Source organism: Amycolatopsis sp. NPDC043889, from assembly GCF_056435645.1.
Genome location: NZ_JBWKEC010000012.1, coordinates 1 through 55661, shown reverse-complemented (window position 1 = coordinate 55661; position 55661 = coordinate 1). Strand labels below are relative to the sequence as shown.

Annotated in this window: 57 protein-coding genes and 1 pseudogene (1 of these 58 running past the window's edge); 36 read left to right on the top strand and 22 right to left on the bottom strand. The window is 69.7% G+C overall.

The annotated features are described in order from the left end of the window. The 12 genes from AC0685_RS22535 to AC0685_RS22480 form a co-directional block, all read left to right on the top strand. A protein-coding gene (locus AC0685_RS22535) for an MFS transporter (RefSeq protein ID WP_478227334.1) crosses the window boundary here: on the top strand, nucleotides 1–331 show its 3' portion. Its footprint begins 839 nt before the window's first position; the window shows 331 of its 1170 coding nt (coding positions 840–1170); its start codon lies beyond the left edge, outside the window; its stop codon occupies nucleotides 329–331. 127 nt (nucleotides 332–458) lie between these two features. Further along, nucleotides 459–1787, top strand: a complete 1329-nt coding sequence (locus AC0685_RS22530; RefSeq protein WP_478227333.1) for an MATE family efflux transporter — start codon at nucleotides 459–461, stop codon at nucleotides 1785–1787. Between the two features lie 234 nt (nucleotides 1788–2021). Beyond that, nucleotides 2022–3332 (top strand): MFS transporter, encoded by a 1311-nt coding sequence (locus AC0685_RS22525; protein ID WP_478227332.1) that lies wholly within the window; start codon nucleotides 2022–2024, stop codon nucleotides 3330–3332. A 29-nt stretch (nucleotides 3333–3361) separates the two neighbouring features. Further along, a complete protein-coding gene (gene truB, locus AC0685_RS22520) occupies nucleotides 3362–4285 on the top strand; it encodes a tRNA pseudouridine(55) synthase TruB (protein WP_478227331.1) in 924 nt (307 codons plus the stop codon). Between the two features lie 149 nt (nucleotides 4286–4434). Next, on the top strand, nucleotides 4435–5397 hold the full coding sequence (locus tag AC0685_RS22515) for a bifunctional riboflavin kinase/FAD synthetase (protein WP_478227330.1): 963 nt from the start codon (nucleotides 4435–4437) through the stop codon (nucleotides 5395–5397). A 116-nt stretch (nucleotides 5398–5513) separates the two neighbouring features. Next, on the top strand, nucleotides 5514–5996 hold the full coding sequence (locus AC0685_RS22510; protein WP_125675891.1) for a helix-turn-helix domain-containing protein: 483 nt from the start codon (nucleotides 5514–5516) through the stop codon (nucleotides 5994–5996). A 107-nt stretch (nucleotides 5997–6103) separates the two neighbouring features. Then, on the top strand, nucleotides 6104–6613 hold the full coding sequence (thpR, locus tag AC0685_RS22505) for an RNA 2',3'-cyclic phosphodiesterase (RefSeq protein ID WP_478227329.1): 510 nt from the start codon (nucleotides 6104–6106) through the stop codon (nucleotides 6611–6613). Nucleotides 6614–6741: 128 nt separating this feature from the next. Beyond that, nucleotides 6742–7011: a 30S ribosomal protein S15 gene (rpsO, locus tag AC0685_RS22500; RefSeq protein WP_003084034.1), complete on the top strand. Its 270-nt coding sequence runs from the start codon at nucleotides 6742–6744 to the stop codon at nucleotides 7009–7011. Between the two features lie 228 nt (nucleotides 7012–7239). After that, nucleotides 7240–9495 carry a polyribonucleotide nucleotidyltransferase gene (locus AC0685_RS22495; protein WP_478227328.1) on the top strand — a complete coding sequence of 752 codons (2256 nt, stop codon included), beginning with the start codon at nucleotides 7240–7242 and terminating at the stop codon, nucleotides 9493–9495. Between the two features lie 94 nt (nucleotides 9496–9589). Then, nucleotides 9590–10954 carry a M16 family metallopeptidase gene (locus AC0685_RS22490; RefSeq protein ID WP_478227327.1) on the top strand — a complete coding sequence of 455 codons (1365 nt, stop codon included), beginning with the start codon at nucleotides 9590–9592 and terminating at the stop codon, nucleotides 10952–10954. Continuing rightward, nucleotides 10951–11697 carry a 4-hydroxy-tetrahydrodipicolinate reductase gene (gene dapB / locus AC0685_RS22485; protein ID WP_478227326.1) on the top strand — a complete coding sequence of 249 codons (747 nt, stop codon included), beginning with the start codon at nucleotides 10951–10953 and terminating at the stop codon, nucleotides 11695–11697. The genes AC0685_RS22490 and dapB overlap by 4 nt, the downstream gene beginning before the upstream one ends. Then, nucleotides 11694–12143: a tetratricopeptide repeat protein gene (locus AC0685_RS22480; RefSeq protein ID WP_340683973.1), complete on the top strand. Its 450-nt coding sequence runs from the start codon at nucleotides 11694–11696 to the stop codon at nucleotides 12141–12143. The genes dapB and AC0685_RS22480 overlap by 4 nt, the downstream gene beginning before the upstream one ends. A gap of 279 nt (nucleotides 12144–12422) precedes the next feature. Here AC0685_RS22480 and AC0685_RS22475 read toward each other — a convergent pair whose 3' ends face one another. The 3 genes from AC0685_RS22475 to AC0685_RS22465 all read right to left on the bottom strand — a co-directional run bounded on the left by AC0685_RS22475 (nucleotide 12423) and on the right by AC0685_RS22465 (nucleotide 13565). Further along, nucleotides 12423–12668 carry a hypothetical protein gene (locus AC0685_RS22475; protein ID WP_478227325.1) on the bottom strand — a complete coding sequence of 82 codons (246 nt, stop codon included), beginning with the start codon at nucleotides 12666–12668 and terminating at the stop codon, nucleotides 12423–12425. Nucleotides 12669–12707: 39 nt separating this feature from the next. Beyond that, nucleotides 12708–12866: a hypothetical protein gene (locus tag AC0685_RS22470; RefSeq protein ID WP_478227324.1), complete on the bottom strand. Its 159-nt coding sequence runs from the start codon at nucleotides 12864–12866 to the stop codon at nucleotides 12708–12710. Between the two features lie 177 nt (nucleotides 12867–13043). After that, nucleotides 13044–13565 (bottom strand): YqaA family protein, encoded by a 522-nt coding sequence (locus AC0685_RS22465; protein ID WP_219153473.1) that lies wholly within the window; start codon nucleotides 13563–13565, stop codon nucleotides 13044–13046. Between the two features lie 149 nt (nucleotides 13566–13714). Here AC0685_RS22465 and AC0685_RS22460 point away from each other — a divergent pair. Beyond that, nucleotides 13715–14122: pseudogene (locus tag AC0685_RS22460) on the top strand (GtrA family protein); the annotation flags it as partial. Nucleotides 14123–14188: 66 nt separating this feature from the next. Here AC0685_RS22460 and AC0685_RS22455 read toward each other — a convergent pair. Next, nucleotides 14189–14749 (bottom strand): N-acetyltransferase family protein, encoded by a 561-nt coding sequence (locus AC0685_RS22455; RefSeq protein WP_478227323.1) that lies wholly within the window; start codon nucleotides 14747–14749, stop codon nucleotides 14189–14191. Nucleotides 14750–14808: 59 nt separating this feature from the next. Here AC0685_RS22455 and AC0685_RS22450 point away from each other — a divergent pair, with 59 nt between their 5' ends. Together AC0685_RS22450 and AC0685_RS22445 are read left to right on the top strand one after the other, a co-directional pair. After that, a complete protein-coding gene (locus AC0685_RS22450) occupies nucleotides 14809–16029 on the top strand; it encodes a winged helix-turn-helix domain-containing protein (RefSeq protein ID WP_478227322.1) in 1221 nt (406 codons plus the stop codon). 108 nt (nucleotides 16030–16137) lie between these two features. Beyond that, a complete protein-coding gene (locus tag AC0685_RS22445) occupies nucleotides 16138–16623 on the top strand; it encodes an HAD domain-containing protein (RefSeq protein WP_478227321.1) in 486 nt (161 codons plus the stop codon). Between the two features lie 73 nt (nucleotides 16624–16696). Here the strand turns inward: AC0685_RS22445 and AC0685_RS22440 are convergent, their stop codons facing one another. After that, nucleotides 16697–17605 carry a DUF4097 family beta strand repeat-containing protein gene (locus tag AC0685_RS22440; protein WP_478227320.1) on the bottom strand — a complete coding sequence of 303 codons (909 nt, stop codon included), beginning with the start codon at nucleotides 17603–17605 and terminating at the stop codon, nucleotides 16697–16699. Between the two features lie 10 nt (nucleotides 17606–17615). Continuing rightward, complete coding sequence (locus AC0685_RS22435; RefSeq protein WP_478227319.1) at nucleotides 17616–18140, bottom strand: toxin-antitoxin system HicB family antitoxin; 525 nt, start codon at nucleotides 18138–18140, stop codon at nucleotides 17616–17618. Nucleotides 18141–18273: 133 nt separating this feature from the next. Between AC0685_RS22435 and thyX the strand changes: the two genes are divergently transcribed. The 6 genes from thyX to AC0685_RS22405 all read left to right on the top strand — a co-directional run bounded on the left by thyX (nucleotide 18274) and on the right by AC0685_RS22405 (nucleotide 25684). After that, nucleotides 18274–19026 (top strand): FAD-dependent thymidylate synthase, encoded by a 753-nt coding sequence (thyX, locus tag AC0685_RS22430; RefSeq protein WP_478227318.1) that lies wholly within the window; start codon nucleotides 18274–18276, stop codon nucleotides 19024–19026. Next, on the top strand, nucleotides 19026–19418 hold the full coding sequence (locus tag AC0685_RS22425) for an ACT domain-containing protein (RefSeq protein WP_478227317.1): 393 nt from the start codon (nucleotides 19026–19028) through the stop codon (nucleotides 19416–19418). Before thyX ends, AC0685_RS22425 begins: the two co-directional genes overlap by 1 nt. Before the next feature lie 82 nt (nucleotides 19419–19500). After that, on the top strand, nucleotides 19501–21000 hold the full coding sequence (locus tag AC0685_RS22420; RefSeq protein ID WP_478227316.1) for a serine/threonine-protein kinase: 1500 nt from the start codon (nucleotides 19501–19503) through the stop codon (nucleotides 20998–21000). A gap of 111 nt (nucleotides 21001–21111) precedes the next feature. Continuing rightward, a complete protein-coding gene (gene dapA / locus AC0685_RS22415; protein ID WP_478227315.1) occupies nucleotides 21112–22125 on the top strand; it encodes a 4-hydroxy-tetrahydrodipicolinate synthase in 1014 nt (337 codons plus the stop codon). Continuing rightward, nucleotides 22122–23819 (top strand): ribonuclease J, encoded by a 1698-nt coding sequence (locus tag AC0685_RS22410; protein WP_185927423.1) that lies wholly within the window; start codon nucleotides 22122–22124, stop codon nucleotides 23817–23819. Before dapA ends, AC0685_RS22410 begins: the two co-directional genes overlap by 4 nt. A 317-nt stretch (nucleotides 23820–24136) precedes the next feature. Further along, a complete protein-coding gene (locus tag AC0685_RS22405) occupies nucleotides 24137–25684 on the top strand; it encodes a VWA domain-containing protein (RefSeq protein ID WP_478227314.1) in 1548 nt (515 codons plus the stop codon). Here AC0685_RS22405 and AC0685_RS22400 read toward each other — a convergent pair. Further along, the gene (locus tag AC0685_RS22400; RefSeq protein ID WP_478227313.1) at nucleotides 25614–27023 is read right to left on the bottom strand and encodes an amino acid permease; all 1410 of its coding nucleotides are present in this window, start codon (nucleotides 27021–27023) and stop codon (nucleotides 25614–25616) included. The two genes, AC0685_RS22405 and AC0685_RS22400, sit on opposite strands and share 71 nt — an antisense overlap. 152 nt (nucleotides 27024–27175) lie before the next feature. On the opposite strand from AC0685_RS22400, the gene AC0685_RS22395 reads away from it, so the two are divergent. Then, nucleotides 27176–27766 (top strand): DUF305 domain-containing protein, encoded by a 591-nt coding sequence (locus AC0685_RS22395; protein WP_219153465.1) that lies wholly within the window; start codon nucleotides 27176–27178, stop codon nucleotides 27764–27766. On the opposite strand, the gene AC0685_RS22390 is transcribed toward AC0685_RS22395, so the two are convergent. The 6 genes from AC0685_RS22390 to AC0685_RS22365 all read right to left on the bottom strand — a co-directional run bounded on the left by AC0685_RS22390 (nucleotide 27743) and on the right by AC0685_RS22365 (nucleotide 32826). Continuing rightward, entirely contained in the window at nucleotides 27743–28714 is a 972-nt protein-coding gene (locus AC0685_RS22390) for an EamA family transporter (RefSeq protein ID WP_478227312.1), read from the bottom strand. The genes AC0685_RS22395 and AC0685_RS22390 overlap by 24 nt on opposite strands. Before the next feature lie 177 nt (nucleotides 28715–28891). Further along, complete coding sequence (locus AC0685_RS22385) at nucleotides 28892–29440, bottom strand: hypothetical protein (RefSeq protein WP_478227311.1); 549 nt, start codon at nucleotides 29438–29440, stop codon at nucleotides 28892–28894. Nucleotides 29441–29505: 65 nt separating this feature from the next. Next, nucleotides 29506–31038, bottom strand: coding sequence for an alpha/beta hydrolase (locus tag AC0685_RS22380; RefSeq protein WP_478227310.1), 1533 nt, complete (start codon nucleotides 31036–31038; stop codon nucleotides 29506–29508). Further along, nucleotides 31038–31328, bottom strand: coding sequence for a hypothetical protein (locus tag AC0685_RS22375; protein WP_340683961.1), 291 nt, complete (start codon nucleotides 31326–31328; stop codon nucleotides 31038–31040). Before AC0685_RS22375 ends, AC0685_RS22380 begins: the two co-directional genes overlap by 1 nt. 38 nt (nucleotides 31329–31366) lie before the next feature. Continuing rightward, nucleotides 31367–31969 (bottom strand): NAD(P)H-dependent oxidoreductase, encoded by a 603-nt coding sequence (locus AC0685_RS22370; protein ID WP_478227309.1) that lies wholly within the window; start codon nucleotides 31967–31969, stop codon nucleotides 31367–31369. 47 nt (nucleotides 31970–32016) lie between these two features. Beyond that, nucleotides 32017–32826: a lysophospholipid acyltransferase family protein gene (locus tag AC0685_RS22365; RefSeq protein ID WP_478227308.1), complete on the bottom strand. Its 810-nt coding sequence runs from the start codon at nucleotides 32824–32826 to the stop codon at nucleotides 32017–32019. Nucleotides 32827–33125: 299 nt separating this feature from the next. Here AC0685_RS22365 and AC0685_RS22360 point away from each other — a divergent pair, with 299 nt between their 5' ends. Next, nucleotides 33126–35453, top strand: a complete 2328-nt coding sequence (locus AC0685_RS22360; RefSeq protein ID WP_478227307.1) for an FtsK/SpoIIIE family DNA translocase — start codon at nucleotides 33126–33128, stop codon at nucleotides 35451–35453. Nucleotides 35454–35776: 323 nt separating this feature from the next. Continuing rightward, nucleotides 35777–36241: a hypothetical protein gene (locus tag AC0685_RS22355; protein WP_340683957.1), complete on the top strand. Its 465-nt coding sequence runs from the start codon at nucleotides 35777–35779 to the stop codon at nucleotides 36239–36241. 17 nt (nucleotides 36242–36258) lie between these two features. Here AC0685_RS22355 and AC0685_RS22350 read toward each other — a convergent pair whose 3' ends face one another. Together AC0685_RS22350 and AC0685_RS22345 are read right to left on the bottom strand one after the other, a co-directional pair. Further along, nucleotides 36259–36903, bottom strand: coding sequence for a nitroreductase family protein (locus tag AC0685_RS22350; RefSeq protein ID WP_478227306.1), 645 nt, complete (start codon nucleotides 36901–36903; stop codon nucleotides 36259–36261). Between the two features lie 10 nt (nucleotides 36904–36913). Beyond that, nucleotides 36914–37759 (bottom strand): alpha/beta fold hydrolase, encoded by an 846-nt coding sequence (locus tag AC0685_RS22345; RefSeq protein ID WP_478227305.1) that lies wholly within the window; start codon nucleotides 37757–37759, stop codon nucleotides 36914–36916. A 58-nt stretch (nucleotides 37760–37817) separates the two neighbouring features. Here AC0685_RS22345 and AC0685_RS22340 point away from each other — a divergent pair, with 58 nt between their 5' ends. After that, nucleotides 37818–38351: a CGNR zinc finger domain-containing protein gene (locus AC0685_RS22340; protein WP_478227304.1), complete on the top strand. Its 534-nt coding sequence runs from the start codon at nucleotides 37818–37820 to the stop codon at nucleotides 38349–38351. Nucleotides 38352–38451: 100 nt separating this feature from the next. Here AC0685_RS22340 and AC0685_RS22335 read toward each other — a convergent pair whose 3' ends face one another. Then, entirely contained in the window at nucleotides 38452–38979 is a 528-nt protein-coding gene (locus AC0685_RS22335; protein ID WP_340683953.1) for an amino-acid N-acetyltransferase, read from the bottom strand. A gap of 88 nt (nucleotides 38980–39067) precedes the next feature. Here AC0685_RS22335 and rimO point away from each other — a divergent pair, with 88 nt between their 5' ends. The 4 genes from rimO to AC0685_RS22315 all read left to right on the top strand — a co-directional run bounded on the left by rimO (nucleotide 39068) and on the right by AC0685_RS22315 (nucleotide 42160). Next, the gene (gene rimO, locus AC0685_RS22330) at nucleotides 39068–40516 is read left to right on the top strand and encodes a 30S ribosomal protein S12 methylthiotransferase RimO (protein WP_478227303.1); all 1449 of its coding nucleotides are present in this window, start codon (nucleotides 39068–39070) and stop codon (nucleotides 40514–40516) included. After that, nucleotides 40513–41154 (top strand): CDP-diacylglycerol--glycerol-3-phosphate 3-phosphatidyltransferase, encoded by a 642-nt coding sequence (gene pgsA / locus AC0685_RS22325; RefSeq protein ID WP_340683951.1) that lies wholly within the window; start codon nucleotides 40513–40515, stop codon nucleotides 41152–41154. The genes rimO and pgsA overlap by 4 nt, the downstream gene beginning before the upstream one ends. Further along, nucleotides 41151–41612, top strand: a complete 462-nt coding sequence (locus AC0685_RS22320; protein WP_478227302.1) for a CinA family protein — start codon at nucleotides 41151–41153, stop codon at nucleotides 41610–41612. The genes pgsA and AC0685_RS22320 overlap by 4 nt, the downstream gene beginning before the upstream one ends. Nucleotides 41613–41713: 101 nt before the next feature. Continuing rightward, nucleotides 41714–42160 (top strand): helix-turn-helix domain-containing protein, encoded by a 447-nt coding sequence (locus AC0685_RS22315; RefSeq protein WP_199745438.1) that lies wholly within the window; start codon nucleotides 41714–41716, stop codon nucleotides 42158–42160. Between the two features lie 51 nt (nucleotides 42161–42211). On the opposite strand, the gene AC0685_RS22310 is transcribed toward AC0685_RS22315, so the two are convergent. Continuing rightward, a complete protein-coding gene (locus AC0685_RS22310) occupies nucleotides 42212–42697 on the bottom strand; it encodes a carboxymuconolactone decarboxylase family protein (protein ID WP_478227301.1) in 486 nt (161 codons plus the stop codon). Between the two features lie 170 nt (nucleotides 42698–42867). Between AC0685_RS22310 and AC0685_RS22305 the strand changes: the two genes are divergently transcribed. The 4 genes from AC0685_RS22305 (at nucleotide 42868) to AC0685_RS22290 (ending at nucleotide 47889) form a co-directional block, all read left to right on the top strand. Beyond that, a complete protein-coding gene (locus AC0685_RS22305; protein ID WP_478227300.1) occupies nucleotides 42868–43749 on the top strand; it encodes an RNA polymerase sigma-70 factor in 882 nt (293 codons plus the stop codon). Between the two features lie 219 nt (nucleotides 43750–43968). Beyond that, a complete protein-coding gene (locus AC0685_RS22300) occupies nucleotides 43969–44811 on the top strand; it encodes a PspA/IM30 family protein (protein ID WP_007029352.1) in 843 nt (280 codons plus the stop codon). 73 nt (nucleotides 44812–44884) lie between these two features. Further along, nucleotides 44885–45859: a phage shock envelope stress response protein PspM gene (gene pspM, locus AC0685_RS22295; protein WP_478227299.1), complete on the top strand. Its 975-nt coding sequence runs from the start codon at nucleotides 44885–44887 to the stop codon at nucleotides 45857–45859. Nucleotides 45860–46254: 395 nt separating this feature from the next. After that, a complete protein-coding gene (locus AC0685_RS22290) occupies nucleotides 46255–47889 on the top strand; it encodes an amidase family protein (RefSeq protein WP_478227298.1) in 1635 nt (544 codons plus the stop codon). On the opposite strand, the gene AC0685_RS22285 is transcribed toward AC0685_RS22290, so the two are convergent. The 5 genes from AC0685_RS22285 to AC0685_RS22265 form a co-directional block, all read right to left on the bottom strand. Further along, nucleotides 47849–48898, bottom strand: coding sequence for a quinone-dependent dihydroorotate dehydrogenase (locus AC0685_RS22285; protein WP_478227297.1), 1050 nt, complete (start codon nucleotides 48896–48898; stop codon nucleotides 47849–47851). The genes AC0685_RS22290 and AC0685_RS22285 overlap by 41 nt on opposite strands. 23 nt (nucleotides 48899–48921) lie before the next feature. Next, entirely contained in the window at nucleotides 48922–49482 is a 561-nt protein-coding gene (locus tag AC0685_RS22280) for a GNAT family N-acetyltransferase (RefSeq protein ID WP_478227296.1), read from the bottom strand. A 356-nt stretch (nucleotides 49483–49838) separates the two neighbouring features. Beyond that, a complete protein-coding gene (gene add / locus AC0685_RS22275) occupies nucleotides 49839–50888 on the bottom strand; it encodes an adenosine deaminase (protein WP_478227295.1) in 1050 nt (349 codons plus the stop codon). A 128-nt stretch (nucleotides 50889–51016) separates the two neighbouring features. After that, complete coding sequence (locus tag AC0685_RS22270; protein ID WP_478227294.1) at nucleotides 51017–51820, bottom strand: DNA-formamidopyrimidine glycosylase family protein; 804 nt, start codon at nucleotides 51818–51820, stop codon at nucleotides 51017–51019. Between the two features lie 6 nt (nucleotides 51821–51826). Then, a complete protein-coding gene (locus AC0685_RS22265) occupies nucleotides 51827–52693 on the bottom strand; it encodes a ParA family protein (RefSeq protein WP_340683940.1) in 867 nt (288 codons plus the stop codon). A gap of 109 nt (nucleotides 52694–52802) precedes the next feature. Between AC0685_RS22265 and AC0685_RS22260 the strand changes: the two genes are divergently transcribed. The 3 genes from AC0685_RS22260 to AC0685_RS22250 all read left to right on the top strand — a co-directional run bounded on the left by AC0685_RS22260 (nucleotide 52803) and on the right by AC0685_RS22250 (nucleotide 55433). Beyond that, a complete protein-coding gene (locus AC0685_RS22260; protein WP_478227293.1) occupies nucleotides 52803–53534 on the top strand; it encodes a methyltransferase domain-containing protein in 732 nt (243 codons plus the stop codon). 70 nt (nucleotides 53535–53604) lie between these two features. Continuing rightward, nucleotides 53605–54822 (top strand): DNA polymerase IV, encoded by a 1218-nt coding sequence (gene dinB / locus AC0685_RS22255; protein ID WP_478227475.1) that lies wholly within the window; start codon nucleotides 53605–53607, stop codon nucleotides 54820–54822. 197 nt (nucleotides 54823–55019) lie between these two features. Then, nucleotides 55020–55433, top strand: a complete 414-nt coding sequence (locus AC0685_RS22250) for a DUF3040 domain-containing protein (protein WP_125675808.1) — start codon at nucleotides 55020–55022, stop codon at nucleotides 55431–55433. The last annotated feature ends 228 nt before the right edge of the window (nucleotides 55434–55661 follow it).

Below are 55661 nucleotides of genomic sequence, written 5' to 3'. Positions count from 1 at the left end.
CGGACTCGCCATCCTGTGGCCGCTGCTGTTCGGCGGGCTGGTGTCCTATGTGGTCATCGCGGCGACGGCGAAAACGTCGTTCCGGACGGTGGCGGTGCTGTTCCCGGCACTCGCCGCCCTCGCGCTGGTGCTGGCGGGGGTGAGCGTTTCCCCCGTCGCGTTGCTGATCGCACAGGCACTCGCTTCGCTCGCGGCGGCCTCGGGCCAGGGTGTCTTCGCCGTGCGCGCCGGAGCCGCCGCCGGAGCGCACCGGGCGGCGGGAATGGGCCTGTTCAACCTCGCCTACCTGCTGGGGGCCGCCTTCGGCCCCGCGATCGCCGCACTCCTCTGAAACCAGCCGTGGGGCCGGTCATGGCGACAAGGCGGCCGCGTGTGGTCGACCGGCCTCCGGCTTGGCGTGGGGCGTCTCTTGGCCGCCACGGGCTCGCCGGCGTCGCACCTCCGACCTTTAGTCTGCGGTGGTGCCTGAAGCCTCCGAACTCGACGAGCGCGTCCCGCCGAAACGCGTGCTCGGCCTCGCGGTGCCAGCGCTCGGCGTTCTCGCCGCCGAACCGCTGTACGTCCTGGTGGACACGGCCGTCGTCGGCCACCTCGGCGCGCTGCCGCTGGCCGGGCTCGCCGTCGGCGGTGTCGTGCTGTCGCAGGTTTCGAGCCAGCTGACGTTCCTGTCGTACGGCACCACGTCGCGGACCGCGCGGCTGCACGGCGCGGGCCGCCGTGGCGACGCTGTCCGCGAAGGTGTCCAGGCGACCTGGCTGGCGGTGATCGTCGGGCTGGTCGTGATCGTCGCCGGGCAGCTACTGGCCGCGCCGATCGCCCGGGTGCTTTCCGGCGACGCCGCGATCACCGACGCCGCCGTCTCCTGGCTGCGGATCGCGCTGTTCGGGACGCCGTTCATCCTGATCACGATGGCGGGCAACGGCTGGATGCGCGGCGTCCAGGATTCCGCGAAGCCGTTGCGCTATGTGCTGGCGGGCAACGGGATCTCCGCCGTGCTGTGCCCGGTGCTGGTGTACGGCGCGGACTGGGGGCTGGAAGGGTCGGCGATCGCGAACGTCGTCGCGCAGGTGATCTCGGCGTCGCTGTTCATCGCGGCCCTGGTGCGGGAACGGGTCCCGCTGCGCCCGGAGCCGAAGGTGATGCGTGCCCAGCTCGGCCTCGGCCGGGACCTGGTGCTCCGAAGCCTCGCCTTCCAGGCGTGTTTCGTCTCCGCCGCCGCGGTCGCCGCGCGGACGTCCACCGAGGCCGTCGGCGCGCACCAGGTCGTGCTGCAGCTGTGGACCTTCCTCGCGCTGGTGCTGGATTCACTCGCGATCGCCGCGCAGTCGCTCGTGGGTGCCGCCCTCGGCGCCGGGGCGAGTGAACGAGCCCGCGGGCTGTCGCGGCAGATCACCGGCTACGGCCTGGTGTTCGGCTGCTTCCTCGGCGTCGTGTTCGCGTCGGTGGCCGGAGTTCTGCCGCAGGTGTTCACTTCGGACGCGGCCGTGCTCGGCCAGATCCCGCACGCGTGGTGGTTCTTCGTCGCGCTGCAACCGATCGCCGGGGTGGTGTTCGCGCTGGACGGTGTCCTGCTCGGCGCCGGGGATGCCGCCTTCCTGCGCAACGCGACCCTGCTGAGTGCGGCGCTGGGGTTCCTGCCGCTGATCTGGCTGTCGCTCGCGTTCGGCTGGGGGCTGGCCGGGATCTGGACCGGGCTCTCGCTGTTCATGCTGCTGCGGCTGGCGACCCTGCTGGTGCGGTGGCGGTCGGGGCAGTGGGCCGTCGAGGGCGCCGTCCGCGCGGCCTGACCTTCCCCCGCGTTTAGTCCTCTGAATGCGGTACTTGCGTGTGCAACTACCGCATTCAGAGGACTAAACGCGGGGGTGGAGCGCCCCTTGACACCGGCAGCCGGGTGAACTGCGGCGTTGTGGCGAAAAGCACCCGGGTAACGGCTATGTTTCGTCATTGCTTACGCGCTACAACTATATGAGGCGGCAGTGCGGGCGTCTCTTCGCCCGAACCGTGCTCAAGGAGGAAATACTGTGACAGGCCGAGCCACCCGCCGGTCCTGGTTCATCTGGTTCGCCGCCGTCACCGTCTATCTCCTCGCCGTCTTCCATCGCACCTCGTTCGGCGTCGCCGGGCTCCAGGCCGCCGACCGCTTCGGTGTCGGCGCGGCCGCGCTCGGCACGTTCACCGTCCTGCAGGTCGGCGTCTACGCCGCGATGCAGATCCCCACCGGCGTCCTCGTCGACCGCTACGGCCCACGACGGGTGCTCACCGGCGCCGTGTTCTTCCTCGGACTCGGCCAGATCCTGCTCGCGGTCGCCGATTCCTACCCGCTCGGCCTGCTCGCCCGCGCCGTCGTCGGCTTCGGTGACGCGCTGACCTTCGTGAGCATCCTGCGGCTGATCGCCGCGCATTTCCCCGGCCGCCAGTACGCCCTGCTCGCCGCGCTGACCGGGGCGATCGGTTACGTCGGCAACCTCGCCGCGACCCTCCCGCTGGGCCTGCTGCTCGACGGCCCCGGCTGGACCTCGACGTTCCTCACCGTCGGCCTGGTGACGGCGCTGTACACCGCCGTCGTCGCCCTCCGCGTCGAAGACACCCCGCGCGGCGTGCCGGAGCCCGTGCGCGAAAAGGTCCATCCGAAGGTGCTGGGCCGCCAGGTCGCCGACGCGTGGCGCACCCCGGGGACCCGGCTGGGCTTCTGGGTCCACTTCAGCACGATGTTCGCCCCCAACGTGCTGACCATGCTGTGGGGTGTCCCGTTCCTGGTGCAGGGCCAGGGATATCCGAAGGCCACCGCGAGTTCGCTGCTGATCGTGTTCGTGTTCGGCTCGATGATCGGCGGACCGGTGATCGGCGGGCTGATCGGACGGCGCCCGTCACTGCGGATGCCGCTCGTCGGCGGGTACATCGGCGGCGCCGCGGTGATGTGGGCGGTCCTGCTCGGCTGGGGCGGCACGATCCCGGTCGCGGTCCTGGTCCCCGTGTTCGCCTTCCTGTCCCTCGGCGGCCCGGCGTCGATGATCGGTTTCGCGCTGGCGCGGGACTACAACCCGCTCTCGCGCGTCGGCACCGCGACCGGCGTGGTGAACGTCGGCGGATTCGTGGCCACGACGATCTCGGCGCTCGCGGTCGGCGTGCTGCTGGAGTGGACGGGCGGCACGTTCCGCCTGGCGCTGCTGTCGGTGATCGCGGTGCTCGCGTTCGGCACCTTCCGGATGCTCGTGTGGTGGCGGCGCACCCGCGCCGTGCTGTTCGAGGCCGAGGCGCGAGGCGAGGCGATCCCGGTGCAGATCCGGCGCCGCCGTTGGGACGCCGAAGTGCCGATGCCCGTCTCGTCCTAGGCGAAGGCCCGAAAGATAGGGTTCGGCCCGTGTCGCGCCCCAATCAGGCTCAAGCCAAGAAACGTCCCGCTCCGCCGCCCGGTCTCGTCATCGTCGACAAACCGTCCGGGATGACCTCCCACGACGTCGTCGCCAGGGCGCGGCGCTTCATGGGCACCCGCAAGGTCGGGCACGCCGGCACCCTCGACCCGATGGCCACCGGCGTCCTCGTGCTCGGCATCGAACGCGCGACGAAACTCCTCGGCCACCTGGCGCTGGACCGCAAGACCTACCTCGCGACCCTCTCCTTGGGACTGTCCACCACGACCGATGACGCCGAGGGCGAGCCGATCGCCGAAGCCGCGCCGGACGTCGTCGAGAAGATCACCGACGAAGCGATCGCGGCCGGGATCGCCGCGCTGACCGGCGACATCCAGCAGGTGCCGAGCGCGGTCAGCGCGGTCAAGATCGACGGCAAACGCGCGTACGCCCGCGTTCGCGCCGGCGAAGAGGTCGTCATCCCGCCGCGGCCGGTCACCGTGCACCGCTTCGACCTGCTCGCCACGCGCCGCGAGGCGAGCCGGATCGAACTCGACGCCGTCGTCGAATGTTCGTCGGGGACCTACGTCCGCGCGTTGGCCCGCGATCTCGGCGCCGGGCTCGGTGTCGGCGGGCATCTGCTCGCGTTGCGCCGCACCACGGTCGGGCCGTTCACCCTCGCCAAGGCCCGTACCCTCGACCAGCTCGAGGACAAGCCGGAACTGACGCTGGACCTCGACGCCGCCGTCGCCGCCGCGTTCCCGCGCCGCGATCTGGACGTCCGCATGGCACAGGCGGTCCGATATGGACAGAGGGTGCCCGCGGCCGGGATCGAGGGCACGTACGGGATGTTCGGACCGGATGGCCGGGTGCTCGCGCTCGCCGCGGACGAAGGTGAACTGGCCCGGTCGGTGGTCGTGTTGCTGCCCGCCTAGGTAGGAGAACTCGTGAGTGGTAAAGACGGTTCTAACCGTCTTTACCACTCACGAGTCAGGGGCCGCTTGGGCGCGAAGCCCGCGAGCGTGCCGCACAGGGCACGGCCTAGGGTGGTGCACGGAGCGGGCCTGAGGAGACGGGGCTAGAAGTGCAGCGTTGGCGTGGTTTGGGTGACCTCCCCGGGAGCTGGGGACGGTGTGTGGTGACGATCGGCGTCTTCGACGGCGTGCACCGCGGTCATCAGGAGCTGATTTCGAGGACGGTCCGCGCCGCCGCCGAACGCGGCGTGCCGAGCGTGGTGCTGACCTTCGATCCCCATCCGTCGGAGGTGATCCGGCCGGGCAGTCATCCGGCGCAGCTGACCACGTTGCGCCGCAAGGCGGAACTGGTCGAGGGCCTGGGGGTGGACGTCTTCTGCGTGCTGCCGTTCACGCTGGAACTGTCGCGGCTGACGGCGCACGAGTTCGTGCACGAGGTGCTGGTGGACAAGCTGCACGCGGCCGCGGTGATCGTGGGGGAGAACTTCACCTTCGGCGCGAAGGCGGCCGGTGACGTCGAACTTCTCCGCACGCTGGGGAAGCGGTTCGGTTTCGTGGCGCAGGGCGCGGAACTGCAAGGGCTGCTCGCCCAGGAGCAGGCGGACAACGACATCACCTTCTCCTCGACCTACGTCCGCTCGTGCATCGACGCCGGAGACGTCGTCGCCGCGTCCGAAGCGCTCGGCAGGCCGCACCGGCTGGAGGGCATCGTCGTCCGGGGCGACGGCCGGGGGCACGATCTCGGGTACCCGACGGCGAACCTTTCGACGCCGCGGTTCGCGGCGGTGCCCGCCGACGGGGTCTACAGCGCCTGGTTCACCCGTTCGTCGGATCCCGGCCGACGGCTGCGTGCCGCCGTGTCGGTCGGCACCAACCCGACCTTCTCGGGGCGGGAACGCACCGTCGAGGCCTTCGTCCTCGACATCGACGAGGATTTCTACGGGCAGCACGTCGCGCTCGATTTCGTCACCAAGCTGCGGGATCAGGTCCGGTTCCCGACGTCGGAGGGGCTGGTGGCGCAGATCGACGAGGACGTCGCCCGTACCAGGGAACTGCTCGGCGGGCAGGACTGACCGGTTCCGGCCTTGGCCGGATGACAATCGACAAACACACCCGCTCACGTGCGTTCCGGTGGCAAGATGTCACGGACCGCGCATGGCGTTCGATGGGGTTAAGGGGAGCGGACCAGGTGGAGGACCACAAGATCGTCCAGCGGAACATCGCGCTGCAGAAGGAGTGGTACGGGGAGCCGCTCGGCGATCGCGTGCGGAGACTGGTCGTCGCCTTCGACATCTCCCAGGCCTTCCTCGCCGAGGTCCTCGGCATCAGCGCGCCCATGCTCAGCCAGGTGATGAGCGGGCGCCGCGCGAAGATCGGGAATCCGGTCGTCCTCGCCAAGATGATCATGCTGGAGCGCAAGGTGCTGGTCCCGGCGGTCGCCGCGGGGGACCGCAAGGCCATGCAGGAGGCCCTTGAGGACGTCCGCGATTCGCGGCCGACGGTGGGCAGGGACAGCATCCCGGTCGGCGCCGTCGCCGACGACCAGGGTGTGCTCGTGGCACTGCGGGACATCGGTGAGGACGAAGACCTCACCGAAGCCGCGAAGCTGCTCGACGAAGACTTCCCGTCGCTGGCGGACCTGCTGCGCCGCGCCGCGCGGAACGGTTCCTGACGTGACTCGCGTGCTTCGCGACGTGACTCGCGTGCTTGGAGGCGGAACTCACGAGTTCCGCCTCCAAGCACGCGAGTCACGGGTTTGAGCACGCGAGTCACGTGCCTATGACGATCTTCAGCGCGTTGATCCCGCCCGACGAGGTCCTCGACCAGGTAGCCGCCGCGCTCGGCACGCCCGAAGACGGCGATTTCCGCTGGTCGGTGCGAGAGGACTGGCATATCACCCTCGGTTTCCACGGCCAGGACGATCCGGCCGAACGAGGCGACTGGCTCGCCGGGCGGCTGGCCGGCGCGGGGCCGATCGACCTCCGGCTGGAAAAGGCCGCGACATTCCCCGGGGTGCTGTGGTTGAGTGTGTCCGGAACCGGGCTCCACGAGCTGGCCGTGAAGGCCGGCGCGGAGAGTGAAGGCAGGCCGTACGTGGCCCACCTGACACTGGCCCGCTTCCCCCGCGACCGGCCGCGAGCCGCGAGCGCGTGGGAGGAGCGGCTGGCCGGGTTCACCAGTGAGACCTGGACGGCGACCGAGGCCGTTCTGATGAGCAGTGACCGTGAACAGGGCGTTTCGCGCTACCGGGTGATCCGGTCGTACGCGTTGGACCACGCCCGCGCCTGAAGCCGCTGATCACGAGGCTGGTAGCCTTGACGATCGGGTCCGGCTGCAGTCCGTGGCGGCCGTGACCGTCTCACCCGGCGTGAAGACATCGTCCGGGCCGCACGGCACAGATATCTAGGAGCACCACTGTGGCTTTGTCCACCGAAGAGAAGAAGTCGATCCTTGCCGAGTACGGCGTGCACGACTCGGACACCGGATCCCCCGAGGCCCAGGTCGCACTGCTGACCAAGCGCATCGTCGGCCTCACCGAGCACCTCAAGGCTCACAAGCACGACCACCACTCCCGTCGCGGGCTTCTGCTGCTGGTCGGCCGCCGCCGCCGGCTGCTGAACTACGTGATGAAGGTGGACATCGAGCGTTACCGTGCGCTGATCCAGCGTCTCGGCCTCCGCCGATAGCTTGAACCCGAGGGGGAGTGACCACATCGGTCGCTCCCCCTCGGTCTAAGAACACAGGCGCGAGCGCGCACGAGGTACCGTCCGCCGGTCCTCGGTAGTGGTTCCCGGGCAACGGCCCGGGGGCTTCGATCGAAGACCGGCCTCACTCCTCGAGCGTCCGCAGGCGAAACAGGTCCCAGGGTGGGAGACTCGCGCCGTTACAGAGGATCAAAAGAGGAGATACACCCTATGACCGACTCCACCGGAGTCACCGTGCACGAAACCGAAGCCGTGATCGACAACGGCCGTTTCGGCACTCGCACCGTCCGCTTCGAGACCGGCCGTCTGGCCCGTCAGGCCGCCGGTTCCGTCGTCGCGTACCTGGACGAAGAGACCATGCTGCTCTCGGCGACCACCGCGTCGAAGCACCCGAAGGAGCACTTCGACTTCTTCCCGCTGACCGTGGACGTCGAGGAGCGCATGTACGCCGCGGGCCGCATCCCCGGCGCGTTCTTCCGTCGTGAGGGCCGCCCGTCGACCGACGCGATCCTCACCGCCCGCCTGATCGACCGCCCGCTGCGCCCGTCGTTCACCGACGGCCTGCGCAACGAGATCCAGGTCGTCATCACCGTCCAGAGCCTCAACCCGGACGACCCGTACGACGTGCTCGCGATCAACGCCGCTTCGGCGTCGACCCAGATCGCCGGTCTGCCGTTCTCCGGTCCGATCGGCGGCGTCCGCGTCGCGCTGATCGAGGACCAGTGGGTCGCGTTCCCGACCTGGAAGCAGCTGGAGCAGGCCACCTTCAACATGGTGGTCGCCGGCCGCATCGTCGGTGACGACGTCGCCATCATGATGGTCGAGGCCGAGGGCACCGAGCAGACCCTCGACCTGATCGCCGCCGGCGGCAAGGCGCCGGACGAGGTCTCGGTCGCCGAGGGCCTCGAAGCCTCGAAGCCGTTCATCAAGGTGCTGTGCGAGGCGCAGCAGCAGCTCGCCGAAGTCGCCGCGAAGCCGACCGGCGAGTTCCCGGTCTACCTCGCCTACGAGCAGGACGCGTTCGACGCCGTCGCCGCCATCGCGACCGACGACCTCGCGAACGCCCTGACCATCGCGGGCAAGCAGGACCGCGACAACGCGACCGACCAGGTCAAGGCCGCGGTGCTGGAGAAGGTCGGCCTCGGCGAGGGCGAAGCCTTCCAGGGCCGTGAGAAGGAGATCGGCGCGGCGTTCAAGGCCCTGTCGAAGAAGATCATGCGCAAGCGCGTCCTCACGGACAAGATCCGCATGGACGGCCGCGGCCTGACCGACATCCGCTCGCTCGCCGCCGAGGTCGCCGTGATCCCGCGGGCGCACGGTTCCGCGCTGTTCGAGCGCGGTGAGACCCAGATCCTGGGCGTCACCACGCTGAACATGCTCCGCATGGAGCAGCAGATCGACTCGCTCTCCCCGGAGACCACGAAGCGGTACCTGCACCACTACAACTTCCCGCCGTTCTCCACCGGCGAGACCGGCCGCGTCGGTTCGCCGAAGCGGCGCGAGATCGGCCACGGCATGCTCGCCGAGCGCGCCCTCGTGCCGGTCCTGCCGAAGCGGGACGAGTTCCCGTACGCGATCCGCCAGGTCTCCGAGGCGCTGGGTTCCAACGGGTCCACCTCGATGGGCTCGGTCTGCGCCTCGACCATGGGTCTGCTGAACGCGGGTGTCCCGCTGAAGGCGCCGGTCGCCGGCATCGCCATGGGCCTCATCTCCGACGAGGTCGACGGCGAGACCCGCTACGTCGCGCTGACCGACATCCTCGGTGCCGAGGACGCCATGGGCGACATGGACTTCAAGGTCGCCGGCACCAAGGACATCATCACCGCGCTGCAGCTAGACACGAAGCTCGACGGCATCCCGTCGGAGGTCCTCGCGGCCGCGCTGAAGCAGGCGAAGGACGCCCGCCTCACCATCCTGGAGGTCATCGCCGAGGCGATCGACGGCCCGGACGAGATGAGCCCGTTCGCCCCGCGCGTCACCAGCGTGAAGATCCCGGTGGACAAGATCGGCGAGGTCATCGGCCCGAAGGGCAAGATGATCAACTCGATCACCGAGGAGACCGGCGCCGACATCTCCATCGAGGACGACGGCACGATCTACGTGGGCGCGGCCGACGGCCCGTCGGCGGAGGCGGCGATCGACAAGATCAACGCCATCGCCAACCCGCAGCTGCCCAAGGTCGGCGAGCGCTTCCTCGGCACCGTGGTGAAGACGGCCGCGTTCGGCGCGTTCGTCTCGCTGCTGCCGGGCAAGGACGGCCTGGTGCACATCTCGAAGCTGGGCAACGGCAAGCGGATCGCCAAGGTCGAGGACGTGGTCAACGTGGGCGACAAGCTCCGCGTCGAGATCGCCGACATCGACAACCGCGGCAAGATCAGCCTGATCGTGGTCCAGGAAGAAGACTCGGCGGACGCCAAGGCCGCCGACGGCGACAAGGCCGAGGCTCCGAAGGCCGACGCCCAGTAATCCTGGCTAGACCGATGTGAAACGTCAGGAAAGGGTCGTTCAGGACAGTTTTCGTCCTGAACGACCCTTTCCTGACATGTGAGTAAGGAATCCGTTGGCTCGTCAGGTTCCCGGGCACGAACAGCCCGTCGGCAGCACCCGCACGCTGGAGTCCACTTCGGACGGTGCGGTGGTCAAGCGCAGTGTGCTGGCCGGTGGCCTCCGGGTCATCACCGAGCACGTCCCCGCCTCTCGTTCGGCGACGGTCGGGCTGTGGGTCGGGGTCGGATCGCGTGACGAGCCGTCGTCGGTCGAGGGCGCGGCGCACTACCTCGAACACCTGCTGTTCAAGGGCACCACGAACCGGGACGCCACCCAGATCGCCGAGGAGATCGACGCGGTCGGCGGGGAGTTCAACGCGTTCACCGCGAAGGAGCACACCTGCTACTACGCGCAGGTGCTCGACGAGGATCTGCCGCTCGCGATGGACCTCGTCACCGACGTCGTGTTCGAGGCCCTGTGCACGGACAAGGACGTCGAGACCGAGCGCAGTGTCGTGCTCGAAGAGATCTCGATGCGTGACGACGACCCCGAAGACCTGCTGCACGAGACGTTCGTCGGCGCGATCCTGGGCAACCACGCGCTGGGCCGCCCCGTGCTCGGCAGCGAGAAGTCCATCGTCGAGATGTCCGCTTCGGCGTTGCGCGGGTTCTACCGGCGCCGCTACACCCTGCCGCGGATGGTGCTCGCGGTCGCCGGGAACATCGAGCACACCCAGGTGCTTCGCTTGGTGCGCAAGGCTTTGCGGACCAAGCTGATCGGGACGGCGACGCCCGTGCCGCCGCGCGGCGGGCGGGCACGGATCGCGATGGCGCCGAAACTCGCGCTGCACACCGACGACACCGAGCAGGCGCATGTGATGCTCGGCCTGCGTTCGCTGTCGCGGCACGACGACCGCCGGTTCGCGCAGTCGGTGCTCAACGCCGCGCTCGGCGGCGGGATGAGCTCGCGCCTGTTCCAGGAGGTCCGGGAGAAGCGGGGGCTGGCGTACCAGGTGTACTCGTCCGTCGCGAGCTACGCCGACACAGGGCACATGGCCGTCTACGCGGGCTGCCAGCCCGAGAAGCTCGGCGAGGTCGCCGGGGTGATCCGCGAGGTGCTCGAACTCGTCGGCAAGGACGGGCTGAGCGAAGCCGAGGTCGCGCGGGCGAAGGGCCAGTTGCGGGGCGGGCTCGTGCTCGGCCTCGAGGACACCTCGTCGCGGATGTCGCGCATCGGCAAGAACGAACTGAACTACGGCCGCTACCTCGGCGTCGACGACACGGTGGCGCGGATCGACGCCGTCACCACCGACGAGGTCTGTGCGCTCGCTCGCACTCTGCTGGCCCGTCCTGGTGGCGTCTCGGCGGCGGCGGTGGTCGGGCCGTACGCTCACGCCGACGACCTTCCGGACGATCTGCACGAGGTGATCGCATCATGACCGCTGGAATTCGCGTCGGCGTGCTGGGCGCACGCGGCCGGATGGGCCAGGAAGTGGTCAACGCCGTCAACGGCGCCGACGACATGGAACTCGTCGCCGCGCTCGACGCCGGTGACGACTTCTCGGCGCTCAAGCAGGCTCAGGTCGTCGTCGACTTCACCCACCCCGAAGCGGTGATGGACAACCTCGAGTTCCTGACCGGCAATGGGATCCACGCCGTGGTCGGCACCACCGGGTTCAGCGAAGAGCGGCTGGAAAAGCTGCGCTCATGGCTCGCGGCCGACCCGTCGCTCGGCGTGCTGATCGCGCCGAACTTCGCGCTCGGCGCGGTGCTGGCCATGCGGTTCGCCCAGCAGGCGGCGCGGTTCTACAACTCGGCCGAGGTCATCGAGCTGCACCACAACCGCAAGGCCGACGCGCCTTCCGGCACCGCCGCGCACACCGCGCGGCTGATCGGCGAAGCCCGCGCGGAAGCCGGTCTCACGCCGGGCGAAGACGCGACGACGTCCGAAGTGGACGGTGCCCGCGGCGCACTCGTCGACGACGTCCGCGTGCACTCGGTCCGGCTGCCCGGACTGGTGGCGCACGAGGAGATCCTGTTCGGCGGCGAGGGGGAGACCCTGACCATCCGGCACGATTCCCTGCACCGCACGTCGTTCATGCCGGGTGTGCTGCTCGGCGTGCGTTCGGTGCTCACGCGGCCCGGCCTCACGGTCGGTCTCGAGAACATCCTCGACCTGTGAGGGCCCGCAACTTCGCGCTGGTGATGACGGCGGCGCTCGCCGTTTACGTCGTCCTGCTGGCGGGCCGGGGCATCGCGCTGGTGCGCACCGGGGAGACGGTGCCGGTGCTCTTCGGCGTCGGGGTCCTGCTGCTGCCGCTGCTCGGGATCTGGATCATCGTGACCACCTGGCGTTCCGGCGTCCAGATCCAGCGGCTTTCGCGGCGGCTGGACGAGGAAGGCGGCCTGCCCGACGTCTCCGATCTGCCCCGGCGGCCTTCGGGCCGGGTGGATCGCGACGCCGCCGACGCCTGGTTCGACGAACGCCGCGCCGAAGTCGAGGCCGACCAGGAGAACTGGCGCGTCTGGTACCGGCTGGCGTACGCGTACGAGATCGCCGGCGACCGGAAGCGCGCCCGTGCCACGATGCGGCGCGCCGTCGAACTCGAAGCCGCCTCGCGCAACTAGTCACCTGATTGCGGGGGCCGGTGGCCTGGGCTGTCCGTCTGGGGCATCAGGCCAGATCGCAGCCTTCATTTCGGGTACCTTCGCGCTTATTTACCGGCCAGGTGTCGCAGTTGCGTGAGGGCTTAGTGCTTCGTAACTTCGGTTGATCATGGCCTGGGAGCTGGGCTTTGGGGGCCTTCACGCGCGAACCTGAAGGTAGTGAAGGCCTCCTTCGCTACCTTCAGAGTAGGCAAGGGGGCCTTCACGGACCTGATCGAGGTCAGCCGCAGCTACGCGCAATTAGTCCTCTGAATGCGCAGGCTCGATTCCGAGGACGGGCAGGCATTCGCGAACGGCGACCAGTTCGATGTCGTCCCGGCGCCGCCAGTGTTCGCGGAGCAGCCGCCACTGCTTGATCTGCGCGGGCTCACCGCGCCGGGTGTCCCAGGTGACGCCGTTCGAGGCGTGGTTGTCGAAGAAGGCGTCGCTGGACGACTCGCGGGCTCCGACCCCCTCGAAGGCAAGATGCAGCACTGCCTGCCGCATCTCCTTGCCCAGGCCGCGGCCACGCAGGTCCGGACTGAGTCAGGAGAACGTGGTGACCGTGCCGAACGTGGCGAAGTCGGTGCCGATCAGATCCTGCATGCCCACCGGCCCCCCGTCGACGACCACGACGAAGTACAGCCGCCACTGGCTCTCGCTCACCCGGCCCCGGCCCTCCAGATCCCGCGTAGCCAGCGCCATTCGCGCTCCGGACTGTCTTCGTAGAGCGAGGCCGGATCGTCGAACGGCCACGGGGTTCGGTGACCACGCCCTTGCGGACCGTCGGGATCAACCGCTCCAGGTGGATACGCGGACGAAGTCGGCGAGGGCGAAGACACTAGGGGGCGGCCGCCATGGCGCGCATCACAATATCGGTGCTCAGTAGTGGAACCAGCCCGCGAACAGGGCGGGGGAGGCGGCCAGCAGGCTGAACCGCAGCCAGCGGCCGAGGAAACCGGTGGCCAGAAACGTCGCCAGCGGCATCCGCACCAGCCCCGCGAGGACACTCGTGGCCATGTACGGCGGCAGGCCGACGACCGAGCTCACCCCGTACGTGCCCGCCATCCAATGCGGATGCCGATGGCACCGTTCGCGCAGTGCGTCGAGCCGGGCGCGCATCTTCTTGGTGCGCGCCCGCCATCTTTCCCGGCGCGGGGTGGGCGGCCGCTCCCGGTGCAGGCGGTCATGCAGCGGTTTCGGGAGTTTGATCGTGCCCTTCGCGGCGAGGTAGTAGAGCGTCTTCCCGCCCACCTGACCGGCCGCGACGATGGCGCCGAGCAGCAGCCACGGCATCGTCGGCTGGCTCGCGCACAGGCCGATGAGGAACATCTCGATGCTGACGACGGGGAGGATCGCGGAACCGAAGGCGACGCCGAACGACAGGAGCAACCAGCCCACCATCGTTGCCTCCCCGTTATCTTCGTTCTCTCCAAGCTATCAGCTGAAAACCAGGACGCACTGGGGCCAGCCCCCGTTCCCGGCTTCCGGGCCGCACCAGAAGATCACCTGTTCGTCGGCTCTCGGCCACCTGCCGCTGCCATGCTGGAGCCGTGGCCGACGTGCACGACGCGGTCCGCGGAAAGGGTTTCGCGGATCGCTTCGCCGACTTCTGCGCGGCCGTGGTGCGGCGCCTCCCCTTCGGGCTTTCCCGGCTGGTGGCGCCGAGTTTCCTCGGTTTCGCGCTCATCAACGGGTTCACCTTCGGGGTCGACCTGATCCTGCTGACCCTGCTTCGCGGCTGGCTCGGCCTGCCGGTGTGGCTGGCGATCACGCTCGCGTACGCGACGGCGTTCGGGCTGAGTTTCGTGCTGAACCGCAGCATGAACTTCCGCTCGCACGCGCCCGTCGGCAGGCAGGCGGTGCTGTACGTCATCGCGATCGTCATCAACTACGTGGCGTTCCTGCTCGGCGTCGGGGCCGGGCTGGCCGCGCTGGGCGTCGACTACCGCCTCTCCCGGCTCATCGCCGGGGCGTGCGAAGGCGTCTTCATGTACTCGGTGATGCGCTGGGTCGTGTTCGCGAAGTCAGGGAGTGAGCTCGAGCTCGAGGCCTCCGGTGAGCCGGACTTCGCGCACGTTCGTGCTTCCGGTGTCGAGGATGCGGACGGTTCCGTCGGGCGACCAGCCCGCGCGGCGGAAGAAGCCCAGTGACGCGTGATCGGTCTGGGCGACCCAGCTGATCCCGCGCGTGGCGCCGTCCTCGCGCAGCCAGGCGGACGCGTTCGCCAGCAGCCGTCCCGCGTGCCCGCGCCGTCCCCACCGCGGCTCGACCAGCAGCGAGGCGATGAGCGCCGTCGTCGAAGCGTCGTCTGGCAGCGAACCGTCGGCGGTGGCCACCTCGCTCTCCGGAGCGCGGCCGGCGACGCAGAAGCCGACGGTGAACTCGCCTTCGGTGGCGAGGAAGACGCGCGTGCCCGGGTACTCGATCGTTTCGGCCCAGGTCTTCTCGAGCTCCTCGATGTCGAGCCCGGCGACAGCCGCTTCGCCGAGCAACTCCGTGTAGGCGCTTCGCCAGGTGTCGCGTTGGATGCGCGCGATTTCGGGGGCGTCGGACACGACTGCTGGGCGGACTTCGGCGGCGGCCATGCTGCGCAGATTAGCGGTGCGGCCGAAAACTGTCGGTGGTGGATGGCAGCATGCGAACGATGAGCACTACGACCATCAGCGGGCCGGTCGCGCGCCGGATCGCGCTGGCCGCGCAGGGGTTCGCGGAGGCACGTCCGGGCGGAGCGGTGACAAGGCGACATCTGCAGCGCGTGCTGTCCCGAATCCAGTTGCTGCAACTGGATTCGGTGAACGTCGCGGTCCGCGCGCACTACATGCCGCTGTTCTCCCGGCTCGGCGCGTACGACTCCGCGCTGGTGGACGACGCGGCCTGGTCCCATTCCGCGCGCAAACCCCGGCTGCTGGTCGAATCCTGGGCGCACGAGGCGAGCCTGCTGCCGGTGGCGGACTGGCCGCTCCTGCGGTCAGGGGCGAAACGCATGGGCTGGTGGACGAACTACGCCCGGGTACTGGAGCAGACGCCCCAACTGGTTGACGACATCCTCACCGTCGTCAAGGAACACGGACCGATCGGCGCGGGCGGTATCGAGCGTGCGCTGGAGAGCGACTCGGGTCGTGGCAAACCCGGTTCGTGGTGGGAGCGGTCGGAAGTCAAGAAGGCCTGCGAGTGGCTCTTCGGCATGGGGCAGCTGACCACCGGCACGCGCCGGTCGTTCGAGCGGCTGTACGACCTGACCGAACGCGTCGTCCCGCCGGAGCTCCTGTCGCGGACCGTGAGCCCGGAGGAAGGCGCCCGCGAACTGATCACACGCGCGGCCGTCGCGCTGGGCATCGGCACCGAACCGGATCTGCGGGACTACTACCGGCTGGGCCCCGACGTCAGTAAGCGGGCGGTGGCGGAACTGGTCGAGGAGGGTGTGCTGGAACCGGTGACCGTGGACGGCTGGCCCGCCCCGGCGTACCGGCACTTCGCGGCGAAGGCGCCGCGGTCGGTCACCGGCCGGGCCCTGCTGTCGCCGTTCGACCCGCTGATCTGGGAACGCGCCCGCACCGAGCGCATCTTCGACTTCTTCTACCGCATCGAGATCTACGTGCCCGAGCCGAAGCGGATCTACGGGTACTACGTGTTCCCGTTCTTGCTCGACGGCGAACTCGTCGGCCGGGTCGACCTCAAGGCCGACCGTGCCGCCGGGGTGCTTCGCGTCCAGGGCGCCTTCGCCGAGCCTGGGGTGGATGTCGCGCGGGTCGCCAGTGAGCTGGCCGGCGAGCTGCGGCTGATGGCGGAATGGCAGGGGCTGGACGGGGTCGCGGTGGGGGAGCGGGGCGATCTCGCTCCGGTGCTTTCGCGCCTCGTGCGCTGAAGTGACCGAGCTCGTTGATGAAGGATTCGGGACACTCAACGTCCCAAATCCTTCATCGACGGCCGATTCGTGAGTGAAGGTCACGGCGCCCTCAGGCATCATGGCCCGATGCGGCCGGTCCTTTTCCTCGACGTCGACGGCCCGCTGAACCCGTTCGCCGCCAAGCCCAAACCGCCGGGATTCGTCGAGCACAAGTTCCGGATCCGGGGCTGGAGCCGACGGCATCCACTGCGGATGTGGCTCAACCCAGGCCACGGGACGGCGCTGCTCGACGCGGCCGGGGACGCGGAGCTGGTCTGGGCGACCACCTGGGGGCACCAGGCGAACACCATGGTGGGTCCGGCCATCGGCCTGCCCACGCTTCCCGCCGTGGACTGCGCGAACGTCGACAGCGGCTGGAAGTTCGACGCCGTCGCCCGTTACGCCGGGCCGCGCCCTCTCGTCTGGCTCGATGACGATTTCGACCTATATCCCACCGCCAGGGACGCGTTCCTTTCCCGGCGGGGCGGGATGGTCACGCACCTGGTGCGGGTCGATCCGCGCACGGGTATCACCGATGTCCATCTGGCGGCCCTTCGAACGCACTTGAAATGAGCGAGGGACCTTCGCTCCCACCCCCGTGGAAAAGTGAGAGCAAAGGTCCCTCGATCCCCCTGCGGCCCGCGGCTCAGCTGGCCGCGCTGGTCACCACCGCGTCGCCGGTGCCGGTGCGCGCCCGCACCTTCAGCGAGACCTCCGAAGGCGCGGTCTCCGCGACTTCCAGTTCGCTCGACACCGAACCGGTCGTCGACGAAAGGTCGATCTCGGCCTGAACGCCGCCGCGGATCCCGACGCGGACCTCACCCGATCCGGTGGTCAGCTCCAGCGTCCCGGAGGCGGCGTCCGCCACCGAGAGGGAGCCGCTGCCGGTGCGCGCCAGGACCTCGCCCGCGACCTCGCCGAGCCAGACGTCACCCGTGCCGGTCGCGAGCGTGGCCGAACCGCTCACCGAGGCGGCCTCGACGGAGCCGCTACCGGTGCGCAGCTGGAGACCCGAGAGGGTCGGCCCGAGTTTGATGTCGCCGGTGCCGGTGCGGACGATCGCCGAACCGTCGGCCCGTTCGAGGCCGATCTTGCCGGCGCCGGTCATGAGGTCGGCCCGCCCGGCGGAGCCGGTGACCGTGACGTCGGCCGCCCCGGCCCGCACCTCCAGGTGCGAACCGGCGGGCGCCCGGACGGTCATGGCGAGCGGGACGTTCTTCAGCTGCCAGGCCTTCGGCGCCTGGACGACCAGCCGGTTGCCGACCTTCTCGATCCGAGTCTGCGCCACGGCGTCGCCCGCCGACCCGGCCGGCGAACCGCCGAGCTGGTCGCCGAAGCGTTCCCCGACCCAGCTGAGCAGGCTCGTCATCCCGTCCACCCACGGCTGCTGTTCGCCGCCGTCCCGGCGGACCTCGGCGTGGACGCCGTTCTCGCCGGTCAGTTCGATGGTCACCCGGCCGATGGCCACGCTCACGTCGATCTCGATCGGGCCCTCGGCCTCGAAGTCCTCGACGCGCACGGTCTCTTCACCGGCGGGAATGCTTTCCTCGGTCATTTCCGTCCCCTCAGCCCTGGACCCAGCCGTGCAGGTGCGAACCGGCACCGCCGCCCGGCTTCTGCTTGTAGTGCCAGTGCTCGCTTCCGCTCTTGCCCAGCGCTCCCTGAACGGCTTGCGAGACGAACGTGTTCAGCGAGACACCCTGAGCGGCGGCCGCCGCCTCGGCCTGGCCCTTGACCTGCTCGAACAGGCGCAGCGTGATGCGGGTGATGTCGCCCGTGTCCACCTTGGGCGCACGCGGGGCCTCCCGCGGTGCCTCCTGTCGGGGCGGGGACTGCTCGGTGCTCTCGGCCGAGCCGGTGACGACGACGCGCACGTCGCGGCCGTCGAGCCGGACGTCGACGACGTGCCCCGGCAGCGCGGAGGTCACTTCGGCGGCCAGGTCGGCGAGGGCGTTCATGATGGTCAGGCGGGCGGCGGGCTCCAGCGCCGACGACAGCAGCGCGGCAGCGCGCCGCGTCTGCTCGTCGCCGGCCGAAGCCGTGTTCGCGAGGTCCTCGCGAAGGCTTGTTATGTACGGCGTCAGATCCATGACACCACTATGACGTCATTTCTGATGTCAGTCAAGGAGGGCATGACGTCACCGTGATGTCGCCCCGGCGTCAAAGAGGGTTGCGGTTACGCTGCCCGGAGTCGTGGAGCAGGGGTCGTAAAGGAGTGCGAACGTGGCCGAGACCGTGTCACCCAAGGTTCAACTGATCGCGAAGACGGAGTTCTTCCCGCCGTCGGACGTACCGTGGTCGACCGATGCCGACGGTGGTGAGGCGCTGGCCGAATTCGCGGGCCGGGCCTGCTACCAGTCCTGGAAGAAGCCGAACCCGAAGACGGCCACCAACGCCGGCTACCTCGAGCACATCATCGACGTCGGCCACCTTTCGGTGCTGGAGCACGGATCCGTCAGCTTCTACATCACCGGGATCTCGCGCTCGCTGACGCACGAGCTGATCCGCCACCGGCACTTCTCCTACTCGCAGCTTTCGCAGCGTTACGTGCCGGAGCGCGACGCCGCGTTCGTCGAGCCCGACGTCATCGCGCATGACCCGGAGCTGCACGCGAAGTTCCTCGCCGCCTCGCAGGCCGCCGTCGACGCCTACACCGAGCTGCTCGCCGGGCTGGAGGAGAAGTTCGCCGACGTCCCGAGCGCGACGCTGCGCCGCAAGCAGGCCCGCCAGGCCGCCCGCGCCGTGCTGCCGAACGCGACCGAGACCCGCATCGTGGTCACCGGCAACTACCGCGCCTGGCGGCACTTCATCGCGATGCGGGCCACCGAGCACGCCGACGTCGAGATCCGCGCCCTGGCCATCGAATGCCTGCGTGAGCTGCAGAAGGCTTCGAGCAACGTGTTCGCGGACTTCACCATCTCCGCGCTGCCCGACGGCACCGAGGTCGCGTCCAGCCCGAAGGTTCTCGAGGGCTGATGCGACGCCTCGCGATCGACGTCCGGCCCGGCGAGTACGCGGTCGCCCGCCTCGCCCCGGACGCGCCGGTTCCGGCGAACCTGCTCGACCCCGGCGAGCCCGTGCTCGTCTCTCTCACACGGACGCCGGAGGAGTTGTCGGTGATCTGCCCGGCCGGTCTCGCGCCGGCCGGCGCCACCGTCGAGGACGGCTGGCGGCTGCTGTCGGTCCGCGGGCCGCTTGCCTTCACGCTGACCGGCATCATCGCGGCGCTGTCGAGTGAACTGGCCGCCGCCGGGGTGGCGCTGTTCTCGATGTCCACCTTCGACACCGACCACGTGCTGGTCCGGGCCTCGGAGCTGGAGCGCGCGGTGAAGGCGCTCCGGGAAGCCGGGCACGAGGTCACGGTCTGATTCACCAGCCGGGCGAAGGAACCTTTCGGAGCGCGAACGGGTCCGAGTTAGCATCCTGCGCGAACCGAAGGAGCACCGAACCTTGACCGACGAACAGACCCGTCCGTACGGGCCGCCCCAGCAGACGCATCAGGCCGCCGGCGCGCGGATCGTCGCCGGCCGATACGCCCTGCTGGGCGAGCTCGGCCGCGGCGGGATGGGCATCGTCTGGCGCGCGCAGGATCAGGTGATCGGCCGTCAGGTGGCGATCAAGGAGCTGAAGTTCCCGAACGCTCCCGAGGACGCCTCGGTGCTGTCGGAGCGGATGCTGCGCGAGGTCCGCTCCGCTGGTCGTCTCAACGACCCGGCCGTGGTCACCGTGTACGACGTCGTCACCGAGAACGGTGCGACCTACATCGTGATGGAACTGGTCGAGGCGCCGACGCTGGCCGACCTGGTGCGCGACCGCGGCCCGCTGCCCGCCCAGCAGATCGCGCTGGTGGGGGAGCGGGTGTTGTCCGCGCTGCGGGCCGCGCACGCCGCCGGGATCGTGCACCGCGACGTCAAACCCGCGAACATCATGGTCGCGCCGGACGGCCGGGTGAAACTCACGGACTTCGGCATCGCGCACGCCGCCGACGACCCGCGCCTGACCACCAGCGGCATGATCGTCGGCTCGCCCGCGTTCATGGCGCCGGAACGGGTCGAGGGCCGTGACGCGATGCCCGAATCCGACCTCTGGTCGCTGGGCACGACGCTGTTCTTCGCCGCGGAAGGCATCGTCGCGTTCGAACGGTCGACCACCGCGGCGACCCTGCACGCCATCATGACCGAGGCCCCGTACCTGACCCGGGTCCAGGGCCCGCTGGCCGCCGCGATCCTCGGCCTGCTGGTCACCAAGCCCGAGGCGCGCATGTCGTACGACCAGGTGCGCAGCCTGCTCGCGGCCGCGCAGGGCGTGCAGGCCCAGCCGACGCCGCCCTCGGGCGGCACGGCGATGCTGCAGCCCGGCCAGCCGATGACCCGGCTCGCCCCGGCCCCGGCGAAGCGCAACCTGCGTCCGCTGTGGCTGAGCCTGGCCGCGGTCGCCGTGATCGGCGCGCTGGTCGGCGGGATCTTCCTCGGCCGGTGGATGGCCGCGCCGGAGGGGAACAACCAGGCCCAGCCCACCCTGACCTACGGCATCAACGGGCAGGTCAAACTCGGTTCCTCCGGAGACTGCTACAACGTTCCCCTCATAGAGGGCGTCAACCTGAACGACGGCATCAGCTGCGACAAGGACCACCTGCTGGAGGTCTTCGCCAAGGGCAGCCTGCTCGACGTCCAGTCCTCTTCGGACGACGACGCCCAGGTCGCGGTGTATCCCGGCGCGGACGCGGTCAACCGGATCGCCGAGTCGCTCTGCTCGGCGACCTTCAATTCGAACGTCGTGCCCGGGGCACAGCGGGCCTCGCTGACCTGGCGGGCCGTCGTGCCGACCGAAGCCGAATGGAACCGGCCGCCCAACGAGGAGGACCGGAACTATTCGCGCGGCTTCCTCTGCCTGCTCGCCAAGACCGACGGCAGCCAGATCCCCGCTCAGATCACGACCAAGGTCAAATAGCTCACAGAGAGTTTGCGCCGAGCTCGCCTTTGTCGCGGAAAATTTACCGTGATTCTCGGGAACGACCACGTCGGCAAGGGGTTCGGCGCTCGCAGGAGGTACCTTCACAGCATGTCCACTCCACCTACCGCAGCGCCGGGAAGACCGTTCGGGCGCGTGCTCACCGCGATGGCCACCCCCTTCGACGCCGACGGCGCGCTGGACCTGAAGCGGGCGCAGGAGCTGGCCGAACACCTCGTGGAACTGGGCAACGACGGTCTCGTCGTGAACGGCACGACCGGGGAGAGCCCCACCACGACCGACGCCGAGAAGGCCGAGCTGGTCCGCGCCGTCGTCGAGGCCGTCGGTGACCGCGCGACGATCGTCGCCGGGGCGGGCACGAACAACACCGCGCACAGCATCGAGCAGGCGAAGCAGGCCGAAGCGGCGGGCGCCCACGGCATCCTCGTCGTCACGCCGTACTACTCGCGGCCCAGCCAGGCCGGGCTCTACGCGCACTTCACCACGGTCGCCGACGCCACCGGGCTGCCGGTGATGCTCTACGACATCCCGCCGCGCTCGATCGTCCCCATCGAGGTCGACACGCTGCTGCGGCTGGCCGAGCACCCCCGCATCCTCGCGGTCAAGGACGCCAAGGGTGACCTGATCGCCGGCTCCGAGGTCATCGCGAACACCCAGCTCGCCTACTACTCCGGTGACGACGGCCTCAACCTCCCGTGGGTGTCCGTCGGCGGCGCCGGTGTGGTCAGCGTGATCGGGCACGTCGTGGCGGGCCGCATCCGCGGCATGATGGACGCCTACGAGTCCGGCGACACCTCCACCGCGCGCACCAACCACCGCGGCATGCTGCCGGTCCTGCGGGCGATGTCCCGCGTCGGCGGCGTCGCGTTCTCGAAGGCGGCCCTGCGGCTGCGCGGCTTCGACATCGGCGACCCGCGGCTGCCCATCGTGGCCGCGAACGACGAGCAGCTCCAGGCGATTTCCGCGGATCTCGCCCAGGGGGGCGTGCCGCTCGGGGAAAGCGCCGCCAGTGACTGGCATGGTGCACGAGTGGCACAAGCAGATTCAGCGGCGGCCTATACGGCGCCGACTTCACATACCAGCGTAGGGACCATGCCTCGGTGAGTTCATTGCCAACCGGACCCGGACCGACCACCCCGCCGCCCGCGTTGCCCGAAGGCGCCTTGCGCGTGGTCGCGCTCGGCGGGATCGGCGAAGTCGGCCGCAACATGACCGTCTTCGAGTTCGGCGGCCGTCTGCTGATCGTCGACTGCGGGGTGCTCTTCCCCGAAGACGACCAGCCCGGCGTCGACCTGATCCTGCCCGACTTCCGCGCGATCGAAGACCGCCTCGAGGACATCGACGGCCTCGTCCTCACCCACGGGCACGAGGACCACATCGGCGCCGTCCCGTTCCTGCTGCGGCTGGTCCCGGACCTGAAGATCTACGGCTCCCGGTTCACGAACGCGCTGCTCGCGGCGAAGGCCAAGGAACACCGGCAGCGGCCGAACCTGATCGAGGTCCGCGAGGGCGAGCGACGCAAGGTCGGCGAGTTCGACCTCGAGTTCTTCGCGGTCAACCACTCGATCCCGGACGCGCTCGCGGTGGCCATCCGCACGCCGGCGGGTGTCGTGCTGCACACCGGTGACATCAAGCTCGACCAGCTCCCGCTCGACGGCAGGCTGACCGACCTCGCCGGGTTCTCCCGGCTCGGCGACGAGGGCGTGGACCTGTTCTGCGTTGACTCGACCAACGCCGAGGTGCCCGGGTTCGTCATGCCGGAACGCGACATCGGCCCGGTGCTCGACGACGTCGTCCGCAAGGTCGGCCAGCGCGTCATCGTCGCCTGCTTCGCGAGCCACGTGCATCGCGTCCAGCAGGTGCTCGACGCCGCCGTCCGGCATGGCCGCCGGGTCGCGTTCGTCGGCCGGTCGATGGTCCGGAACATGGGCATCGCCGCCGACCTCGGGTTGCTGAACGTGCCCGACGGCCTGCTGGTCAACCTCGACCAGGCGGGCGACCTGCCCGAGAGCAAGGTGCTGTTCGTGTCGACCGGTTCGCAGGGCGAGCCGCTGTCGGCGCTGTCGCGGATGGCGCGCGGCGAGCACCGGCAGATCTCGATCCGCGCCGGCGACACCGTCGTGCTGGCCAGCTCGATGATCCCGGGCAACGAGACCGCGGTCTTCGGCGTCGTCAACGGCCTCACGCGGCTCGGCGCGAACGTCGTGCACCAGGGCAACGCCAAGGTGCACGTGTCCGGGCACGCGTCGGCGGGCGAACTGCTGTACCTGTACAACGCGGTGCGCCCCAGCAACGTCATGCCGGTGCACGGCGAATGGAAGCACCTGCGTGCCAACGGCGAACTGGCCGTGCGCACCGGTGTCGCGCCGGAGAACGTGGTCATCGCCGAGGACGGCGTCGTGGTCGACCTCGTCGACGGCAAGGCCACGCGGACCGGACGGGTCGAGGTCGGGCACGTGTACGTCGACGGCCTCTCGGTCGGCGACGTCGGCGAGTCGACCTTGTCCGACCGGCTCGTGCTGGGAGAAGGCGGCTTCATCGCCATCACCGTCGCCGTCGACACCAGCACCGGCCGCGCGGTGACCCGCCCGACGGTGTCCGGACGCGGGTTCTCCGACGACCCGAAGGCGCTCGACGCCGTGCTCCCGATGGTGGAGATGGAACTCGCCAGGACCGAGGCCGAGGGCATCACCGACACGCACCGCATCGCGCAGGCCGTGCGCCGCGTCGTCGGCCGCTGGGTCGCCGACACCTACCGGCGCCGTCCGATGATCGTGCCGACGGTCATCCCCGTCTAAAAGCTCGTGAGTGGTAAGGACGGTTCTAACCGTCCTTACCACTCACGAGGCGCGAAGCGAGCAGCAGGGCGAAGGCGACCGTGATCGCTTGACCGAACAGGGCGTTGCGGGCTTTGCGCTGTTCCGCACGGGTGGGCCGGTTCATCACGAATTCCCCCGATTTCGAGTGCTTTCCTTACCGGGCAAGTGTTCCGCGACCCGCGTCGGGGCACCTCCCGCCTCGGTGGGGTTTTTCTACGCCGAAAGTCGCAGCCTTCCCCTAGGGGTGCTCGCGGCGTACCCTCGGACGCTCCTCGAGCCCCACGCCGGGAGAGTCGATGGGACGCCACGCCACCACCCGGAACCGAAGACGGATACTGATCCCGTTGCTGGCCGCCGTGCTCGGCGCGGCCACGTGGGTGGCGGTGGCCATGGCGAGGTCCGAACCCGCCTGCGAGCCCGTGCGGGTGGTCGTCGCCGCGTCGCCCGACCTCGCCCCCGCGGTCACCGAAGCCGCCCGGGTCCTCGATCTCGCCTGCGTAGCCTTCGACGTGCAGTCCCGGGAATCCGTCCAAGTGGCGGAAGAGCTGTCCGGAACCGCGCCCAAGCCCCAAGCCTGGATCCCGTCCTCGACGCTCTTCCTCAGGCGAGCCGACGGTGTTCCCGCCTCAGGCCCGTCGATCGCCAGTTCGCCGGTGGTGCTCGCGGTCGCGGAGCCGGTCGCGCGGGCGCTCGGCTGGCCGCGCAAGTCGCCGACCTGGCCGGAAGTACTCGGCCACGCCGGAATCGTCGCGGGAATGCCGGATCCGGTACGCGATCCCGCCGGGGTTTCCGCACTGGTGGCACTCCGCGAGGTCACGAAGGACGCCTCGGATCCGGCCGCCGCGTACGTCGCTTTGCTGCGGAAGTTTTCCGCCACCACGTCCGGCGCGACGGCGTTCCCCGCGGCGGAGAACGCGGTGCTACGGCACAACTCCGGGCTTTCCGAAGGCGAGACTGCGCTGGTGGCCGTGTACTCGCCCGCCGTTCCAGCGCTCGACTACCCGTTCGTCGAGGTCGCGGGGGCGACCCCGCAGCAGGGCGAAGCCGTCGCGGAACTGAAACGCACCCTGCTCTACGGTGGCGCGACGGGCCCGCAGTCCGAGCTGCGTGCCCCTGGCGGGCAAGCGTTGCGGCTCACCGAAACCGATCGACGCGTCGAGACTCAAGGCCAGCGCAGCGCCGAGATCCCGGCCGCCGAGGAGGTCGCCAAAGCGCTCAGTCAGTGGGCCGGGGTGAACGCGAGCGCCCGGGTGCAGGTGTTGATCGACGTGTCCGGCTCGATGAGCGCGCCGGTCCCGGGAACCGGCAAGTCCCGCCTGCGGATCACGCTGGAGGCGGCGGAGAACGCTTTGCATCTGTTCAGATCCACGTCACAGGTCCGTTTTCTGGCCTTCGCGACCAAAGTGGACGGTGAGCGGGACTACCGGGAGATCCTGCCGATGGCGCCGGTCCGGCAGCAGTTGGCCGCCGTCGACCGGTTGCGCGCCGTCCGCGCCGTGCCGGACGGGCAGACCGGGCTCTACGACAGCGTCCTCGACCTCTACCGGCTCGCGCACGAGGAATGGGAGCGGGGGAAGCTGAACCTCGTCATCGTGATGACCGACGGCCGCAACACCGATCCCGGTGGCATCAGCCGCGAGAACCTGGTGGCGGAGCTGGGAAAGCTGAGCGACCGGGACCACCCGGTGCCGTTGATCGCCATCGGGATCGGGCCGGAGGCCGACGAGACCGAGCTCCGTCAGCTCGTCGCGCCCGCCGGCGGCCAGGTGTTCCTCAGCCGTGATCCCGCGAAGATCGGAGAGGTGTTTTACGGCGCTCTCGGCCGGATCGCCGGCGCTGGATGAAGTAGACGCCGAGGATCACCGCCAGGCTGACCAGGCTCAGGTACAGCTGAGCCCGCGTGTCCGCGTCCACGAACAGCATCGACGCGACCACGGCCAGCGTCCCGGCGAGCGTGAGCCGGCTCAGCCACGGGTAGCCCCACATACGCAGCTTCAGCCGTTCCGGCGCTTCGGCTTCCAGGCGGCGCCGCATCCGGAGCTGTGAGCCGGCGATGATCGCGTAGACGAACAGCGCGACCGCCCCGGCGGAGTTGATGATGAAGTAGAAGATCTTGTCCGGGGACACGATGTTCATCACCACGGCCACGTAGCCGACCGAGGTGGACACCAGGATCGCCTTCCACGGCACGCCGCGCCGGTTCGTGTCCGCGACCCATTTCGGCGCCCAGCCGTTGCCGCGCAACGCGAACAGCATGCGGGAAGCGGTGTACAGCCCCGAATTCAGCACCGACAGCACGGCGGTCAGCACCACCGCGCTGACCACCGTCTCGGCGGCGGGGATGCCGAACCGGCCGAACGCGGCGGCGAACGGGCTCGTCGTGGTCGGGATGTCGCGCCAGCCGGTGATCATCACCAGCAGTGTCACGGAGCCGACGTAGAACACGATGACCCGCCAGACGATCGACGAGGTCGCCTTGCGCACGGCCGTTTCGGGCTCCCGCGATTCGGCGGCGGCGATGGTGACGATCTCCGCGCCGAAGTAGGAGAAGATCACGATCACCACTCCGTGCACCACCGAGAACGGGCCGTTGGCCAGGAAACCGTCCTGCGCGATGTTGCCGACCGAGAACGAGCCGCCGGGCCACGCCCCGAGCACGAACAGGATGCCCACCACGAGGAACACCACGATCGTGGCGATCTTGACCGACGCGAGCCAGAACTCCGTCTCCCCGAACGAGCGGGCGGAGGCGAGGTTGGTCGCGGTCAGCAGCAGCATCAGCACGAGCGAGAAGATCCATTGCGGCACAACGGGAATCCACGTCTGCAGGATCTTCGCCCCGGCGACGGCCTCGAACGCGACCACGCCGACCCAGAAGTACCAGTACAGCCAGCCGACGGTGAAACCCGCCCAGCCGCCGAGCGAGGTCCGCGCGTATTCCATGAAGGAACCCTGTGACGGCGCGGCCGTCGCCATCTCGCCCAGCATCCGCATCACCAGCACGACGATCAGGCCGCCGATGGCGTAGGAGAGGACGGCCGCCGGGCCGACGGTGTGGATCACCGCGCCGCTGCCGATGAACAGGCTCGCGCCGATGATGCCGCCGAGCGCGATCATCCGGACGTGGCGCTGCCGCAGGTCCGGGCGCAGACCCGCCCGTTCGGTCGTGGTCTCTGCGCCCATTCGCGGTGACCTCCTGTCGGAGTGACGGCGGATCGCGGGATTGTCGCACCGTGAACCCGGGAGGAAAAGTGTTTGCGCAACCCCCGGTGAACAGGCCGATGTGGACTCTGCCAACCTAGGCACCTCCACCGCGCGTTCCGAGGAGCTCTTCGATGCCGCACGCCGTCCTCCGGTTCCTGCCCGCCGTCGCCCTGGCCGCCGTAGCGCTCGCGGGCTGCTCGGACGAGGCACCCCAGTCGCAGACGGCGCCTCCCGGGTCTTCACCGGTGGCGCAGCAGGCAGCCGTTCCGTTCAACGACGCCGATGTCGCGTTCGCGCGGCAAGCCCTCGCGCACCACCAGCAGGGCGTGGATCTGGCTTCCCTGGCGGAAACCCGCGCGGCGAACGAGCAGCTGAAGGCACTCGCGAAGCGGGTCATCGACACGCACGAACCGGAGATCGCGCGGCTGTCCGGGCTCATCGAGGCGTGGGGTCAGCCCGCGCCGGACGACCCGAACCTCGAACACATCCAGCGCGACGGGTACATCAGCCCCGGCGACATGGCGGCACTGGCCGGATTGTCCGGAAAGGACTTCGACCGCCAGTTCGCCGCGCGGTTGCTGCGCCAGCGCGAAGCGGGCGTCCGCATCGCCGACGCCGAAACCCAGCACGGCCGCAACCCCGACGCCCGCGATCTCGCCGCGACGACTTCGCGTTCGCAGCAGCAGGAGATCAGCGATCTACGGGGCTTCCAGCAGGGTTGAGTCCGTCTGGACCACGTTCGAATTCAGCTGGACGATGTACGCGCCGGTCAACAGCACCACCGCGCCGGCGGCTTGGATCCAGCTGAGGGCCTCACCCAGCAGCAGCCAGGCCGCGGTGGCGGCGATCAGCGGCTCCACCAGCCCGACGACGCTCGCCACCGACGCCGGGAGATGCCGCAGCGCCGCCATGCCCGTCGCGTAGGCGAGGACGGTCGCGATCAGCACGAGCGCGATCAGCAACGACCACACCGGCGGCTCCCACGGACCGAACGTCGCCGGGGTGTCGAGGACTCCCCACGGGATCGTCCACGGCGGGGCGACCGCGCACACCAGGACCGCGCCGATCGTCATCCCCCAGGTGACCATGCCGAGCGGATCGCGGTCCGCGACGCCGCGTTCGCCCAGGAGGAAGTAACCCGCCGAGCAGACGGCCGCGCCCAGCCCGGCGAGCAACCCGAGGACGTCCAGGCTGAGTCCCTCCCAGACCTGCGCGACCAGCATGAGCCCGGTCATCGCCAGCGCGATCCCCGCCCACATCACCTTCGGCAACCGCACCCGCCGCACGAACCGCACCCACAGCGCGATCAGCACCGGAGAGGTGAACTCGAGCAGGATCGCGATCCCGACCGGGATCCGGCCCGCCGCCAGGAAGTACATGAGCTGGACGCCCGCGACACCGAGCGAGCCGTACGCGAGCAGCAGCGGCCACTCGTTCTTCGTGACTTTGAGGAGCCTCGGCCGGAAGAGGGCGACCAGCGCGAGCAGCACGATCGCCGACAGTCCGATGCGGATCGCCGCGACCTGCTCCGGGGACAGCCCGGCCTGCATCGCCGGTTTGCCCAGCACACCCGAGGTCCCGAAGAAGAGCGCGGCGAGCAGGATCAGGGTGATGCCCCGCCCGCGACGCGCGACGTGCTGGGTGGGGGCGGCGGCGAGTTCGGCGGTCACGGCCGGAGGGTAGAGGCCGGGTGACCGCGGGGCGACCCGTTTTCCCAGCGGGTGGGCCGGGCGCGGGGTGGTCGTGAGTGAGGTCTGTCCGTGAAGGCCTCCTTGCCTACCCTGAGAGTAGTGAAGGAGGCCTTCACTACCCAGGCGTCCGGTCCCCGATGGAATCGCTCATGGCGGTCAGAAGGAGGTGCCGCCGTCGGTCCAGTTCGTCTGGGCGAAGTCCTCGTCGTCGACCGGAGCGCGACGCGGTTTGCGCACCGGCTCCGGTTCCGGGGGAGCGGCGACCGACTCCTCGGGTCGGGTGCCTTCGAGGGCCTGGGGTTCGGGTGTGCCGTTCGGCCAGACGCACGGTGAGGTCGCCCCGACGTAGAACTTGCCGAGGTCGTTCGCCTGCACGGACATGTCGAAAGCGTCCGCGTTGTTCCTGGCGAACACATATCGGTCCTTCGGCCGCGAATCCGTCAGGACCGTGAAGTCGTGAGCCGACCACCACCGGACGACCGCGTCAAAGTATTCCTCGAACCGGGCCGGTTCGAGGCCGGTCACCTCATAGGTCGCGGAGATCTCAAAGCGGCCTTGGGGACCGTTGTCGGTGGGGTCGGTGCATTCGGACCTGTGCTGGGTGAACGGTTTCCGTTCCGCCGAGCCGGGCAGCGCGGAGAGCGCGCCCTCGATGTACCGCTCGACCCTGTCTTTCGCCTCGTGTTCGGTGATGGTCGGTTTCATGGCGTCTCCACCTCCGGAAGAACAAGCGGACAAGAGCACGAGAAGAGCGGTCAGGAGCGGGAGTCTCACGAGGCGGGCTTTCCCGCGATGATCAGGCCGATGTTCCGGAGCGACGGGTTGTTGTCTTCCCAGTATTCGCTGTGTGCCTCCGTGCTGTACCCGCCCCACCCGTCCGTGCCCGGCGCCGAGGTGAACACTTGCCCGCCGAAGTCCGCGTCGGTCGGATCCTGGCCGAGGATCGGGTCGTATCCGGCGATTTCGACATTTGCCAGGTTGATCATGTCGTGTTCGGCCACCGTCGCGTGCACGTGTTCGCCGATCTCGTCCTGATTCACCCCGTCGAGATGCAGTTCGCTCACGTCGTGCGCGCCGACGCCCGGGCTCGCGACGAAGACGAGTTCGTCCGCGGCGAGGCCACCGTCACCGGCCGCGTGCCCGACGACGGTGGTGCCGTAGCTGTGCCCCAGCACCGTGTTGTGCGAGGGCGATCCTTGGTGTGTTTCCCGCAGCCCGTCTTGGAATTGCGCGAGGGCGGCCTTGCCACCGTCGGCGTACTTGTCGCTCGCGGCGTCGGTGATCTCGTTCGGCGCGTCATAGCCGAGCCAGGTGATCACGGCGGTGGAGGGGGAGCCCGAAGTGGTCGCCGCGGCCCACATCTTGTCGGACCGGTTGAGGTCCCCGCCGATCTTCGCCAGTTCCGAGCCCGTCCCCGGCACGTAGGTCGCCACGTTCGCCGCGGTGTCGGGATTCCCCGCGGAAACGATCGCCTTCCCGTCGCCGCTGGTGTCCAGTCCCAGCAGGAACGCCTGCGGCTCCGACCGGTCCAGCCGCTGTTGGATGGCTTCCAGGCCCTTGAGTTCGGGGTCGCCCTGGAGCCGCGCGATCTCACTGGCGAGGACGGCGCGGTTGGCGGCGTCGCGGTCGGCCGCCGGGATACCGTCGAGATTGCCGACGAGTCCCGGGTTTCCTCGCAGCAAAGCGACTTTCGCCGTGTCCGACAGGCTCGCCCACCAAGCCTTGTTGTCGCCGGGGGTGCCGTTCTCCGGTGGGCCGATGATCGACAGGCCGCTCTGCGCGGCTCCGGCGGCCGCCGCCTGGGCGAGCGTGCTGCCACCCTGTTCGGTGATTTCGCCACGAAGGGCCCGTCGCAGAATGTCGGCGAAATCAGCGTCGACGTCGGCCGCCCGGCGCAGGCCCTGTTCGACCCTGTCGGCCAGCTCCGCCCTGACGCGAGCCTGGTCAGGCCGCGGAACGCCGACGGAGATCTCGCCTCCGGCGCCGATGGCCAGGCCGTTCCGGTGGGCCAGTTCGTCGGTCTCCCGCACGAACGCGACGATCCGGTCCAGCGCGATCTGCACCTCGTGAGCGCCTCGCCGGACCGCGGACGCCTCGGCGACGAGCCGCTCCAGAGTGGAGGTCAGCGACGCACCCCGCGTCGCGGCGGCGGTGGCCGCGTCACCGGTCCAGCCCGTGAAGCGGGCCATGGCTTCGACGTCGTCGTTCGCGGCGATGATCTTGGCGCAGCCGTCGTTGAGCGCGTCGGCGACGCGGCCGATCGCGGCCGGATCCCACCGGCGCACGTCTCCCCAGGTGAGCATCAGACGGGGAGTTCCCGTGATGCCGCCAGCTCGTTCGAGCGGTAGCGGACGGCCGCCGCGTCGAGCCGTGCGGAGTAGTCCGCGGTGTTCTCGGCCCAGCCTGGCACCGCCCGGCCCCAGGCGTCCGCGAGCAGGCGGGCCGCTTCACCGGATACGCCACCCGGCAAACCCGCCGCGACTTCGGCGAGCGTGGCCGCGAGGTTCACCTTCCCGACGTCGTCCGAAGCCCGTTTCGCCGCGCTTGACGCCGCGCCGATCGCCTCCAAGGCCACCTCGTACCCGCCGGTCATCCCGCTTCCTCCCCGTAGCGTGACGCTGTGTGACCACACTAAGACGCGGGAGACGGACGCGCGGTTCCCATCATCTGTCCTTGAAAAGACCGTCGGAGGGCGTCCAGGGCCAGTTCGTCGGGTTCGGCGGACTCGCGTGAGACGGACGAGCCGCCATACGGATTGCCCGATTCGAGCAGCCGCGGATCGGTGTAGCCGAGCGGCAGGACGATGGCGCCCCAGTGATAGAAGATGTTGTTCGTCGCCAGCACGGTCGCTTCGAGCCCGCCGTGCGCGGTGGAGGCGGTGGTGAACGACGTCGCGACCTTGTTCACCAGCTTTCCCTTGGCCCACAGGCCGCCGGTACTGTCCAAAAAGGACTTCAGCTGCGCGGCGGGACCGCCGAACCGGGTCGGGCTCCCCGCCGCGAACCCGTCGGCCCACTCCAGGTCTTCCATCGTCGCCGTCTCGTGGTTCGGTCCCGCGTCCACCCACGCCTGCCAGCGCGGATTGCTCGCCACCGCGGCGGGCGGAGCGGTTTCGGGAACGGTGCGGACGCGGACGCCGGCTTCGGCCTCGCGGGCGCCGTCGGCCAGCGCCGACGCCAGTTTCGCGGTGTTGCCGGTCGCGCTGTGGTGGACGACGAGGATGCGGGTGCTCACGTCCGCCGGCCTTAGGCGAGCGCGAGCACCCGTCTCAGGATCCGGACTCAGTACTTCTTCCAGGGGCTGACGGTGTCCGTCGGCCGCGTCGGGTCGTGGAAGCGCGGCTTGTCCAGTTCGTCGCGGCGCAGTGGGACCAGCCCGTCGGTGATCGCCTGCATGATCTTGGCGTGCGCGCGGACCCCGGCGCCCGGCCGCTCCGGCTCGACCTCCGACAGGTCCACCGGCTCGCCGAAGTGCACCTTGAACCGCGGCCGGCGCATGGGCGCGCTCAGCCCGGACTTCGCGAGCGGCACCAGGTCGGCGGGACCGTTGACGGTCTCCGTGCCCCAGTACACGGCTTCGTGCGCGCCCCATTGGCTGATCGGGATCACCGGCACCCCGGCGGCCAGCGCTAGCCGCGCCGCGCCGGTCTTGCCCCGCTCCGGCCACAGGCCGGGGTCGTGGCTGATCCGGCCCTCGGGGTAGACGATCAGCGGGTCACGGGTGGTCCGCAGGGCCTCGGTGGCTTCGGCGAACTGGCCGATGGCCGTCGAAGCCTGTTTGCGGTCGACCCGCAGGTGACCGCTGAGCCGCAGTGCGGGGCCGATGACCGGCGCGTCGAGGATGCCGCCCGCCAGCATGAACCGCGGGTTGATGCCGATCCGCTTGCAGGCCGCCATCAGCACGAACGCGTCGAAGACGCCGATGTGGTTGGCCGTCATGAGCAAGGGCTTGCGGCGCAGTTCCGCCGGGACACCGCCGGTCACGGTGAGTTTGCCGACGAAGTTGACCAGCCCCCGGTCGATGTTCAGCATCGTGCGCCAGATGGCCGGGGCGCGGCGAGCCGAATTCTCATCCTGATGCAGCGCGAACATGGGGCAGAGCATGTCATGACCCGCTTTTCACCCGGATGGCCGCTCAAGCTGTGACCTGAGACGAATGTTCTCCGATGTGCTCCGAGTGGCAGCCGGGGCTGGAGGGTCGAGGCGGCTACCGTGGAGACATGGCTAGCGGGTCGACGACCAGGAAACGGAGTACGGCGCGAAGCGGCGGCAGCAAGGGGCCGGCGCGAAAGCCGCGTACCCCGGCGAAGCCCAGGTCAACGGCTGCGAGGAAACCCGCTCCACGGCGTCCGGCACCGCGGAAGAAGTCGTCCGGCACGTTCGCCAAGGGTGTGCGCGGCACCTGGAATCTGCTCGCGAAGGGCCTCGGCACCCTCGCGCGGACGGTCGGCCGCGGCCGCGAACTCGAACCCGAGCACCGTCGCGACGGTCTCGCGCTGGGTCTCATCGCGCTGGCACTGGTGATCGCTTTCGGCGTCTGGTGGCGGGCCGCGGGCCCGATCGGCGGCTGGGTGGAGGTCGGCACGCGCTCTCTGCTGGGCGCCGGTGCCGTGACGCTCCCGCTGGTGCTGACCGTGGTCGCCGTCGCGCTGATGCGTTCGGAACCGATGCCGGAGGCCCGGCCGCGGATGGTCATCGGCACCCTGCTGGTGATCCTGTCCGTGCTCGGCCTGCTGCACATCTTCACCGCGCTGCCCGAGACCAACGACGGCCGGATGTACGCCGGCGGCGTGATCGGCGCGTTCTCCGGCGGCCTGCTGACCATGGGCGTCACCACATGGGTCGCGGTGCCGCTGCTGGTGCTGGCACTGCTGTTCGGCACGCTCGTGTTCACCGGGACCCCGGTCCGGGAGATCCCGCACCGCCTGCGGAACTGGGGTCTCGACCCCGAAGAGATCGAAGAGGCCGAGGCTGAGCGCCAGGCCATCCACGAGGAACGCAACGCCGTCACGGAAGCCGATCCGAAGTCGGTCCGCCTGCGGAAGCCGTCGCGCCGCCGCCAGGCTTCGGGCGACCACGAGGGCGAGCAACTCGACATCGAGGCCGCGCTGGCCGAAGCGCCGACGCCGCTGCGCCCGCCGAAGCCCGCGCCCAAGCCTGTCGAAGAGAAGAAGCCGAAGAAGGCCGAGGCGCCGCTTGCGGTCACCAGGACCGTCGAGGGCGACTACAAGCTCCCGCCGCCGGACCTGCTGAAGCTCGGCGACGCGCCGAAGTCCCGCAGCAAGGCCAACGACGCCATGATCGAGGCGATCACCGGCGTGCTGGAGCAGTTCAACGTCGACGCGCAGGTCACCGGCTTCACGCGGGGCCCGACGGTCACCCGGTACGAGGTCGAACTCGGCCCCGGCGTGAAGGTCGAGAAGATCACCGCGCTGACCAAGAACATCGCCTACGCGGTGGCGACCGACAACGTCCGGCTGCTGGCGCCGATCCCCGGCAAGTCCGCGGTCGGCATCGAGGTGCCGAACTCCGACCGTGAGATGGTGCGCCTCGGCGACGTGCTGCGCGCGCCGTCGACGGTCAAGGACAACCACCCGATGGTCATCGGGCTCGGCAAGGACATCGAGGGCCATTTCGTCACCGCGAACCTGACGAAGATGCCGCACCTGCTGGTGGCGGGGTCCACCGGTTCCGGTAAGTCGAGCTTCGTGAACTCGATGCTGGTGTCGCTGCTCGCGCGGTCGACGCCGGACGAATGCCGGATGATCCTGATCGACCCGAAGATGGTCGAGCTGACCCCGTACGAGGGCATCCCGCACCTGATCACGCCCATCATCACCCAGCCGAAGAAGGCCGCCGCGGCGCTGGCCTGGCTGGTGGAGGAGATGGAGCAGCGCTATCAGGACATGCAGGTCAACAAGGTCCGGCACATCGACGACTACAACAAGAAGGTGCGCTCGGGCGAGATCACCGCGCCGCCCGGCAGCGAGCGCGTCTACCAGCCGTACCCGTACATCATGGCGATCGTCGACGAGCTCGCCGACCTGATGATGACCGCCCCGCGCGACGTCGAGGACGCGATCGTCCGGATCACCCAGAAGGCGCGTGCCGCCGGTATCCACCTGGTGCTGGCGACCCAGCGCCCGTCGGTCGACGTCGTGACCGGCCTGATCAAGACGAACGTGCCGTCGCGGCTGGCGTTCGCGACCTCGTCGCTCACCGACTCGCGGGTCATCCTCGACCAGCCGGGCGCGGAGAAGCTCATCGGTATGGGTGACGCGCTGTACCTGCCGATGGGGGCCGGGAAACCGGTCCGCATCCAGGGCGCCTTCGTCGGCGACGAAGAGATCTCCGCGGTGGTGAACTTCGCCAAGGAGCAGGCGCAGCCGGACTACCAGGACGGCGTCACCGCGGCGAAGGCCGGCGAGAAGAAGGAAATCGACTCCGACATCGGAGACGACCTCGACGTGCTGCTGCAGGCCGCCGAGTTGATCGTCACCTCGCAGTTCGGCTCGACGTCGATGCTGCAGCGGAAGCTGCGGGTCGGCTTCGCCAAGGCCGGGCGGCTGATGGACCTGCTGGAAAGCCGCGGCGTCGTCGGCCCTTCGGAGGGCTCGAAGGCGCGGGACGTGCTGATCAAGCCGGAAGAGCTGGAGTCGGTGCTGTTCATGATCCGCGGTGGCGGGGACGGAGGAGGCGGCGACGTCTCCGACGACTGACTGAGCCCCTCGTGAGTGGTAAGGGCGGTGAGAACCAACCGTGTCTCAGGTACCTACCCGCTCCTGGATGAGCCTCGGTTGCGGGCCGGTCCGTGAAGGCCTCCTTGCCTACCTTGAGGGTAGGCAAGGAGGCCTTCACTACCTCTGGGACTGCACGCTCGTGTCGTCCGCCGGATCACGCGTGTCGTCTGGTCGGTCACGTGACATCGCCGCTGCCGGCCGGGTCTCGTGAGTGGTAAGGACGGTTAGAACCGTCTCTACCACTCACGAGGCGATTGAAGGACCGATGCAACTGACCGGAGCCTCCGCTACGTCCAGAACACGTGGACCCCAAGAAGCTGCTCGTCGTCCTCTGCGCCCTGATCGGCCTCGCGTGCGGAGCCGGTAGCTCCGCGGCGCGCGAACAACCCGCCGCGAGCAGGCCCACGGTGGTCCAGCCCGCGCCGGTACAGCGGCCCCAGCCTGCTCAGGGCGCGGTCGAGCTGGGGGAGACCGTCGATCTCAAGGCCGGTGAAACGGCCGAGGTCGCGTCGAAGGACGTCAGCATCCGCTTCGCTCGCCTGGTGTCCGACTCCCGCTGCGCCGCGGGAATGGTCTGCGTCTGGGAAGGGGAGGCCGTGATCGAACTGACCCTGGCCGAACCGGGACGCGGAGAGCGGACGACGGCGGAGGTCGCCTCCACCGGACGTGGTGGCGGGCAGTCCGTCGAGTTCGCCGCCTGCCGGGTGGACCTGGTCGCCGTGAGTTCGGGGGGCGACCAGGTCACCCTGCGGGTGTCCAAGGCTTAGGGGAAGTCGGTACCGCCTCACTGAAGGGCGTTGCCCCAGCCGTCGAGGTACGCGACTTCCGACAGCGGCACTCGCGAAGCGGGTTTGAAGTCCGGCACCGTCGTGTAGGCGACCGGCAGCAGCCCGACCTGCGTGACGTCGGCGGGGATGCCGAGGATTTCGGCCGCCTCCGCCTCGTGGGTCAGGTGGTACGTCGTGAGCGTCGAGCCGAGGCCGCGCGACCGCAGCGCCAGCTGGAAGTTCCACACCGCCGGGAAGATCCCGCCGTAGAACGCGGCGTCGGCCGCGTTGTCACCGCTGGGCCTGCCGGTCAGGCACGGGATGACGAACACGGGCACCCGGTCGATCACGTCGATCAGATGCTGCCCCGACGCGAACGCCCGCGCCACCGAGGGCTCGGTGATCGCTTCGCCCAGGGCGGCCGCGTTCGCTTCCAGGTACGCCTTTCCGACTCGCCGGAACAGCTCGGACAGCCGGTCCTTCACTCCCTGATCCCGCACCACGAGCCATCGCCACGCCTGCTGGTTGCCCGGCGTGGGCGCCTGCAACGCGAGCCGCAAGCACTCTTCGAGCACCTCGGGTTCCACCGGCCTGTCCAGGTCGAGCTTGCGGCGGACCGCTCGCGTCGTGCTGAGGAGGTGGTCGGTGACCGAGGTGTCCATGAGCCGCCTTTCAGAGATGTTCCGCGAGGAAGCGGTCGATCAGCTCGCTGATCGGTTCGAGGTCCTCCTCCAGCGCGAAGTGCCCGGTGTCGAAGAGGTGAACTTCCGCCGAGGGAACATCATTCCGGAACGCTTCGGCGCCCGCAGGGACGAAGAACGGGTCGTTGCGCCCCCACACGGCGAGGACTGGCGGCTGGGCTTCGCGCAGCCACGCCTGGAACCGCGGGTACGCGGGCGGGTTGTTCCGGTAGTCCCAGAACAGGTCCAGCATCGCCTCCGCCCGGCCGGGAAGGCCGAGGAAGTACTGGTCCAGCAGGTGGTTCGCGGGATCGATGGTCTCCGGATCGCGGGCGCCGGTGTACTGGTACCGGATCTGCGCCGGTTCGAGGATCTCTTCGAACCCGCGCCGTGCCTCGGTTTCGTCAGTCAGGGAAGGGAAGTCCGGCATCGCCGGGCCGAGCCCTTCGACGTAGGCGTTGCCGTTCTGCGTGATGAGCGCCGTCACCTGGGACGGGCGCGAGACGGCCAGCCGCAGGCCCGTCGGGGCACCGAAATCGAAGACGTAGAGCGCGTAGCGGCGCAGTTCCAGCGCGTCCACGAACTCGCCGACCACTTCCGCGAGCCGGTCGAAGGTGAACGTGAAGCCCTCGGGCGTGACGGTCTGCCCGAATCCGGGCAGGTCCGGCGCGATGAGCCGCCACCGGCCCGCGAGACGCCGCATCAGCCGCACGAACTGGTGCGAAGACGTCGGGAAGCCGTGCAGCAGGAGCAACACGGGAGCTTCGGGGTCGCCTGCTTCGCGATAGAAGACCTCGACGTCGCCGAGTTCGACGGAACGGTGCCGGATGGTCGCCATGAACACTCCCTAATGGTTAAAACTGTCTTGAACCATTAGTACCTGATAGTGTCAAGGCATGCTCGATCTCGACTCGCTGCCCGGTGACGATCTCGCGGTGAACCTCGCCGACACCGTGATGCTGGCCGTCTCACCGTCGATCGACCTGCTCGACGACGGTCACGCGAAGTTCTGGGCGACACAGGCGCCACTCCTGCCCGAAGGCGCCCGGCCGCCGTCCGCCGAGCGGACGAGGCGGCTGCGTTCAGCGGTGCGTGAGGTACTCGAGGCGGTCGTCGCCGCGCGGGAGCCCGAAGCGTGGGCGGTCGAGCGGGTCAACGCCGCCGCGGCCGCCGTGCCCACCAGCCCGCGGCTGACCGCCGAGGGGGCAAAGAGGTCCTGGCACGGCGAGGACGGCGGCGAGATCGCGCTCGCCGCGGTCGCGGTCGCGACGATCGACCTCGTGTCCGGGCCGCGTGCCGCTCAGCTGCGGCGATGCGGCGCGCACGATTGCTCGATGCTGTTCGTGGCGGCCAACAGCAGGCGGGTCTGGTGCACGCCGTCGCTGTGCGGCAACCGGGTCCGGGTGGCCCGGCACGCGAAGAAAAGCTAAAGGCGTCGCTCGCCGCGTGTTCGGTGTCCCCAATGTGGCATCAGGGTCGCTGAGCGTCTCCAATGCCACATTGGGGGCGGTGGCTGGGGCACCCCAGAAGCTAAAGCTCCAGCAGCATCCGGCTGTTGCCCAAGGTGTTGGGCTTGACGTACGGCAGGTCGAGGAACTCCGCGACGCCCGGGTCGGCCGAGCGCCGCATCTCCTCGTAGACCTCCTGGGTCACCGGGGTGCCGTCGATCTCGACGAACCCGTGACCGGCGAAGAAGTGGGTTTCGAAGGTCAGCACGAACAGCCGCTTCAGCCCGATCTCGCGGGCGAAGTCGATCAGCTGTGCCACGAGCGCGTGCCCGATGCCGCGACCCCGGGAGTCCTTGTCGACCGCGATGGTGCGCAGTTCGGCGATGTCCTCCCACAGCACGTGCAGCGCGCCGCAGCCGAGCACGTCGTCACCGTCTTCGACCACCCAGAACTCCTGGACGCTCTCGTAGAGGGTGACGAGTTCCTTCTCCAGCAGCACCGTCCCGGCGTCGGAATCGACCAGCGCCTTGATCTTGCGGACGTCCGCGATCCGCGCCCGGCGAACGGTGGGGCGGCGGTGGAGGAGGGGGTCTGAGGGCACGCCCACCATTAAGCCATCCCCGGCGCCCGGGCCGGTCGAGGGCTCGCCCGAGCGAGCGATCGCCGACCCCGCGAGCAGGCCAGCTACCCTAAGGCACGTGCCTTCTCCCACCACTGATCCTGTCGCCACCCGTCGCGTTTCCTTGTTGACCCTCGGTTGCGCCCGCAACGAGGTCGATTCCGAGGAACTCGCCGGACGGCTGGCGGCGGGCGGCTGGGAGCTCGCCGCCGAGCCCGAGGACTCCGACGTCGTGGTCGTCAACACCTGCGGCTTCGTCGAGTCCGCCAAGAAGGACTCGGTTGACACGCTGCTCGCGGCGTCCGACACGGGCAAGAAGGTCGTCGCCGTCGGCTGCATGGCCGAGCGCTACGGCAACGAGCTGGCCGAGAGCCTGCCCGAGGCCGACGCGGTCCTGGGTTTCGACCACTACGCCGACCTCGCGGAGCGTCTCGACGACGTCGTGGCCGGCCGCAAGGTCGAGTCCCACACCCCGTCCGACCGCCGCAAGCTCCTGCCGATCAGCCCGGTCCAGCGCCCGACGGCCGCCGAGTCGGTTGAGGTGCCGGGGCACGCGCAGCACGGCTGGGGCCCGCGCGTGCTGCGGACCAGGCTCGACACCTCCCCGGTGGCCGCGCTGAAGATCGCGTCCGGCTGTGACCGGCGCTGCTCGTTCTGCGCGATCCCGTCGTTCCGCGGGTCCTTCGTGTCCCGGCAGCCGGACGAGATCGTCGCCGAGGCGATGTGGCTCGCGGAGAACGGCGTCAAGGAGGTCTTCCTCGTCTCGGAGAACTCCACCTCCTACGGCAAGGACTTCGGCCGTGACGGCGCCCGCGCGCTGGAGCTGCTGGTGCCGCGCCTGGCCGCGGTGCCCGGGATCGAGCGCGTCCGCGTCTCGTACCTGCAGCCCGCCGAGACCCGGCCCGGTCTGGTCAAGGCCATCGCGACCACGCCCGGCGTCGCCGACTACTTCGACCTGTCCTTCCAGCACTCAAGCGAGACCGTGCTGCGCCGCATGCGCCGCTTCGGCTCCACGGACTCCTTCCTCGCGCTGTGCGACCAGATCCGGGAGCACTCGCCCGACGCCGGCATCCGCACCAATGTCATCGTCGGCTTCCCCGGCGAGACCGAAGAGGACCTCGCCGAGCTGGAGCGCTTCCTGACCGGCGCGCGGCTGGACGCGGTGGGTGTCTTCGGGTACTCGGACGAAGACGGCACCGAGGCCGAGACCTTCGACGGCAAACTCGACGAGTCCGTGGTGGCCGAGCGGGTCGCGCGCATCTCCGCGCTGGTCGAGGAGCTGACCTCGCAGCGGGCCGAGGACCGGATCGGCGACTTCGTCGACGTCCTGATCGAGCAGGCCGAGGACGGTGAGGACCCGATCGGCCGCGCCGCGCACCAGGCCCCCGAGGTCGACGGCGAATGTGTCCTGATCGAGACCGAAGACCTGCCGTCGCTGGCGGTGGGTGACTTCGTGCGCTGCGAGGTCGTCGACTCCGAGGGTGTCGACCTGATCGTGCGGCCCGCGCCGCTCGAGGCCGACCGGTGAATGCCGCCCCGAGCGACGCCGGGGCCGGTGAGGGGACGGGCGGTGAGCACGCCCGGGTTCCCGAGGCCACCCCGGTCCCGACGCTGAACCTGGCGAACCTGCTGACGATGTCGCGGCTGGTGCTGGTGCCGCTGTTCGTACTGGCGCTGTTCGCCGGTGACGGGGAGGACACGTTCTGGCGCGCGATCGCCACCGCGCTGTTCGCGATCGCGTCGTTCACCGACCAGGTCGACGGCTGGGTCGCGCGCAAGTACGGGCTGATCACCGATTTCGGCAAGATCGCCGACCCGATCGCGGACAAGGCGCTGATCGGCGCCGCGCTGATCGGGCTGAGCGTGCTCGGCGAACTGGGCTGGTGGGTCACCATCGTCATCGCGATCCGCGAGATCGGCGTGACGCTGCTGCGGTTCTGGGTGATCCGGCACGGCGTCATCCCGGCCAGCCGGGGCGGCAAGGCCAAGACGCTCGCCCAGATCGCGGCCATCACCGCGTACCTGCTGCCCCTGCCCGCGTCCGCCGAGCCGGTGCGCTGGGTGCTGATGGGGCTCGCGCTCGTGCTGACCGTCGTGACCGGGCTCGACTACGTCGTGCGCGCGGTGCGGCTGCGCGCCGCCGGGAGGCGTGCCGCGGGCGCATGAAAGCTGAGACCTTGATCACTCACCTGATCGAGCGGGGGGAGACGGTGGCGACGGCCGAGTCGCTGACCGCCGGACTCGTCTGCGCGACGCTGACCGAGGTCCCCGGTTCGAGCGCCGTCGTCCGGGGTGGACTGGTGGTCTACGCCACCGACCTCAAGGCGAAGCTGGCCGGGGTCGACGAAGGCCTCCTCACCGCGCATGGCGCCGTTCATCCCGAGGTCGCGGCGCAGTTGGCCGTCGGCGCGAGAGACCGGTGCGGCGCCACGTGGGGACTCGGCCTGACCGGCGTCGCGGGTCCGGACGGGCAGGACGGCGTCGCGCCGGGCACCGTCCACGTCGGTCTCGCGGGCCCGGGGGTGCTCACCGTCCGCACACTGGACTTGAGCGGTGATCGAGCCTCGGTCAGGGCGGGTGCGGTCTCGGGCGCGTTCGCCCTGCTGGGGGAACATCTCGCATGATCGCCGCGTTCGCCCTTGGCGTATTGCCGTGTCAACACCTGCGCCCGGGGCACCGCTCTGGGTAACGTAGGGGGTAGTCAGTCCTGGAAGGGAGGCGCGTGATGACCGTGCTGTTGCGCGAGGCGATCGGCGACCGGCTCCGACACGCCCGCACGAACCAGCGTCGAACGCTGCGGGACATCTCCCGCGCCGCCAGGGTGAGCCTCGGCTACCTTTCCGAGGTCGAGCGCGGGCAGAAGGAGGCGTCCAGCGAGCTGCTGGCGTCCATTTGCGAGGCCCTGGACCTTCCGCTGGGCGAACTCCTGCACAAGGTCGCGGCGGACGTCTCGGCGATGGACAACGTCGAGGTCGCCCCGGTGGACGAGAAGGTCGAAGCGGGCAAGCGGCGCGCTCCGGAGCGGGAAGGCGCCGAAGCGGGCCTCGAAGGCGGCCGTCTGGTGTCCGAGCTGATCGGCAACGACCTGGCCGACCTGCGGATCTCGCCGCCGCCGCGGATGAGTCCCGCACTGCGGACGACGATCTCCGCACCGAAGATGGTCGCCGCCTAGCAAGGCTGTGAACGGGAAAGGCCCCAGGCAGTCCGCCTGGGGCCTTTCCTGTCAGTTCGCGGCGTTGTCGAACGTGCCCGGCTGGTAGGAGCCGCCCTTGGTCTGCGTGATGACGAGCAGCCGGTTGGCGGCGTTGATCATCGCGACCAGGTAGACCAGCGCGGCGATCTGGTCGTCGTCGTAGTGCTTCCGCACCCGGTCCCAGGTCTCGTCGGAAACACCCTGGTGCGCGTCGGCGATCCGGCTGCCTTCCTCGGCGAGGGCCAGCGCGGCCTGCTCTGCCTCGGTGAACACCGTCGACTCGCGCCAGGCGGCGACCAGGTTGACGCGGACCGCGGGTTCGCCGGCGGCCGCCAGGTCCTTGGCGTGCGCGTCGACGCAGAAGCCGCAGCCGTTGAGCTGGCTGGCTCGCAGCGACATCAGCTCCTGAGTCACCGTCGGCAGGGTCGACCCCTTGATGGCCACACTGACGTTCGCGAAGCGCTTGCCGAGCTTCGCGCCGAGCTCGTTGCTGTTCAGATCGAAACGGGAATCCATGGTCTCGTCCTCTTTCGTGGTCGTGTGCTGAACCGGACGACCACCGGATGCCGGCGGCCCGGCCCCGCTGACAGCATCGGAGCGTGACCTGCGCCACGGCATCGACGTGTCAGAAATCGAGAGGACGCGGCGTCTGGTGGGGACACCGTCGCCGAGCACAGGAGCCGTCCATGTCCGACACCGCCACGGAGGCGTTCGTCGCCCACCGGAACCTGCTGTTCACCGTCGCCTACGAGATGCTCGGCTCGGCCGCCGACGCCGAAGACGTCCTCCAGGAGACGTGGCTGCGCTGGTCCGGAGTCGACCTCGGCACCGTGGAGAACCCGCGGGCGTACCTGGTCCGCATCACCACCAGACAGGCGCTGGGCAGGCTGCGCACGCTCGGCCGGCGCAAGGAGTCCTACGTCGGTCCGTGGCTGCCCGAACCCCTGCTCACCAGCCCCGACGTGGCCGACGACGTCGAACTGGCCCACAGCGTCTCGATGGCCATGCTGCTGGTCCTGGAGACCCTCACCCCGACCGAACGAGCGGTGTTCGTGCTGCGCGAGGTGTTCGACGTGCCCTACGGCGAGATCGCCGAAGCCGTCGGCAAGACCCCGGCCGCGGTCCACCAAATCGCCCACCGGGCGCGGGCGCACGTCGCCGCGCGGAGACCGCGTGGTGCCGCGTCGCCCGGCGAGACCAAGGACGTGGTCGACGCGTTCCACCGCGCCGTCCGGACGGGTGACCTGCAAGGACTGCTCGACGTCCTTTCGCCGGAAGTCGTCTTCCTCGGTGACGGCGGCGGAGTGGTGCAAGCCGTGCTGGAGCCCGTGGTCGGGGCAGCCCTGGTCGCGCCGCTGCTGGCCGGTAGCCGCCCGGTCCGCGACGACGCGGCGACGATGCGGACCGCGCAGGTCAACGGGCATCCCGCGCTGATCCTGCGGCTCGGTGACGAGGTCGACACCGTCGTCGCGCTGCGTGTCGAGCACGGCCTCATCACCGGCCTCTACGCGGTGCGGAACCCCGAGAAGTTGTCACGGATGGACCAGGAGACCGCGCTGCGCCGCTGACGCGGGTCGTCTTCACCCACCGTCACCGGACGGTGAACCCGAAGGTCGTGGACATCACAGTCAGGGGGATCCCTGAATTCCGTCGGGGTCGCCTGGAACGCGGGACGCCGACCTGACACGATGGAACTCAACGCCGGGGTCGGGACGTTGCAACATCACAGAGGGGACGCCCCACCTCGAGGTAACAGCCCGTGGGATGCGAGAAGGCAGGCGGAGGAGATGGCCAACCCGTTCGTGAAGTTCTGGAAGTACATGATGGCGGCGTTCTCGTCGAAGATCGACGAGCACGCCGACCCGAAGGTACAGATCCAGCAGGCCATCGAGGAGGCGCAGCGCAACCACCAGGCGCTGACCCAGCAGGCCGCCTCGGTGATCGGTAACCAGCGTCAGCTGGAGATGAAGCTGAACCGCCAGCTCGGCGACGTGGAGAAGCTGCAGGCTTCGACCCGCCAGGCGCTGGTGCTCGCCGACGAGGCGCGCGCCAAGGGCGACGAGCAGAAGGCGACCGAGTTCGAGAACGCGGCGGAGAGCTTCGCCGCGCAGCTCGTCACCGCCGAGCAGAGCATCGAGGACCTCAAGACCCTGCACGACCAGTCGCTTCAGGCTGCGGAGCAGGCGAAGAAGGCCGTCGAGCGCAACGCGACCATGCTGCAGCAGAAGCTGGCCGAGCGCACCAAGCTGCTCTCGCAGCTGGAGCAGGCGAAGATGCAGGAGCAGGTCTCCGCTTCCCTGAACCAGATGAGCCAGCTGGCCGCGCCGGGCAACACCCCGTCGCTGGAAGACGTTCGCGACAAGATCGAGAAGCGCTACACCACCGCGCTGGGCTCGGCCGAACTCGCACAGAACTCCGTCCAGGGCCGGATGATGGAGGTCCAGGCCTCCACGACGCAGCTCGCGGGGCACTCGCGGCTGGAGCAGATCCGCGCGTCCATGAAGGGTGACTCCGTCGCTCAGGTGACCGACGGCAAGACCGCCGCCGCGCCGAAGGCGTCGAGCTCCGCGGACATCCAGCGTGAGATCCAGGCACGGGTTCAGGCCGAACAGGGCAAGAACCCCGCCTGACACACCACCTAGAGCCGGTCCCGCACCCACGCGGGTGCGGGACCGGTCTCACCTGAAGACAGGGGAGAGGGCAATGGGCCAGGGCAGGCGCAAGGACTTCGGGGAGTTCACCGCCAAGCTTGAGAAGCACATCGAAAAGCTGCCCGACTACGCCCAGCGCGCGCAGGAGAAGCTGCAGCGCTACATCCCGCCCTCCGAGCAGGCTTCTTCGCGGCCCGCTCAGCCGGCGCCACCGCGGCCCCGCCCGCAGGTGCCCGCCATGCCGAAGATCTCGCAGCAGCTGACGTCGATGGCCGCGGGCCAGATCCCGGTCGTCGCCGACGCGAAGGCCAAATGGGCGCGCTGGAACGAACCCGCCGCCAAACTGGAGCGCCGCAAGCGCCGGACTTCGCGGGCGCTGACGTTCTGGATCCTCCTCACCTTCCTTTGTGGACTGTTCGCCGTCGTCGCGGGCACCGGCCTGTTGAAGGACGGCCAAGCCGACGTCCTCCAGGCCATCGCGGGCGGCGCGTTCGCCGTCATCTTCGGCACCTTCGGGGTCAAGTCGGGGCTGCGGCTGCGGACGCTGAACCGCACCGTGCTGCCCGCCGCTCCCGCCACCCCGCCGCCGCTGCCCCCGGCACGGTCCGTCGCGCGTGAGCCGATGGAGCGCCTCGCCGAGAGCGAGGCTTCGCTGGCGGAGCTGCTTCGCCAGCTTTCGCAGCCGACGTCGCTCGGCACCATGCCGGTCTCCGAGATCGCCGTGGCGGACGCCCGGACGACCGCGGCCGAGGCGGCGCAGGCGCTGCGCGGCCTGGCCGGCCGGATCCAGGCCATCGAACGCGGACGTGACGCCGCGCCCGAGCGGGAACGCGGCGCCCTCGACGCCGCCGTCAAGCAACTACGCGAGCAGCTCGACGACGGTCTCGACGGCTACGGCGGTCTCGTCGCGGCCGCCGGGCACACCGTCGCCGCGAGCTCGGACGGCATGACGTCGTCCAAGGAGCAGCTGTCCGACGCGACCGACAAGCTCGCCGGACTGGCCATGGCGCTGCGCGAACTTTCCTGAAGCCGTAACTCGCGTGCTCGGATGCGTAACTCGCGTGCTTGGAGGCGGATCTCAGGAGATCGCCCTTCAAGCACGCGAGTTCCGCCTCCAAGCACGCGAGTTACGCAATCGGGTAGCGCCTGAGCAGGCGCTTTCCTGGACCATCGTCTCATTCGTCGTCACTAATACTCCATTGCGTAACGACTCGCTCACTGTGTGGTAGCGAAACGCTCGCGTAACCCGAATCCGCTGGTGACGGCGCCCCGCGATGCCTAACGTTTCTTACATGCACGCAGTGCTCTTCCCAGCTCGGGCCTGAACCCAGCCCGCGTGAGCGGGCGTTCCAGGGTGGCGGACCGGACACAGTGGATCTCGCGCAGTGGTCTTTCTCGTCCCCACCGAGGAAAGGACGCCCAGTGACGACGCTCCCCCCGGAACCAGAACCGACTCCCACTCCTCTTCCCAGCTCCTATCAGCGCGTCATAGCCGCTTACGACCGGATCGCCGAGGTCGACCGGCCCGACGTCTGGATCACCCTCCGCGCGGTGGAAGACGCGCTCGTTGACGCGAAGGCCGTGGACGAACGGCTTCGCGCGGGCGCGGACCTGCCGCTCGCGGGGACACTGGTGGCGGTCGCCGACGTCATCGGCGTCGCCGGCCTTCCCACGGCGGGCGAGGACGTCTGCTGTGTCGGCGCCACATCCGTGTCCCGGCTGACCGCGGCCGGGGCGGTCGTGATCGGCAAGACCAACTGCGACCGGTTCGGCAGCGACCTCGAGCACACCCACAGCCCGTACGGCGCCGTGAGCGCCGCGCTCAACACCGACCGGGTCTCCGGGAGCGCGAGCAGCGGCGCGGCCGTCGCCGTCGCGCTCGGCCTCGTGGATCTGGCCGTCGGCACGGACACGGCCGGAGCGGGCCGGGTTCCCGCGTCCCTCAACGGGATCGTCGGCTTGAAGCCGACGCTGGGCCTCGTTCCGAAGACCGGCGCCGCGCCGTGCGGCGGGATCGCCCTGTTCGCCCGCAGCCTCACCTTGGGGCAGCGCGCGCTGGGACAGATGACCGGTCCCGACGGGATCGACCCGCTCGCCCGCGACTGGCCTCCGGACGTCCGGCTGTCCGCGGGCGATCGGCCGCGGGTGGCGATCCCGGGCTCCGACACGCTCACCGGCCTTTCGCTGCAATCCCGGTCCGCCTTCCTCGGCGCGGTTTCGGCGCTGCGGGCGTCCGGCGCCCGGGTGGAGACGGTGGAGGTCTCGGCACTGCTGACGGTGGGCGGCTTGATCCACGACGACGGCTTCACCGCCGACAGGCAGCGCGTCGCCGAGGCCGGGATGCTCGCGCTCCGGATGCTGTCGGAGTACGACGCCCTCGTCCTCCCGACGGTCGCGGACCATCCCTCGGTCTCCGAGGCACTGTCCGATCCGGACGGGGTCGCGAAACGGCTGGAGCGGTTCACGGCGTTCGTCAACCTGCTCGACCTCGCCGCGGTCACGGTGCCGTCTTCGCCGTCGGATCTGGGGCCGTACGGGGTTTCCGTGGTGGTGCGGCCGTTCGACGACCAGATCGCCATCGATCTCGCCGCCGTGCTCACCGACGAACAGGCCGATTTCCCTTATCCCGCACCGGGCGCGGATCTCGTGGTGTTCGGGGCGCAGTTGCGCGGGCAGCCCTTGAACGGAAGCCTGGTCGCCGCGGGGGCCCGGTTCACCGGACTGGTCCAGACCGGCGAGGGCTACCGGATGCTGTTGCTGCCCACCGATCCGCCCCAGCCGGGGGTGGTGCCGGTGAGCGCCACGGGCGAGCACACGATGCTCTCGGGTGAACGCTGGCGGCTCTCGCCCGCCGCGCTCGGTGCCTTCGCGGCCACGCTGCCCGCCCCGTTCGTCCTGGGCCGGATCCGGCTGGAGAACGGGGAAACGCCGCTGGCGGTCCTCTGCGACCAGGCCGCCGCGGCGACGGCGACGGAGCTGACGAGGTACCAGTGCTGGCGTGCCTACCTGCGGTTCGTCAGTACGGCCGGGCCGCGAGACCTCGGGCGACCCGCTTGACCAGACCGGGACCGTGCAGGGCGAAACCGGTGTAGAGCTGGACCAGTCCGGCGCCGGCGTCGAGCATCCGGGCGGCGGCGCCGGCGTCGAAGATCCCGCCGACGCCGATGATCGGCAGCTTGCCGTCGGTCTCGTCGTGCACGAACCGCACCACCTCGACCGAGCGCGCGGTGAGCGGGCGGCCGGACAGCCCGCCCGCCTGCTCGCCGACGGCGGCCTCCGCCGGGGCGATCCCTTCGCGCGACAGCGTCGTGTTGGTCGCGATCAGCCCGGCGACACCGTGTTCGAGGCAGACCTCCAGCAGTTCCGCGAGCGCTTCGTCGGTGAGATCGGGGGCGACCTTCACCAGCACTGGAGTCGGCTTCGCGTCACCGGCGAGCTCGGCCGAGGTCTTCCGCAGCTCGGCGAGCAGCTCGGCCAGCGCGGACTTGTCCTGCAACGCCCGCAGGCCCGGCGTGTTCGGGGAACTGACGTTGATCGCGAAGTAGTCGGCGTACGGGTACAGCGCCCGCAGCGAGAACCGGTAGTCCTCGACGGCCTCGTCGAGCGGGGTCACCTTGGACTTGCCGATACTGACGCCGAGCGGCACTGGCGGTTTCCCGCCCGCGGCGAGGCGAGCGGCGAGCGCCTCCGCGCCCTCGTTGTTGAAGCCCATCCGGTTGATCACCGCGTCGGTCTCGGCGAGGGTGAACAGCCGCGGTTTGTCGTTGCCCGGCTGCGGATGCCGGGTGACCGTGCCGACCTCGACGAAACCGAAGCCGAGCGCGGGCCAGGCGTGCAGGGCCCGGCCGTTCTTGTCCATCCCGGCGGCGAGGCCGACCCGGTTCGGGAAGCGGAGCCCGAGGAAGGTGACCGGATCGTCCGTCCGGTAGACGCGGCCGAGCGCGGCGAGCGCGGGGGAGACCCGGCTCAGCCTGGCGAGCATGCCGATGGTGCGTTCGTGCACGGTTTCGGGGTCGCTGCCGGAGACTCGGTAGAGGGCGGGACGGACGATCTTGTCGAAGAGCACGGCCCCATCATGCCTGGTGAGCTCTAGCGGCTCGCCTTCCACTCGTCTTCGAGCATCGCGAAGACGAGTTCGTCACACCACTCGCCCTTCACGATCTCGTTCTCCCGCAGATGCGCTTCCTTCTTCATGCCGAGACGGTCCATCAGCGCGGCGGACGCGGTGTTGCGCCCGTCACAGCGGCCGATGATCCGGTGCAGGCCGAGATCCTCGAACCCGAGCCGCAGCACCTCGACGGCGGCCTCCGCGGCGAGCCCCTTCCCGTGGTGATCGGGATGGAAGACGAACCCGATCTCGCCCTGGCGGCGCTCGCTGCTGAGGTATTCGAGGTTCAGGTCGCCGATCAGCTGTCCGGTCTCGGTCAGTTCCGCGGCCACCGCGAGGAACTGGCCTTCCTGCGACAGGGTGCCGCTGTGCACCCGTTTGGCGAGCGCGGCGGCGGATTCGGCCCGGCTGCGCGGGCCCCAGTAGAGGTAGCGGGCGACGTCGGCGCGGGACTGGAAGGAGTTGAGTTCGTCGAGATCCGCCGGAGTGAAGGCGCGGAGGGTCAGGCGCTGGGTGATGATCGGGAAATCGGGCCTCAGCATGGCGTCAGGCTATCCAGTCGGCTGGGTTCCTGGGGGCGGAACTGCGGCGGACGGTCCTTCGGAGCGGCGGGCGGCACACCCCGGAAGCAGGGGTACCCCCGAGGCGCCTCCCGGACGCCGGAATCGGCGGCCGGGCCCGAGCCGGACCGGTGCTCGGGAACCTCGGGGGCCCGGTGACTGCCTGGTATTCGCTATCAGGCACCACGCGAAGCAGAGACGACGAGCCGAAGGTGGCTCCAACTTGCGTTGTATCGCTGCTCAAAAGTCCTACGCGTGCGGTCCGCTAGCGGACAGCCACCTCACGAGTCCTGTTGGAATACAACTTTGGACCACCTCCTCTCTCGTGTACCGCCAAACTATGCGAGGAGTTCGGGGTCCTGCAACAAGATTTCTTCGATCTCCGCCGTCAGGGCCGTCTTGTCCGCCGACGGCAGAAAAGCCGCTTCCACGGCATTCTTCGCGAGCAGGGCGATTTCGGCCGCCGTCAGCCGCAGGGTTTCGGCCACCGCCACGTACTCGCCGTCGAGGGTGGCCCCGAACATCGGCGGGTCGTCGGTGTTGAGCGTGACCAGCACGCCGTGATCGAGCAGCCGTCGCACGGGATGCGCCGCGATCGACGCGCATTGCCCGGTCCGCACGTTCGACGTGGGGCAGACCTCCAACGGGATCCGTTGCACGGCAAGGTATTCCAGTAACGCCGGATCGGTGTGCGCGCCGACGCCGTGCCCGATCCGCTCGGCGCCGAGATCGTGCACCGCCGACCAGACGGTGGCGGGCCCGGTGGTCTCGCCCGCGTGCGGGACGCTGCGCAGCCCAGCCTCCCTGGCCGCGGTGAAGAAGGGGGCGAACTGCGCACGGCCGACACCGACCTCCGGGCCGCCGAGCCCGAAGGACACCAGGCCTTCGGGACGTTCGCGGAGCGCGAACACCACCGTCTCCCGGCCGGCGACGACCCCTTTCTCGCCGGGAATGTCGAAGCACCAGGCCAGTTCCACGCCGTGGTCCGCCCGTGCCGCCGCCCGCCCGGTCGCGAGACCGGTGAGGAGATCGTCCGGCGGCATCCCGTCGAGGACGTGGTTGTACGGCGTCACGGTCACTTCCGCGTAGCGCGCGTTCTGCGCGGCCAGATCCGCCGCCAGCCCGGTGACGAGGGTGTGGATGTCGCGGGCGTCGCGTACCAGCGACGTCACCGCCAGGTAGTTGCGGAGGAAATGCGGGAAATCGCGGAAGGTGAAGAACTCGGCGAGCTCCGACGGCTCCGTCGGCACACCCGCGGACGGGCGGCGGCGGGCCAGTTCCAGCACCGTGGGCAGGCTCGCCGAACCGACGAGGTGGACGTGGAGTTCGACCTTGGGCAGGGCGTGCACGAACGCGCGCAGCGCCGTGCCCGTGAGGATTCCGGGCATGACAAAGCTCCCTGGGATGAAGAAGTGAAGGGTGACGTGCGGAGGGAGCGGGTGGCTCAGGGAGCGAGGTCGCCGCGTTCGGTGTCGGCCCCGTAGAGCGGGAGCTTGAACAGCGTCACCAGGCCAGCTTAGCCGCTCGGAGCGGGTCCGGACTGGCATTTCGGGCAGAACCAGGTCGGCCTCGCCTGGTGTCCGGCACCCTGGGGAGCGACCTTGAGCCTGCCGCCGCAGCGGAAGCAGCCCTGTTTGGTCCGTTCGTAGACCCAGTGTTCACGGCCGCGGCGCAGATCGCCGGTGGTGGTCTGCGACGTGCGCCAGGCGTTGGTCTTCAGCAGCTTGCGTCCGAGCGCGACGGCCTTCGCGGTGTCCACTTCGGACACCGGTGTCCATGGTGTGACGCCGAGCAGGAAGCACATCTCGACCTTGTACATGTTCCCGATCCCCGCCATGATCCGCTGGTCCAGCAGGGCGTCGCCGAGTTCGCGATCCGGGTCCGCGGCCAGCGCGGCCGCCGCCCGCTCCGCGAGTTCGTCCGTCCACCGTGGATCGAGCAGATCCGGGCCGAGGTGCCCGACCAGGCGGTCTTCTTCGTCCGTGGGCACGAGTTCGAGGTCGTGCACGCGGAAGCCGATCGCCTGCAGATCCTCGGTGGCGAGGATGACCCGCGCCTGATGGGCCGGATTGCGCCAGCGCGCGCCGGCCCGGTAGACGTCCCACTTGCCGTCCATGCGCAGGTGGCTGTGGAGGGTGAGGTCGCCGGAGAACCGCGTCAGCAGATGCTTGCCGACCGTGCCGACACCGAGCACGTCACGTCCGGCGAGATCCGTCGTGGCCAGCCGGGGGACCCTGAACTCGCCTCGCAGCAGGTTCTTCCCGGCCAGCGCCTTGTCGAGGACCTTGCCGGCGAGGAAGACGGTGTCGCCTTCGGGCATCGGACGTCAGCCCGTGCCGGTGTCGCTCAGCTTGGCGGGGGCTTCGGTGGTCTCGGGCTCTTCGTCGCCGCGGACGCGATGCCGTCCGGCCCGGCTCGAACGCAGGACCTTCGCGAGCACCATGTTGAAGGTGAGGGCGATCTCCTGCGCGCCGGGGGAGTGCCACTCGTGGATCGGGCTGCACGCGCCCTGCGCCTGCTGTACCGCGAGCCGGTCCGGGATGGCCGTCGGCATCACCAGCGGGCCGAAGTTCTCCCGCAGCTCGGCCACGCGGAACTGGTGCTCGTAGGAGCGCACGCGAAGCTTGTTGACCACGACGCCGATCGGCCGCAGCCCCGGGTTCTGCTCTTCGCGGATCTTCTCGATCGCGTCGAGCGCGCGGCGCGCGCCGGAGACGGCGTACATCGTCGGCTCGGTGACGATCAGGGCGCTGTCCGCGGCCACCAGCGCGGAGCGGGTCAGCCTGCCGAGTGACGGCGGGCAGTCGAGGATCACCAGCTCGTAGGGTTCCTCGCGCAGCGGGTTCGTGTGCAGCTCGTCGAGCGCGCGGGAGAGGTTCTCCAAGCGGCGGCTGTCGGCGTCCGGTTCGTTGAGCATCTCCAGCTCTTCGGCGCCGACGAGAACGTCGATCTGGTCGCTCCACACGCTGGGCGCGATCGCGCGTTCTAGCACCGAGCGCACCGGCGTCTCTAGGACATCGGCCAGCGTGCGATCGGTGAAGGGCGGGTCCAGCGAGGTGGTGGCGTTGCCTTGCGGGTCGAGGTCGGCCACGAGAGTCCGGGCGCCCCTACGCAGCGCGGCGGACGCGACACCGAGGGCGACCGTCGTTTTACCGACGCCACCCTTCAGGCTGAGAACAGCGACCGTGTGCACTCGATACAGCCTACGGGCAGCCGGCGGGGTGGCTCCTTGGCAAGGTGTCGAACACCGCATCGGACTACACCCGGCGGCGCCCGGAAGGCGGGCATTACCCTGTGCGTTTATGAAGACGGACACCGTGGCCACGCGGGGATCGGGGGCGGTTCGCCGGGTTCTCGAAGCAGAACTCCGGGCCGCACGGGCGCGAGGCGCACAACAGCCGCACGTCGTCGACGTCGGCGGCGGCAGCGGCGGCTGGGCGGTGCCGCTGGCCTCGGCGGGCTGCCTGGTGACCGTGGTCGAGCCGAACCCCAACGCGCTGGCGACCCTGCGCCGCCGCGCCGAGGAAGAGGGCGTCTCCGGCAGCATCACGGTGATCGCCGACGACTCCGACGCGCTCGGCGCCCACGTCGCGGCGGGCTCGGCCGACCTCGTGCTCGCGCACGGGCTGCTCGAAGTCGTCGACGACCCGGCGCTCGTGCTCGCCGCGCTGGCCGCCGCGGTCAAACCCGGCGGGGCGGTCTCGGTGCTGGTGGCGAACCGGCACGCCGCGATCCTGCAGCGCGCGCTGGCCGGACGGCTCGGTGAGGCGCGGGAACTCCTCGCGTCCGGCAGCGGCGTCCTCGGTGGCGGCCGGGAGACCGTGCTGCGGCGCTTCGACGCGGAGGCCCTTCGCGCGCAGCTGATCGCGGTGGGGCTCGAGGTGACCTCGTTGCAGGGCGACGGTGTCGTGGCGGACTTCGTGCCCGGTGGGGTGCGGGAAGAGGATCTGGCGGAGTTCGAGCTGGCGGCGGCGTCTGTTCCGCCGCTGCGGGACATCGCCAGCAGGCTGCACGTCCTGGCCCACCGTCCCTGACCCTCACGAGACTGTCGGTGGTCCGGGCTAGTTTCTGCCCGTGGGACGAAACGCTGAATTGCCCGGCGGGATGGCCCGCTACCGCGTGACGACCGGGGCCACCGCCTGGCCCGACGACACCGGCTGCGGCCTGCTGCACGTCGACATGGACGCCTTCTTCGTGTCCTGCGAGCTGCGCACGCGCCCGGAGCTGGCGGGCAAGCCGGTGGTCGTGTCCGGCGGGGGGCCGAGGTCCGTCGTCGCGGCGGCGAGCTACGCGGCACGCGAGTTCGGCGTCCGGTCGGCCATGCCGTTCTCGACGGCCAAGCGGCTCTGCCCGCAGCTGATCTGCATCACGCCGACGCCGGGGCTCTACGGCGAGGTGTCCAAGGGCGTCATGGAGGTCTTCCGCGAGCTGACGCCGCTGGTGGAGCCGTTGAGTCTGGACGAGGCGTTCCTGGACGTCAGCGGGGCGCTCAAGCGGCTGGACTCCTCGCCCGCGCGGCTCGGCGCCTGGATCCGGGAGCGGGTGGCCGCCGACTTCGGGATCAGTTGCTCGGTCGGCGTCGCGAAGGTCAAGTTCGTCGCCAAGCTGGCGTCCGGGATGGCGAAACCGGACGGCATGGTCGTCGTGCCGTCGGCCGAGACGCTCGCGTTCCTGCGCCCGCTGCCCGTGTCGGCGCTGTGGGGCGTCGGCAAGCGCACCGAGGAGCAGCTGCGGCAGCAGGGGCTCGACACCATCGCCGACGTCGCAGCCGCTCCGCTGTCCAGGCTGAGGCGGTCGCTCGGGCGGGCGCTGGGGGAGCATCTGTACGCGCTCGCGAACGGGCACGACGAGCGCGAGGTGGTCCCGGAGTCGCCGGACAAGTCGATCGGTGCCGAAGTGACCTTCGACGTGGATCTCCACGACCGCGCGGCGCTCGGGCTGGAACTCCTCCGGCTGTCGGAACGCGTCGCCGCCACCCTGCGCCGCCGGGGGCTGCGCGGGCGGACGGTGTCGATCAAGGTCCGGTTCGCGGACTTCAAGACGATCACCCGGGCCAGGACAACCGCCGTCGGAGTGGATGTGGCCCGCGACATCCACCGCACCGCCGTCGAACTCCTCACCGAGCACGCGCCGACGGGCGCAGTCCGCCTGATCGGGGTAAGAGTCGAAGGGTTGGACACGGAGAGTGATGGAGAGCAGCTGCTTTTCGAGTCACCCGAACCCCGTTGGCGGGATGCGGAAGTCGCCGCCGACGTCGCGAGGTCGAAGTTCGGCGCCGCCGCGGTGCGGCCCGCGTCACTGCTGACCCCCCGTGACCAGTGACATCGCCTGCTCCGCCGCCTCCGAGAGGGGCGAGCCGGGTGGTTTCGGCCAATTCGATCCCTTCTGGATACGGGATCGGGTAGTCGGACGAGCGCGGGGCTCGTATCCTGGACAGAGACACCCCGCCTGGGGTTGTCTGTTGGGTCCATGACGTTGCGCGGCCCGGCGCCCGCGACAGCTGTGCCGGAGGAGGAAAGATGCCACTCTCCGAGCATGAGCAGCGGCTGCTCGATCAGATCGAGCGCGAGCTCTATGCCGAGGACCCCAAGTTCGCATCCACGGTGCGAGGCACCCGGTTGCGCCGCCCCGCCCGCCGACGGCGTTTGCAGGGCATCGCCCTGTTCGTAGTGGGCGTCGCACTGTTGGTGCTCGGCGTGGTGGTCAACATCCGGGTCGCCGAGATCCCCGTGATCAGCGTGCTCGGGTTCCTCGTGATGTTCTTCGGAGTCATGATGGCCGTCACATCGATTCGGCAAGGAGCCGAAACGGAAGGCGGCAAGGACAGCGGTGGCCCGGGGGCCGGCGGAGGTGGCGGCAAGGCGTCCCCGCGCCGGAGCTCGTTCACCCAGCGCATGGAAGAACGCTTCCGCCAGCGCTTCGAGGAGCAATAGCTCCCACACACGCGAACATGCCGGCAGGGCGATGCCTTGTCGGCATGTTCGCGTTGTCATGCCCCAGTGCGCTGGCCACACCGGAAGGTTCGGGGGCGCCGGTACCGCGTGGGTCGGGGTGGTCGTGGGTGGGGTTTTTGGGTGGGAACCCAAAAACCCCCCCCCACCCCCCCCCACCCCCCCCCCACCGAGAGGCCTCTCCTCGTTGGGGGCCATTCCAACGCCCCG

Excerpts from the sequence above, each read along its gene's own strand:
- AC0685_RS22425 (WP_478227317.1), top strand. The coding sequence starts at position 19,026 with ATGCGACGCCTCGCGATCGACGTCCGGCCCGGCGAGTACGCGGTCGCC.
- pspM (WP_478227299.1), top strand. The coding sequence starts at position 44,885 with ATGGGCCAGGGCAGGCGCAAGGACTTCGGGGAGTTCACCGCCAAGCTT.
- AC0685_RS22315 (WP_199745438.1), top strand. The coding sequence starts at position 41,714 with ATGACCGTGCTGTTGCGCGAGGCGATCGGCGACCGGCTCCGACACGCC.
- AC0685_RS22475 (WP_478227325.1), bottom strand. The coding sequence starts at position 12,668 with ATGCGGCAGGCAGTGCTGCATCTTGCCTTCGAGGGGGTCGGAGCCCGC.
- AC0685_RS22465 (WP_219153473.1), bottom strand. The coding sequence starts at position 13,565 with ATGGTGGGCTGGTTGCTCCTGTCGTTCGGCGTCGCCTTCGGTTCCGCG.
- AC0685_RS22375 (WP_340683961.1), bottom strand. The coding sequence starts at position 31,328 with ATGACCGGCGGGTACGAGGTGGCCTTGGAGGCGATCGGCGCGGCGTCA.
- dinB (WP_478227475.1), top strand. The coding sequence starts at position 53,605 with ATGGCCCGCTACCGCGTGACGACCGGGGCCACCGCCTGGCCCGACGAC.
- AC0685_RS22470 (WP_478227324.1), bottom strand. The coding sequence starts at position 12,866 with ATGGCGCTGGCTACGCGGGATCTGGAGGGCCGGGGCCGGGTGAGCGAG.
- AC0685_RS22440 (WP_478227320.1), bottom strand. The coding sequence starts at position 17,605 with ATGACCGAGGAAAGCATTCCCGCCGGTGAAGAGACCGTGCGCGTCGAG.
- dapA (WP_478227315.1), top strand. The coding sequence starts at position 21,112 with ATGTCCACTCCACCTACCGCAGCGCCGGGAAGACCGTTCGGGCGCGTG.
- AC0685_RS22495 (WP_478227328.1), top strand. The coding sequence starts at position 7,240 with ATGACCGACTCCACCGGAGTCACCGTGCACGAAACCGAAGCCGTGATC.
- AC0685_RS22395 (WP_219153465.1), top strand. The coding sequence starts at position 27,176 with ATGCCGCACGCCGTCCTCCGGTTCCTGCCCGCCGTCGCCCTGGCCGCC.
- AC0685_RS22385 (WP_478227311.1), bottom strand. The coding sequence starts at position 29,440 with ATGAAACCGACCATCACCGAACACGAGGCGAAAGACAGGGTCGAGCGG.
- AC0685_RS22350 (WP_478227306.1), bottom strand. The coding sequence starts at position 36,903 with ATGGACACCTCGGTCACCGACCACCTCCTCAGCACGACGCGAGCGGTC.
- AC0685_RS22380 (WP_478227310.1), bottom strand. The coding sequence starts at position 31,038 with ATGCTCACCTGGGGAGACGTGCGCCGGTGGGATCCGGCCGCGATCGGC.
- add (WP_478227295.1), bottom strand. The coding sequence starts at position 50,888 with ATGCCCGGAATCCTCACGGGCACGGCGCTGCGCGCGTTCGTGCACGCC.
- AC0685_RS22310 (WP_478227301.1), bottom strand. The coding sequence starts at position 42,697 with ATGGATTCCCGTTTCGATCTGAACAGCAACGAGCTCGGCGCGAAGCTC.
- AC0685_RS22250 (WP_125675808.1), top strand. The coding sequence starts at position 55,020 with ATGCCACTCTCCGAGCATGAGCAGCGGCTGCTCGATCAGATCGAGCGC.
- AC0685_RS22435 (WP_478227319.1), bottom strand. The coding sequence starts at position 18,140 with ATGGATCTGACGCCGTACATAACAAGCCTTCGCGAGGACCTCGCGAAC.
- AC0685_RS22260 (WP_478227293.1), top strand. The coding sequence starts at position 52,803 with ATGAAGACGGACACCGTGGCCACGCGGGGATCGGGGGCGGTTCGCCGG.
- AC0685_RS22340 (WP_478227304.1), top strand. The coding sequence starts at position 37,818 with ATGCTCGATCTCGACTCGCTGCCCGGTGACGATCTCGCGGTGAACCTC.
- thpR (WP_478227329.1), top strand. The coding sequence starts at position 6,104 with ATGACGATCTTCAGCGCGTTGATCCCGCCCGACGAGGTCCTCGACCAG.
- AC0685_RS22305 (WP_478227300.1), top strand. The coding sequence starts at position 42,868 with ATGTCCGACACCGCCACGGAGGCGTTCGTCGCCCACCGGAACCTGCTG.
- AC0685_RS22405 (WP_478227314.1), top strand. The coding sequence starts at position 24,137 with ATGGGACGCCACGCCACCACCCGGAACCGAAGACGGATACTGATCCCG.
- AC0685_RS22450 (WP_478227322.1), top strand. The coding sequence starts at position 14,809 with ATGAGCACTACGACCATCAGCGGGCCGGTCGCGCGCCGGATCGCGCTG.
- AC0685_RS22365 (WP_478227308.1), bottom strand. The coding sequence starts at position 32,826 with ATGTTCGCGCTGCATCAGGATGAGAATTCGGCTCGCCGCGCCCCGGCC.
- AC0685_RS22400 (WP_478227313.1), bottom strand. The coding sequence starts at position 27,023 with ATGGGCGCAGAGACCACGACCGAACGGGCGGGTCTGCGCCCGGACCTG.
- AC0685_RS22280 (WP_478227296.1), bottom strand. The coding sequence starts at position 49,482 with ATGCTGAGGCCCGATTTCCCGATCATCACCCAGCGCCTGACCCTCCGC.
- AC0685_RS22270 (WP_478227294.1), bottom strand. The coding sequence starts at position 51,820 with ATGCCCGAAGGCGACACCGTCTTCCTCGCCGGCAAGGTCCTCGACAAG.
- dapB (WP_478227326.1), top strand. The coding sequence starts at position 10,951 with ATGACCGCTGGAATTCGCGTCGGCGTGCTGGGCGCACGCGGCCGGATG.
- AC0685_RS22445 (WP_478227321.1), top strand. The coding sequence starts at position 16,138 with ATGCGGCCGGTCCTTTTCCTCGACGTCGACGGCCCGCTGAACCCGTTC.
- AC0685_RS22335 (WP_340683953.1), bottom strand. The coding sequence starts at position 38,979 with ATGGTGGGCGTGCCCTCAGACCCCCTCCTCCACCGCCGCCCCACCGTT.
- AC0685_RS22300 (WP_007029352.1), top strand. The coding sequence starts at position 43,969 with ATGGCCAACCCGTTCGTGAAGTTCTGGAAGTACATGATGGCGGCGTTC.
- AC0685_RS22345 (WP_478227305.1), bottom strand. The coding sequence starts at position 37,759 with ATGGCGACCATCCGGCACCGTTCCGTCGAACTCGGCGACGTCGAGGTC.
- AC0685_RS22455 (WP_478227323.1), bottom strand. The coding sequence starts at position 14,749 with ATGGCCGCCGCCGAAGTCCGCCCAGCAGTCGTGTCCGACGCCCCCGAA.
- AC0685_RS22320 (WP_478227302.1), top strand. The coding sequence starts at position 41,151 with ATGAAAGCTGAGACCTTGATCACTCACCTGATCGAGCGGGGGGAGACG.